We start from the raw sequence: 55,265 nt of genomic DNA on the forward strand, positions 1-55,265 counted from the left end.
CGTGTGGAATGTAGGCTAGGCCCTCCGTCAGTCGTATGGACTCCGTCTCTCACGGGCGAGAGTCTCAGTGAGCGAGGGTTGTTCCGTGGGCTCTGTCATCAAGAAGCGTCGCAAGCGTATGGCCAAGAAGAAGCACCGCAAGCTTCTGAAGCGCACGAGGGTTCAGCGTCGCAACAAGAAGTGACGTCTGCTTCCTGCGCTTGTCCCCGCCTTGGTGGGGGTGGTCCGCGGACTCGCGTTCAGCGCCGTAGGAAGAAATAGTGCTCCCCGTTCTGCGGGGGTGCAGGCGTTCCACCGCCCGCCCAGGCCCTCGTGGCCCGGGCGGGCGGTGTCGTTTCCCGGCCCGTCGAGGCGGCGCGGTACGGTGCACGCAGGCCTCCCGGGCCGAGGAATGGGGTGCAGCGCTGTGGGAACGGTCGTGCTCGTCACCGGCGTGGCCCGCAGCCTCGGGGCCCGCTTCGCCGCCGAGCTGCGCCGCCGCCCGGGGGTGGACCTGGTGGTCGGGGTGGACGTGCAGCCGCCGCGACCGGCGCTGCGCGCGCTCGCGGAGCCGGACGGGCCCGCCGCGCCGTACCGCTTCCACCAGCTCGACCTGCGCCGCCCCGCCGTGGCACGGGTGATCGCCGAGCACGGCGTCGACACGGTCGTGCACCTCGCGGTCAGCGCCACCGGCCTGGGCTCCACCCACCGCTCCGCGGTGAAGGAGTCCAATGTGATCGGCACCATGCAGCTGCTCGGCGCCTGCCAGAAGGCTCCGGGGGTGCGGCGGCTGGTGGTGAAGTCGACCACCGGCGTCTACGGCTCGGCGCCGCGCGACCCGGCGGTGTTCACCGAGCGGACCCAGCCGAAGGTGCTGCCGGTCGGCGGTTTCGCCAAGGACGCCGTCGAGGTGGAGGGCTACGTCCGCGGCTTCGCCCGGCGCCGCCCGGACGTCGCGGTCACCGTGCTGCGGTTCGCCAACATCGTCGGCCCGGGCGCCGACACCCCGCTGAGCGAGTACTTCGCGCTGCCGGTGCTGCCGACCGTGCTCGGCTACGATCCCCGGTTGCAGTTCGCGCACGAGGACGACGTGGTCGAGGTGCTCTGCCGGGCCTCCTTCCCGGCCGAGCCGGGCACCGTGAACACCGGCACCTTCAACGTCGCGGGGGAGGGTGTGCTGCTGCTCTCCCAGTGCGCCCGCCGGCTGGGCCGGCCGACCCTGCCGCTGCTGCTGCCCGCCGTCAGCTGGATGGCCGGCCTGGCCCGGCAGACCCGGCTGGTCGACGTCTCGCCCGAGCAGCTGCGGCTGCTGACCCACGGCCGGGTGGTGGACACCGCGCGGCTGCGGGAGGCGTTCGGCTACCGCCCGTCGTTCACCACCCCGGAGGCGTTCGCGGACTTCGCCGCCGCGTTGTCGCCCGGGCTGCTGCCGCCGGGCCGGCTGACCGCCGTCACCGACGGCCTGGCCGCGCTGCTCGCCGGGTCCGGCGCCGCCGCTCGGGCGCACCGACCGCACTGACCGCACTGACCGCACACTGACCGCACCGAGCCAGGAGCTGAACCCGCATGAGTGCCGCCGCCGAGAACGCGCCGGGTGAGGCGAAGGTCATCCCGATCGAGTCCGCTCCCAGTTGGACCGAGCCGCCGGCCGGCGGTCCGGGGCTGGCCGACCGGGTCGCCGACGCGGTCGGCGGCGCGCTGGCCGGGCGGCTCGGCGCCGCCGCGACCCGGGCGTTCGGCAAGGGCTGGGAGGAGCGGGCCGCCGACGGCCTGTCCTTCCTGCGCCGCCGGATCACCGGCGACTACGAGGTCGACGAGTTCGGCTTCGACCGGGAGCTCACCGAGGAGGTGCTGCTCGGGCTGCTGCGGCCGCTGGCGGAGAAGTACTTCCGGGTGGAGGTGCGCGGGATCGAGAACATCCCGGCCGAGGGCGGCGCGCTGATCGTCGCCAACCACTCCGGGACGGTCCCGCTGGACGCCCTGATGACCCAGGTGGTGATACACGACCACCACCCGCGCCACCGGCACCTGCGGATGCTCGCCGCCGACCTGGTGTTCGTGCTGCCGGGCGTCAACGAGCTGGCCCGCAAGGCCGGGCACACCCTGGCCTGCAACGAGGACGCCCAGGCGCTGCTGGAGCGCGGCGAGCTGGTCGGCGTCTGGCCGGAGGGGTTCAAGGGGATCGGCAAGCCGTTCGGCGAGCGGTACAAGCTGCAGCGGTTCGGCCGGGGCGGGTTCGTCTCCTCGGCGCTGCGGGCGGGGGTGCCGATCGTGCCGTGCTCGATCGTCGGGGCCGAGGAGACCTATCCGATGATCGGGAACTTCCGGACGCTGGCCCGGCTGCTGGGCCTGCCGTACGTGCCGATCACGCCGACCTTCCCGTGGCTGGGGCCGCTCGGGGCGGTGCCGCTGCCGACCAAGTGGATCATCGAGTTCGGCGAGCCGATCGCGACCGACCGGCACCCGGCGGACGCGGCGGACGATCCGATGCTGGTCTTCGACCTGGCCGACGAGGTGCGGGAGACCATTCAGCACACGCTCTACCAGCTGCTGGTGCAGCGGCGTTCGGTGTTCTTCTGACGGCCGGCGGGCCGCCCCGGACGGGCCGACACGGCGGGGCCCCGGCGGACGAGGTGTCCGCCGGGGCCTCTCCGTTCTCCCGCCGTCCGGCCGGTGCCGTCCGGTGCCGCCCGGTCAGCCGCCGAGGATCCGCAGGCCGGGCAGCAGGCCCGGGATCAGCGGGGGCACCTCGACGCCCTGCTGGGCCGCGCCGCTCGCACTGGGCGCCGCCTCGGTCGGCGAGGCCGGGGGCTGGTCCGGCGTCGGCGCCGGGGCGGGCGCGTCCGCACTGGGCGAGGGCTTCGCCCCGGTGAGCCCGCTGGTGAGGTTGTCGACCAGTCCGCCGACCGGGGCCGGTACGACGTTGGCCGGGCCGCTCGGCAGCGGGAGGACCGGTGCGGCGGGCGCCGCCGGGGCGGGGACGCCACCCTGGGCCGGGGCCTGCGGGGTGCCGCCGGGCCGGTCGCCGGCCGCACCGCCCGCCGGGCCGCCGTTGGCGCCGCCCTGGGCGGGTGCGTTGCCCGCCGCCGGGTTGCCGCCGGGCGCCGCCCCGGTGGCCGGCGCTCCGGCGCCGCCGCCGACGGGGCCGTGCGTTCCGCCGCTCGCCCCGCCGCCGGCCGGAGCGCCGCCGGGGGCGGGCTGCTGGACCAGACGCAGGGGCGCGACGTCCTGGCTTATGGCGTCGAAGAGCTGGTCCACCAGGTGGGCCTGCGGAGTGAGCTGGACCGGGAGCCGGGACTGGATCTCCGACCAGGTGCCGTCCTCGTCCTGGGCGAAGCCGGCCAGCGTGCGCATCGGGTCGAGCGAGCCGTTGTTGCGGTAGACGGCGCGCAGCAGGTCGCGCCCCCTGAGGGCGTCGGCGTGCATCGCGTCGAGGGCCTTGCGGACCTGCTCGACGGTGCCCGGGCTGAGCGCGCCGGCCGGGTCGGTCCGGCCGACCAGGGACTTCGCCTCGCCGAGGCGGGTGGCCGCGTTGTCCAGGAGCAGTTCGCCGCGTTCGCTGTCGGAGCCCGCGAGGTTGAGCCGTAGACCCTCCAGCCCGCGCTTCATGCCGTACAGCGGGTCGCCGGGGAGCGCGTTGCCGCTGGCGGCCGCGGCGCCGGCGAAGCTGCCGACGGCGAGGCCGGCGACCAGTCCGCCGATCGCGAACCGGCGGCTCCAGCGTCCGCGCGGCGCGGTGCGGACGGCCCGGTGGCGGCGCTGCCGTGGCACGGTCGCGCCCGGGCCGCCCGCGAAGGCCTGCTCGAACGCGGCCATCAGCTGGGCGCGTTGGACGGTCCGGACCTCCTGGTCGAGTTCCGGGGCCGGCAGCGCGCGGAGCGCGCCGACCGTGTCGATGAGTTCCGTCATCGCGGCCGAACCGGCGTTCCCGCCGGTGGTGGTGGCCGTTCCGTCGGCAGCGCGGTGCTCCGCCTGGTGGGCCTCCAGCGCCTCGGCGAAGGCCTTCGCCCGCCGGTGCTCCAGCACGTTTGCCGTCACGGACCACACCTCCCTTCGTCGTTGTCGACACCCCGGCTTGCCGGACGGTTGCTCCGACAAGCCAAAGCCACTCCATCGGGTGAGAGGTCGCAATTCGACTTGACCGTACGCCTGGTGGAGGCTTGCACGCTGGCCAACGAGCGGTGCGGGCGGTCGGTTACGCACGGCTGATCATCGGACCGACCGTTCACCCGGATGTGTCGGGCCGCCCCGGAAGGTGACGGCCCGCTTCCTATCTCTCCTGCCGCTTGCCCGGAATCCCGCCCGGAACGCCGCCGGCTCATCGCGCGTCGGGCGGGAGCAGCCGGGCCAAGGTGCGCACGGCGCGGTACTGCAGGGTCTTGATGGCGCCCTCGTTCTTACCCATGATCCGGGCGGTCTCGGCGACCGAGAGCCCCTGCAGGAAGCGGAGGGTGACGCATTCCTGCTGCTGCGGGTTCAGCCGCCGGACGGCCTCCAGCAGGGCGGCGTTGGAGAGCGACTCCAGCACCGACTCCTCGGGGCTGCGCTCGCACTCGTTGGAGTCGAGCATCTCGCCGGTGGTGACCTCCAGCCGGAAGCGGCTGGACTTGAAGTGGTCGGCGACCAGGTTGCGGGCGATGGTCACCAGCCAGGCGCCGAAGTCCCGGCCCTGCCAGGTGAAGGTGCCGATTCTGCGCAGCGCGCGCAGGAACGTCTCGCTGGTGAGGTCCTCGGCGGTGGCCCGGCTGCCGACCCGGTAGTAGATGTAGCGGTAGACGGTGTCCGCGTAGTGGTCGTAGAGCCGGCCGAAGGCGTCGCTCTCGCCGGCCTGGGCCCGCTCGACCAGCTCCATGATCGGGTTGTGCTCGGTCTCGTACCCGGGGCCGGTGGTGGTGCGGGCGCGGCTGCGGCCGCCGGTGGTGCCGGTGCGGCCGCGCGCGCCGGTGCCGGCCGATCCGGCGGCGGTGGTGCGCAGCAGTGGACCGCCGAGGGCGGGTCCGTGGCCGAACGGGGCTCCGGCGGGCGCCGGTTGGGGAACGGCGGCGAGCTGGCTGCGGAGCAGGCTGCGCAGCAGGTCCAGGCCGGTGGAGATCTGCCGGGGCGGGGCGGGGCGGACGCGGAGGCCGGTGCGGGAGCGCAGGGGCGCGGACGACGGGCGGGAGGGTGCAGGCGCGTCGTTCCGGACGGGTGGGTACACGGGACTCCCAGAGGCAGAACTGTGGACGGATCACCTCCGCCTGCGCGGAGAGCACGTCCGTCCCGCCCGGTCCTGCTTGGGGCGGGTGGGTGACGTGCATCCAGGAGAGAATAACGCTTTGTGCAATGACAGCTACACCGTGTGGTCGAAGTGGTCGTTTGGGATCCGCGCGGGGTGCAAATCCGGCCGACACTGACCGAACGCGTCAGCGATCGGCTGGCTCAACGTGACAGAACGGGTGCGCCAGGTGACCGATTCGGCGGCGTGGCGGGCGGTTTCCCGGCCCGGAGGTCAGATAATCCCCGACTTTCGCAAGGTGGCGAACGATCAGATCCGGTCACCGGGTGGCGGGTTCGGTCGGCAGGGTCGGGCGGTCGTGCGGCGCGCGGGAGTTCGCCCGTACGAGCGGCCTGGTCAGCGTGCGGATTGACCACGCTCACCCCGGCGAGGGGCGCCCGGACGGGGGTCGCGGAGCGGGCCCGCGACCCGCGCCGGACCGGGCGCCGGGGGCGGCGGCTCAGGCCCGGCGGCGGCGGTGCAGCGCGACCCCGGCCGCGGCGGCACCGGCCGCCACGCCGAGCGCGGCGGCGGCCGGCAGGCCCACCCGGGCCGCCTTCCGCCCGGTCCGGAAGTCCCGCACCCGCCAGCCCTGCGCCCGGGCGTGCCGCCGCAGCGCGCCGTCCGGGTTCACCACGTACGGGTGCCCGACCAGCGAGAGCATCGGGATGTCGTTGGCCGAGTCGCTGTAGGCGGCGCAGCGGTCGAGGTCCAGCCGCTCGCGCCGGGCCAGGGAGCGCACCGCGGCCGCCTTGGCCGGGCCGTGCAGCAGCTCGCCGACCAGCCGGCCGGTGTACGCGCCGTCGCGCGCCTCGGCCACGGTGCCGAGCGCGCCGGTCATGCCGAGCCGGGCCGCGATGATCCGGGCCACCTCCACCGGGGCGGCGGTGACCAGCCAGACCCGCTGGCCCGCGTCCAGGTGCATCTGCACCAGAGCGCGGGTGCCCGGCCACACCTTGTCGGCGATGACGTCCTCGAAGACCTCCTCGCAGAGCGCCTCCAGGTCGGCGGTCCGCTTGCCGGCCACCACGCCGAGCGCGGTGTGCTTGGCGTCGGCCATGTGCTCCGGGTCCTCGGCGCCGTGCAGCCGGAACCAGGCCTGCTGCCAGGCGAACCGGGCGATGTCCCGGCGGCTGAGGAAGCCGCGCCGGTAGAGGCCGACACCGAGGTAGAAGATCGCGGCACCGCGCAGGATGGTGTTGTCGCAGTCGAAGAACGCGGCGGCGCGCGGGTCGTCCGGCTCGGGCGTGTGGTTCTCCACCGGGGCCTTGGGTGCCTTGCCGCGCTTGGCCGGCTGCGGCTCCGTCGGCTGCTCGTCGGCGGACCGCTCCTCGGCGGGGCGCTCCTGCGCGGGCGGCGCCCCCGCCGGCCGCTCCGCCACGGGCTCCCCGACCGGAGGCTCCCCGGTCGGCGGCTGCGGCGCGGCCCGCAGGGCGGCCTCCGCCGCCTCGGCCGCGGCCTCGCCCGCGAGGGCGGTCCGCGAGCTGGTGGAACGCCTTGCCTGGGTGAGCCTTCGGAGCACGGCCATGTCATCGAGCATAGCCAGCCACCTGGGCGGCGGCCGTGACGGCGGCGTGCCCGAGGGGTTAACGGGAGGAGGGCCGGCCGTGTCCGGCGCGTCTGTAGGGGCGTCGCACAATGGCGGGGTGAGCCCACTGCTGCGACGTGACAAGAACCCGGGGCCGAAGCCGGCCGACCGGACGGTGACCCTGGTGGCCAAGCCCGGCTGCCACCTGTGCGACGACGCCCGGGAGGTGATCGCCCGGGTCACGGCCGAGCTGGGCGCCTCCTTCGAGGAGAAGGACATCACCCAGGACGAGGAGCTCTATCGGCGCTACTGGGAGCAGATCCCGGTCACCCTGATCGACGGCCGCCAGCACGACTTCTGGCGCGTGGACGAGAAGCGCCTGCGCACCGCCCTCGGCGCCTGACCCCGGCGCCGTCCGGCCCCGCCCGGGGTGCCCCGACCCCCGCCGTCCGGCGGGGGCGGTTCGCCGAATCGTTGCCGTTTTTCCGGGTGGGCGGTTTGGGACGCCCCCTGCCGCCCGGCTTACGATCGAACTCGTTTGCGCCCATGGGGGGCTGAGCACGCGAGGAGTGCCGCCATGCTTCCCGGCCCGCCACCGGCAGCGCCCGCCGATCCGTCGGCCGCGCGCGGGGGCTTCGCCGTGGTGGACGTGGAGGCGACCGGCCGCAGTCCCTGGCGGCACCGGGTGGTCGAGGTGGCCGTGGTGCTGCTGGACGCGTCGCTCCGCCCGGAGAGCGAGTTCTGCACCCTGCTGGACCCGCTGGGGCCGGTCGGCCCGACCCATGTGCACCGGATCGCGCAGGAGGACGTCGAGGGCGCCCCGCGGTTCCGCGAGATCGCGCCGAGGCTGCTGGAGCTGCTGGCCGGCCGGGTGCTGGTCGGTCATCACGTCACCTGCGACCACGCCTTCCTGGATCGCGAGTTCGCCCGGATCGGGGTGCCGCTGCCGCCGGTGCCGCTGCTGTGCACCATGCGGCTGGCCCGCGCCCACCTGCCGCAGGCCGGCGGTTTCGGCCTGGCGGCCTGCGTGGAGGCGGCCGGCCTCGGCGCCTTCGCGGCGCACACCGCGCTGGGCGACGCCCGGGCCACCGCCGGCCTGCTGCGGCACTGCCTGGCCGCGCCGTCCTGCCCGCCGGGGGACTGGACGGAGCCGCTGCGGCAGGCGGCCCGGGTGCCGTGGCCGCGGCTGGGGCGGGCACGCTCGCGCCCGTCGGGCGAGCCGGTTCCGCTGGTGCCGCGCGACCCCGCCCGCCCGGCCCCGGTCCCCGCCCCGCGTGACCTGCCGGACCGTCTTCCGTACGGTCCCCGGCCACCCGCTGCACCGCCCCCGGCGGCGGCCCGGAAATCGACCGGTGCTATGGGGTCGACGGCGTGATGCGCATCACTGTGCGGGGACAAAACGGACACCATCTTTGTGCACACGTTCACAAACGCATAGCCTGGCTGCCAAAGCCCAGCTTCACCCACAGGAGCAGCGTGGCAATCGGCCGATCACCACAGAGCAGTTCGCAGACGCCCGACCCGGGCGCCGCGCGCCGACCCTCGCGTGCCCGGGGAATCCCGGAGGCGACGGTCGCCCGGCTGCCCCTCTATCTGCGCGCGCTCACCGCGCTCTCCGAGCGCTCGGTGCCGACCGTTTCCTCCGAGGAACTGGCCGCCGCGGCCGGGGTGAACTCCGCCAAGCTCCGCAAGGACTTCTCCTACCTGGGCTCCTACGGCACCCGCGGTGTCGGCTACGACGTCGAGTACCTCGTCTACCAGATCTCCCGCGAGCTGGGCCTGACCCAGGACTGGCCGGTCGTCATCGTCGGCATCGGCAACCTCGGCCACGCGCTCGCCAACTACGGCGGCTTCGCCTCCCGCGGCTTCCGGGTCGCCGCCCTGCTCGACGCCGACCCGGCCGTGGTCGGCAGCACCGCGGCCGGCCTGCCGGTGCGCCACATGGACGAACTGGAGTCCATCGTGGAGAGCCAGCACGTCTCGATCGGCGTCATCACCACCCCGCCCGGCGCGGCCCAGCAGGTCTGCGACCGGCTGGTCGAGGCCGGCGTCACCAGCATCCTGAACTTCGCCCCGACCGTGCTGACCGTCCCGGACGGCGTGGACGTGCGCAAGGTGGACCTCTCCATCGAGCTGCAGATCCTCGCCTTCCACGAGCAGCGCAAGGCCGGCGACGAGCCGGACCGCACCGAGTCCGTGCTCGACCGGGCCCCCGGCCCGGTCCGCGCCGCCGCCGCCAAGCTGCGCCGGGCGGCCGGGGGCAACGGCAAGACGCGCACGGCCGCCGAGGACGCGGACCCGGCGGCGAAGGGCAAGCCCGGCAAGACCGGCGAGGGCGAGCTGTCCGCGGTGATGCCGGCATGAGCACCGAGATTCGTGGGACCAGGGAGCGGGCGTGAGTCTTCTCGTCGTAGGGCTGAGCCATCGCACGGCCCCGGTCGGGGTGCTGGAGCGCGCCGCGCTGACCGGTGCGGTGCCGACCCGGCTGCTGCACGACGCGGCCGCGTCCGCGACCGTCGCCGAGGCCGCGCTGCTGAACACCTGCAACCGGATCGAGCTGTACGCCGACGTGGACAAGTTCCACGCCGGTGTCGCCGAGCTGTCGCTGCTGCTCGCCCACCACAGCGGGGTGGACCTGGAGGAGCTGACCTCGCACCTCTACGTCCACTACGAGGACCGCGCCGTCCACCACCTCTTCTCGGTGGCCTGCGGCCTGGACTCGATGGTGGTCGGCGAGGGCCAGATCCTCGGCCAGCTGCGCGACGCCCTGGCCAAGGCCCAGGAGGAGCACACCGCCGGGCGCGGCCTGAACGAGCTGTTCCAGCAGGCGCTGCGGGTCGGCAAGCGGGCGCACAGCGAGACCGGCATCGACAAGGCCGGCCAGTCCCTGGTGACCTTCGGCCTGGAGCAGGTCGCGGCCGGCGCGGGCGAGATCGCCGGCAAGCGGGCGCTGGTGGTCGGCGCGGGCTCGATGAGCTCGCTGGCCGCCGCCACCCTGGTCCGCTCGGGCGTGACCGATCTGCTGATCGCCAACCGGACGCCGGCCCGCGCCGAGCGGCTGGCCGAGATCCTCGGTACGGACGTCGCCCGCACCCTGGAGCTGGCCAAGGTGCCCGAGGCGCTGGCCGACGTCGACCTGGTGATCTCCTGCACCGGCGCGGCCGGTGTGGTGATCAAGGCGGACGACGTCGCCGCCGCGGTCGCCGCGCGTGCCGGCGCCACCCCGCTCGCCTTCCTCGACCTCGCCATGCCGCGTGACGTCGACCACGCCGTGCACGAGCTGCCCGGCGCCCTGCTGGTCGACCTGGAGAGCCTCTCGCACGCCCACGCCGCCACCCCCGGCGCGGGCGACGTCGACGCCGTCACCGGCATCGTCTCCGACGAGGTCACCGCCTTCGCCGCCGCCCAGCGCGCCGCGCGGATCGCCCCGACCGTGGTGGCGCTGCGCGCGATGGCCTCCGAGGTGGTCGCCGCCGAGCTGGGCCGCCTGGACTCCCGGCTGCCCGGACTGGACGAGCGCTCGCGCGCCGAGATCGGCCAGACCGTTCGCCGGGTGGTCGACAAGCTGCTGCACGCGCCCACCGTGCGGGTGAAGCAGCTGGCCGCCGAGCCCGGCGGCGCCTCCTACGCGGAGGCCCTGCGTGAACTCTTCGACCTTGACCCGGCCGCCGTGCACGCGGTCTCGGGCACCCCCATCGGCGCCCAGCAGCCCGCGGGCGGGGGCGCCGCATGAACCGTCAGCCATCCCACGAGTACCACCGGGACGATCACCTCATGAATGGTCAACCGCTCACCGGCCGGACACCGGACGCCACCACCGCCCCCCTGCGGCTCGGCACCCGGCGCAGCGCGCTCGCCATGGCCCAGTCGGGCATGGTCGCCCGCGAGGTGACGCGCCTCACCGGACGCCCCGTCGAGCTGGTGGAGATCACCACCTACGGCGACACCTCCCGCGAGGCGCTGGCCCAGATCGGCGGCACCGGTGTCTTCGTCTCCGCGCTGCGCGACGCGCTGCTCGAAGGCCGGATCGACTTCGCCGTGCACTCCCTCAAGGACCTGCCGACCGCCGAGCCCGAGGGCCTGGCGCTGGCGGCCGTGCCGCGGCGCGAGGACACCCGCGACGCCCTGGTGGCGCGCGAGGGCCTGACGCTGGTCGAACTGGTCGAGAAGCTGGCCGGCGCCGGCCGCCCGGCCCGGATCGGCACCGGTTCGCCGCGCCGGATGGCGCAGCTGAACGCCTGGGCCCGGGCCAACGGCTTCCAGCTGGAGACCGTCGCGATCCGCGGCAACGTGGACACCCGGATCGGCTTCGTCACCTCCGGCGAGCTGGACGCGGTGGTGCTGGCCACCGCCGGCCTGAACCGGCTCGGCCGCAGCGCCGAGATCAGTGAGCACCTCGACCCCGAGCTGATGATCCCGGCCCCGGGCCAGGGCGCGCTCGCCGTCGAGTGCACCACGGCGAACAGCGGACTGACCGCCGCGCTGTCGGCCCTGGACCACGCCCCCACCCGGGTCGCGGTGGCCGCCGAGCGCGCCCTGCTGGCCGCCCTGGAGGCCGGCTGCTCCGCGCCGGTCGCCGCGCTGGCCGGCTGGGAGCACCAGACCGAACTGCGGCTGGAGGGCGTGGTCGGCACCGCCGACGGCGCCACCCTGCTGAAGATGTCCGCCCACGGTCCGATCGTCCTCGACGAGACCGCCGAGCAGCAGGCGGCGGCCCTCGGCCGCGCGCTGGCCGCCCGGCTGCTCGACGCGGACGCGGCCGCCCTGATGGGGGAGCGAGCCCGATGAGCCCCACCGCCGCCACCGACAGCCCGTTCCCGGCCGACAGCCCGTTCGGGGGTACCGTCCCCGCCGCCGGCCGCTGCACCTTCCTGGGCGCGGGCCCCGGCGACCCGGGCCTGCTGACCCTGCGCGCGGTCGAGGTGCTCTCCTCCGCCGACGTGCTGGTCGCCGACCCGCTGACCGCCGCCGCCGTGCGCAGCCACTGTCCGACCGGTGTGCAGGTGCACACCCCCGGTGCGGAGGGGCCGGAGTTCGACCTCGCCGACCTGGTCGCCGAGGCCGTGCGCTCCGGCAAGCACGTCGTGCGGACCGTCGACGGCGACCCGGGCCTGGACGGCTGCGCGGCCGAGGAGATGCTCGGCTGCGCCGGTGCCGGGATCGCCTTCGAGGTGATCCCGGGTGTCGCCCAGTCGGTCGGCGTACCGGCCTACGCGGGCGTGCCGCTGCGCGGCGCGGCCGGCACCGACGTGCGCTTCGTGGAGGCCGCGGCGCTGCTGGCCGGCTCCCCGGTGGACCTGGGCGCGCCGGAGACCACCCTGGTGGTGCGCACCACCCTGGGCCAGCTGCCGGCCACCGCCAACGCGCTGGTCTCCAACGGCCGCAAGCCGGACTCCGCGCTGAGCGCCACGCTCTCCGGCACCACCACCCGTCAGCGCACCTTCACCGCGACGCTGGCCTCCATCGCGGCGGACCTCAAGGCCGCCCGGGTGCTGCCTTCCCCGGTCTCCGCCCCGGTGGACCCGACCACCGCGGTCATAGCCGTGGTCGGTGAGCAGGTCGCCCACCGCGCCTCGCACTCCTGGTTCGAGACCAAGCCGCTGTTCGGCTGGAACGTCCTGGTGCCGCGCACCAAGGAGCAGGCGCACGGCCTCTCCGAGCAGCTGCGCTCGTACGGCGCGGTGCCGCAGGAGGTGCCGACCATCGCGGTCGAGCCGCCGCGCACCCCGCAGCAGATGGAGCGGGCGATCAAGGGCCTGGTCACCGGCCGCTACGAGTGGATCGCCTTCACCTCGGTGAACGCGGTGCGCGCGGTGCGCGAGAAGTTCGAGGAGTACGGCCTGGACGCCCGGGCGTTCGCCGGCATCAAGGTCGCGGCGGTCGGCGAGACCACCGCGCAGGCGCTGGTGGACTTCGGCGTGAAGCCCGACCTGGTGCCGTCCGGCGAGCAGTCCGCGGCCGGGCTGCTGGAGGACTGGCCGCCGTACGACCCGGTGTTCGACCCGATCGACCGGGTGCTGCTGCCGCGCGCCGACATCGCCACCGAGACCCTGGTGGCCGGCCTGGTCGAGCTGGGCTGGGAGGTCGACGACGTGACGGCGTACCGGACGGTGCGCGCCTCGCCGCCGCCGGCCGAGACCCGGGAGGCGATCAAGGGCGGCGGTTTCGACGCGGTGCTGTTCACCTCGTCCTCGACCGTGCGGAACCTGGTCGGCATCGCGGGCAAGCCGCACAACGTGACGGTCATCGCCTGCATCGGCCCGGCCACCGCCAAGACCGCCGAGGAGCACGGCCTGCGGGTCGACGTGATGGCCCCGGCGCCGTCGGCGGCCGCGCTGGCCCAGGCGCTGGCAGACTTCGGGGCCAAGCGGCGGGACACCGCGACCGCCGCGGGCGAGCCGGTCTACCGGCCCAGTGAGCGCCGTCCGGGCTCGCGCCGCAAGGCCGCCCGCTGACGTAGAGGCCGGGGGCGGCCCGACCGCCGCCCCCGGCACCGCACCATCGTTCGGAGAGAGAAGCCGTGTCCGCCGAATTCCCGTACGTCCGCCCGCGCCGTCTGCGCTCGACCCCGGCGGTGCGCCGCCTGGTCGCCGAGACCCGGCTGCACCCCGCGGAGCTGATCCTTCCCGCCTTCGTCCACGAGGGCATCACCGAGCCGAGGCCGATCTCCTCGATGCCCGGGGTGTTCCAGCACACCCGGGACTCGCTGCGGAAGGCCGCGGTGGAGGCCGCCGAGGCGGGCGTGGGCGGCATCATGCTGTTCGGCCTGCCCGAGGTGAAGGACGCCGTCGGCTCCGAGGGGACCAACCCGGAGGGCATCCTCCAGCAGGCGATCCGCGACGTGGTCGCGGAGGTCGGCGACCGGCTCGTGGTCATGTCGGACCTCTGCCTGGACGAGTTCACCGACCACGGCCACTGCGGCGTGCTGGCCGAGGACGGCAGCGTGGACAACGACGCCACCCTGGCGCGCTACGCCGAGATGGCCGTGGTCCAGGCCGAGGCCGGCGTCCACGTGGTCGGCCCCTCGGGCATGATGGACGGCCAGATCGGCGTGATCCGCCGGGCGCTGGACGAGGCGGGGCACCAGGGCGTGGCCGTGCTCGCCTACACCGCCAAGTACGCCTCCGCCCTGTACGGGCCGTTCCGCGAGGCCGTCAACTCCTCGCTCCAGGGCGACCGCAAGACCTACCAGCAGGACCCGGCGAACGCCCGGGAGGCGCTGCGCGAGCTGGAGCTGGACCTCGCCGAGGGCGCCGACCTGGTGATGGTCAAGCCCGCGATGCTCTACCTGGACGTGCTGCGGCAGGTCGCCGACGCCTCCCCGGTGCCGGTGTCCGCGTACCAGATCTCCGGTGAGTACGCGATGGTCGAGGCCGCCGCCGCCAACGGCTGGATCGAGCGGGAGCGGACCATCCTGGAGACCCTCACCTCGATCCGCCGGGCCGGCGCCGAGCAGATCCTGACCTACTGGGCCGTCGAGGCCGCCAGGATGCTGAAGTAGGCCCCACGCACGAGCACGCGAAGGCCGGGCCCCTCCGACGGGAGGGACCCGGCCTTCGTCGTGCGTCCTACCAGTCGGCGATGTGGGCGAAGCCCTCGCCGCCGCCGACGCCGTCGGTGGAGGTGGCGGCGCCCCAGCCCAGCTCGCCGGCCGCGATGTGCGAGGTGTGGGCGATGCCCCAGCCCTCGCCGGCCGCGAACACCGGGTCGGCGGAGGCGACGAACTCGCCGCCGCCGGCCACACCGACGTGCGCGGACGCCGCCGGGACGGCGAGCCCGGCCAGCGCCAGCGCGCCGATGGCGGTCAGGGTGATCTTGCCCAGCGTGCTCTTCATGGATCTGCCCTTTCTTCCGGAGCGCCCGGGGCGGACGCTCTGCCTGTGGGGGGTGCGTCCGGACGCCGGGAGGGCCCGGGGAGCAGACGTCCCCGGGCCCTCCGTCGCGCCGTGCGCCTGGATCAGCCGATCAGGTGCGAGACACCCGCGTCGCCCGAGGACTGGGTGTTCTGGCCGACGTTGCAGATCTGCTTCGGGGTGCTGTTGAGGATCGGAACCTCGATCGGCACGGCGATGCCGATGACGCCGACGGCGACGTTGTGGATCTCCGGCAGGCAGATGTTCGGGTTGTCGAGCACGTGCGAGTTCGGGCTGTTGTCGCCGTAGGTGCCGGTGTGGTTGGTGCCACCGTTGCCCTGGGCCGAGACGGCGGCGCCGTCCGAGTCGGCGATGGCGCCCGCGGAGCCGGCGGACATCGCGATGGCGGCCGCGGCCAGACCCGCGGCGGCGAGGGACTTCTTGATCATTTCGGTGTTCCTCTCAGGGGGGTGAATCGGGGAGCGATTCGAAGGTGGTCGGTTCGGAGGGATGACGCCGCCGGGACGGGCGGGGTCAGCCGATCAGGTGGGAGACGCCCGCGTCGCCGTGGCTCTGGGTGCCCTGACCCTGGGTGCAGTACTGCTTGCCACCGCTGTTGGCGATCGGGACCTCGACCGGGACGGCCACGCCGAGCACGCCGACGGCGATGTTGTGGATCTCCGGCAGGCAGATGTTCGCGTTGTCCAGGAAGTGGAAGTTCGGGCTGTTGTCGCCGACGGTGCCGGTGAAGTTGGAGCCGCCGTTGCCCTGGAACGACCCGGCGGCGCCGTCCGCGTCGCCGATGGCCGAGGCCGGCGCCGCGGCGGCGGCCAGCGCGGCGGCGGCCAGGCCTGCGGCGGCGATGGACTTCTGGATCATGAGGAGATCCCTCTCTGAAAAAGCTCGGTTTCCGTGCGGTTTCCGTGCGTACAACGCGTTCAACGCTCAGACCCGGTCCGCGGTCACTGACGTCCAGATCAAAGAATCACGGCACGGAAGGTTACGGGGATTTTGGAAAAGAGTCCTGGAGGCGCGGCGGTCAACGGTTTCCGGTCGGATTATTAACCCGAATCGGTTAACCGCCGCAATCGGGGACGCCGGTCGCTCGTTGAGCCCGTTGCTTTCGGCTGCGCCCGCGCAGCCGACCCCCATTGGATCTCCAGTACGGACAGGCGGAACGGTGAAAAGCATGAGGTTCTCCAAGCGGGCCGGCGCGATGCTGCTGGCGGTCGGTGCGGGCGTGCTCGCCTCCCAGGGGGCGGCCTCCGCCGCCTCGGTCGCCCCCGAGCAGGTCGGGGCGCTGGAGGACCAGCTGGCCACCCAGCAGGTGCCGCTGGACATCCCGCTGGCGCCGCTGGACAGTCGCATCTCGGGTGCCGTCCCGGCCTCGCTGCTGATGCCGCCGGCCCCCGCCCACACCACCGGGGACGCGCTGCTCCCGGACCGCGTGGTGCCGGCGCTGGGCATCGGCAAGGTCGGCCCGACCGCCAAGGCCGAGCTGCCGCTGCCGCTGCTCGACCGGGGCGCCGACCTCGGCGAGCTGCTGCTGGACGCCCCGGCCGCGCCGCTGCACGCCGACACCCCCGCGGTCGGCCTCGGCAAGCCGCTCTCGCTCGTCGAGGACGGCACCGGCCAGCTCGCCGACGGCCGGATCAAGCTGGACGAGATCGACCCGCGGCTGGTGACCGGCGCCGTCCAGGCGGTGCCCGGCGCCAAGGCCAGCCTGGGCAACGAGGACGAGCGGATCTCGGTGACCGACACGCTGGGGAGCCTGGCCACCGCGACCACCGCCACCACCACCGGCGTGGTCTCGGGCGCCGGTGCGGCCGGCCTGGCCCAGCTCTAGGAGGCGCCCGACGCGCCAGAGCCCGGCACCCCCCTTTCGCGACGGGGTGCCGGGCTCTCGCGCGGGCGCGTGGCGGCATCAGCCCGGCAGCACCCCGAGCAGTCCGCCGACCAGCGGCAGGTCGCGCGGACCGCCGCCGGCGCTGAGCGGGCCGGTCAGCGTCCCGGTGCCGACCGGCGCCAGGCCGGAGTCCGGCTGGACGGTCGCACCGTTGTTCAGCACGTCGGCCGAGGAGTTGGCCCACGGGTCCAGCCGCAGGTCCTTGAGCGGCGCGATGCCGTAGCCGAGGCCGGTGGTGGCACCGCCGAGCCCCTGGGCGAGGTCGGTCTTGGCCAGGGCGGCCTCGCCGCCGGCCGGGGCCGCGTGCGCCGTGCCCGCACCCGTGCCGCCGAGCAGCATCGCGGCACCCAGGGCGGCGACGAGGCCGGCCCCGCTCTTCTTCACAACCATGCGTCTTCACCTTCGGGGGAGGGGTTCCCCGGGCGACCGGACCGTGCCCGGGGTACGCCGAACCGCCCCCCGGCCGGGAGCCGGGGGGCAGTGCGGGCGGAACGCGTGCCGATCGGGATCAGCAGTCGTCCTCGGCGTGCTCGTGCTCGTGCTGCGGCGGGGCCTCCACGTTGGCGCAGGAGTTGCCGAACGCCGGGTTCAGCAGGCCGATCAGGTTGATCGAGTTGCCGCACACGTTCAGCGGGACGTGCACCGGGATCTGGATCTGGTTGCCGGAGACGACGCCGGGCGAGCCGGCGGCGACGCCCTCCGCACCGGCGCTGGCGGCGGCACCGCCCGCCGCACCCAGCACCAGGCCGGCGGCGGCGGCGGAGAGGACGGCGGCCTTCTTCACGTTCTGCATGGGGGTTGATCTCCTCGATCACACACGGGTTGAGCGGCCGCACCCCGCCCGGTGGCGGGGTGCGGCACGAGTGCGGGGAATCCGCGGCCGCCGGCTCGGCGGCCACCGGTTCAGCCGGCGTTGACGCAGGCGTTGCCGAACGCCGGGTTCAGCAGGGCGATGATGTCGATGGTGTTGCCGCACAGGTTGATCGGGATGTGCACCGGGATCTGGAGCTGGTTGCCGGAGAGCACACCGGGGGAGTTGGCGGCGACGCCCTCGGCGCCGGCGCTGGCGAACGCGCCGCCGGCCGCACCGACCACCAGGCCGGCGGTGGCGAGAGACAGCGCGGCGGCCTTCTTGACGTTACGCATGTGTTCTTCCTCCGTATTCTGCCCGACCGTCTGTGGAAATAGTCGGGAGCCGGGCGAGGGGAAATCCTGGCCCGTTGGCTTCTGGGAATGCCGTGATTGTCACTCGGGCGGCCCAGATGGCGCGTGTCGCCCATGGCTCGGGCGATGAGCGGCCGCCGCGGCACCGTGCGCCGCGAACAATTCCCGCACGGCCGGGAAGCATTCGAATCGACGCGCGACCGGGAGAATTCCGGACGGGCTTGGACCGGCGGCGGATCTCCTCGTCGTAGCGGGGCGGGTGGAGCGTGTTCCGACTGGAGAACGAGGCACTGGGCGGGGGGAAACGGCCGGATGCGGGTGTCACCCGATTGCCCGGGGCGGAGGCTCCGTTCGTCCGGACGGGTGACAGTGGGGTAGCCCTCGCAACCGGCCCGAGCGGGTCTCGTTGGAGATGTCGCACTCCCCGTGCATCTCTGTCGAACAGTCAGGAGGCTCCTCATGAGCATCAAGAAGACGGCCGCCGTCGGCGCCGCTGTGGTCGGCATCGTCGCCGCCGGTGCCGGTTCCGCCGTGGCCAGCTCCGGCGCGGAGGGCGTTGCCGCCGGCTCCCCCGGTGTCATCTCCGGCAACCAGATCCAGGTGCCGCTGCACGTCCCGATCAACCTGTGCGGCAACACCATCGACATCGTCGGCATCCTGAACCCGGCCTTCGGCAACCACTGCGCCAACGTCGGCTGACCAGCCGCCGGTCCGGTCGGCGCGAGCCGCCGCTCCCGCGCTTCCCTCCTGGGGTGCGGAGCGGCGGCTCTCGGCGTTTCCGGGGCGGTTGCGAGTCCGGCGGCCGGGGGCGCGGTCAACTGGCGGTGCTGTCATGAGCCTTGTTGCGTTACTTGTCAGTATCTAGAATGTGAGACCTGCTCACCTTTCTTCGCTCCTCCCCGTCCGGCGTTCCCGGCCGGGCGGCCCCACCCGCAAGGAGTCGCGTGTGAACAGGTCACCACGGGGAGGTGCGCGGCGGTCCAGGACGGTCGCGCGGCGCTCCCCGCTCGGCGCACTGCTGGCGGCCGGCGCCCTCGTCGCCGGCCTCGGCCTGGCCGGCGCCCCCGCCGCCTTCGCCGGCACCGCCCCGGCCGCCCCCACGGCCGCCACCACCCGCCCGGCCGCGATCGTCGCCCTCGGCGACAGCGCCATCTCCGGGGAGGGCGCCGGCACCGACACCGGCGACGCCTACTTCCCGGAGACTGACAGCCCCACCAACTACTGCCACCGGCACCCCAAGTCGGAGATCTTCGTCACCGACATCCCCGGGGTCACCCCGATCGACCTCGCCTGCTCCGGCGCGCAGACCGGCGACCTGGTGAGCGACCCCGGGCTGGCGAGGATCACCGGCCCCGGCAGCGGCGACTTCGGCGAGCCCAAGCAGGACGTCAAGCTGGCCGGCGTGGCCGCCGCGTACGACGTGAAGCTGGTCGTGGTCACCATCGGCGCCAACGACGACTTCGACTTCAGCGGCATCATGATGCACTGCCTCGCGCAGTACTTCCCGGTGCCCAAGGACCAGGGCTGCCGCGACACCATCGGCAGCGCCGAGATCGCCCGGCGGGCGGAGCGGGTCGGGCCCAAGGTGGTCGCCGCCCTGCAGAACGTCCGGCAGACCATGCGGCGGGCCGGCTACGCCGACGACTCCTACCAACTGGTCTACCAGTCCTACTTCAACCCGATCACCCCGGACATCCGGCGCAACGACTTCCTCGGCAAGGTGGCCGACGGCTGCCCGGCCTTCCCCGAGGACCTCGCCTGGGGCCACAACTGGGTGGTGCCGCTGTTCAGCGACACCCTGCGCGCCGCGGCCGAACAGGTGCCCGGCGTCCGCTACCTCGACCAGCGCCGGGTCGCCTTCGGCCACGAGGTCTGCGCGGAGTGGACCAGTTCCCCCTACGAGTACACCAACGGGGACGTCATCAACCTCGCCGAGTGGGTCCGCAACGGCTGCGACCAGCAGATCGGCATCCCCGGCCTGTGCATGAACATGGTCCGCCAGTCCTACCACCTCAGGGTCGCCGGCTACCGGGGCGAGGGCGTCTGCCTCGGCCAGTTCTACGCCCGCCCCGACCTCGCCCAGGCCGCCTGCTCCCTCGACCAGCGCAACACCACCTCGATCGAACCGCTCACCCCCGGCAAGCCGTTCCCGGACGGGCCCGAGGACGGCGCCTGGTTCCAGCTGGCCAATGCCGCCGACGGCCGGGTGCTGGACCTCACCGGCGGCGGGACGTACGGCGACGCCACCGACGGCCGGCCCGCGATCACCTATCCGGCCACCGGCGGGCTCAACCAGTCCTTCGTCCTGGAGGCCAGGGCCGGCGGCTCCTACGAGCTCGACTTCAGCGGCAACCGCACCATGTGCCTGGACGCCAGTGGCGGCTCCACCGCCCCCGGCACCCGGATCCAGCAGTGGCGCTGCAACGGCGGCGGCAACCAGCACTGGGTCCTCACCCCCGCCGGTGACGGCCTGTGGAAGGTGGCCGACTCCCAGGACCGGGCCGAGCTGGTCACCGCCTCCGGCCGGCTCGACGCCAAGGGCAACCCGCTCGTCGAGCTGGCCGCCGACACCGGCGCCCCGGCCCAGCTGTGGCGGCTCACCAAGCTCGGCACCGTCCACCTGCACGGTTGACCCGTCCCCGAACCACCGGCCGTCCACCGGGCGGGCTCCCCGCCCGCCCGGTGGCGGCGGTGCCGTAGGCTCGCCCGGCGTCGCGCTGTCGGTCGGCGCACCGGTCACGAGCGGGGCGGGGAGTACCAGAGCTGATGAGCGCGGCATCGAGCACCGAGTCGTCGGACGGGAGCGCGGGCGTGCCCCCGCCGTCCGCCACCCCGTCGTCCGCCGCCGCGGCGGACCCGCAGACCGCGCAGGACCCGCGGGCTCCCGGGGAGCCCACGGCGGCGGACCGGTCCCCGGGCTGGTTCGGCGCCCTGGTGGACCGCTACGCCCCGGCGCTCGGCGCGTACGCGGTGGTCAAGGCGACCGGCCTGACCGTCTTCCTGCTGCTGCTCTCGCACACCGAGGACTTCCTGAAGAAGGACCCGGGGCGCGGCGGCGGCGCCCGGCCCTGGGACGTGCTCGGCACCTGGGACGGCATCTGGTACCAGCGGATCGCCGAGAACGGCTACGACCCGCAGCTGATCCCGCTGCACGGCTACCCGCTGGCCACCTACTACGAGAACTCCGCCGCGTTCTTCCCGCTCTACCCCTGGCTGATGCGGCTGGTGGGGGCGGTGACCGGGCTCGGCCCGTACGGCTCGGGCATCGTCGTCTCGGTGATCGCCTCCTTCGTCGCCGCGGCCGGGATCTTCGCGGTCGCCGCGCGGCTCGGCGGCTTCCGGGCCGGTGTGATCGCGGCGGTGATCTGGGGCCTGTTCCCGGGCTCGGGCGTGGAGTGGGCGGTCTACTCGGACTCGCTGTTCGTCGCCCTCTCGGCCTGGGCCTGCTACTGCGTGATGACCCGCCAGTGGCTCGCCGCCGGGGTGCTCGCCCTGGTGGCCGGCCTCAACCGGCCGACCGCGGTCGCGCTGATCGCCGCCGTCTCGATCTCGGCGCTGGTGGCGCTGGTGCGGCGCACCGACGGGGTGGCCCGCCCGCTGACCGCGATGCTGATCACCCCGTGGGGCCTGCTCGGGTACGTCGCCTGGGTCGGCTACCGGATGGGCGACTGGACCGGCTACTTCAAGCTCCAGCGCGGTGCCTGGAACCGCTACTTCGACTGGGGCGCCTCCACCGCCCGCAGCACCCTGGACACGGTCACCGGGCACTGGACGTTCTGGCAGTCCAACCCGGCGCCGGACCTCATCGCGGTGGGCCTGCTGATCGCCCTGCCCGGGCTGCTGGTGCTGCTGCTGCGCCTGCGGCCGCCGCTGGTCCTGGTGCTCTACACGGTGCTGACCATCGTCCTGGCGCTCAGCAGCAACCAGATCTACGGCAACATCTCGCGCTACCTGCTGCCGGCCTTCCCGCTGTTCATCGGCCTGGCGGTGGCGCTGCGCCGGCTGCGGCCGTCGACCCTGGGCGGCCTGGTCGCGATGCCGGCGGTGGCGGCCGGATGGTACGCGGGGTACGCGCTGTTCGAGCTCGGCATCCCGTAGAACCGGCCTCCGTAGGGCCGCGTAACCTCGACGTCATGACGACCAGCGGCACGCCGACCGTGCGCCAGATCCGCGACCTCTCCGGTCTGCTGGACCACGCGAGCCACGTCCTGGCGACCCGGATGGCGGCGGCGTTCACCGAGCTCGGCGTCACCCCGCGCGCCTACTGCGTGCTCTTCCACGCGCTGGCGGCCGAGCGCACCCAGAGCCGGCTGGCCGAGCTGGCCGATCTCGACAAGACCACCATGGTGGTGACCGTCGACCAGCTGGAGCGGGCCGGTCTGGCCGAGCGCTGTCCGGCCGCGGCCGACCGCCGGGCCCGGATCGTGCGGGTCACCGAGGCGGGCGCGCGGGCGGTCGAGCGGGGCACGGCGATCGCCGACCGGGTGCACCGGGAGGTGCTGGAGTCGCTGCCGGGGGAGGAGCGGACGGTCTTCGTCGCGGCGCTGACCCGCCTGGTGGACGGGGGCGGGGCACTGGCCGATCCGGTCGGTTCGGAGCGGACGGTGCGCCGGGCCCGCCGCCCGCGCGGCCGGGGTCCGGGCGACGAGCCCAGGGCGCGGCGGTAGTCGGTTTCCGGTCGGCTTGTATGCTCCACCTGGCGCCAGGGGGGACGTCCTGGCCGCTGATCGTTCGATGGCACAGCCGTGAAGAGGTGCGGGGATGTCGGGTCGCCGAGACAGGAGTCAGTCCGGCGTGGCCCGGCCGCGTCCGGAGGGCTCGACCGGCTCGGCGGGTTCCAGCGGTGCCCGGAGCGGCTCGACGGGCGACGCGGGCACCGGTGCGGCCGGCGGTTCCGTCCCCGCGCCCAGGCCCGGCGGGCGGGCCGAGGCCCGGCGGGCGGCGCAGTCCAAGGGCCGCGGCGGACAGGGCGGACAGGGCGGCGACGGCGGGTCGAACGGCCAGGGCCACCGCCGCTCCGGCGGGCGCGGCAAGAAGCCCCGACGAAACGTCAAGAAGATCGTCGGCTGGACAGCCGTCGGCACACTGGTGCTGATAGCCGGCACCGGTGGCGCGATCTACTACAAGCTCAACGGCAACATCAAGACCATCGACGCGGACGCGCTCAGCAAGGACCGCCCGCCGGAGGCCGAGGCGGACGCCAACGGCAACAAGCCGGTGAACATCCTGCTGATCGGCTCCGACAGCCGCGGTGGCGACAACTCGGACCTGGGCGGCGGCGACTCGGAGGGCGCCCGCTCGGACACCACGATCCTGCTGCACGTCTACGCCGACCACAAGAACGCCATCGGCGTCTCCATCCCGCGCAACACCTTGGTCACCATCCCGCCGTGCAAGCTCCCGAACGGGAAGTGGACCAAGGAACAGAAGGGCAAGGACGTCCTGTTCAACGCCGCGTTCACGGTGGGCGGCGCGCCGGACGGCAACCCCGCCTGCACCCAGAACACCCTGGAGAAGCTCACCGGCATCCGCGTCGACCACACCATCGTGGTCGACTTCCAGGGCTTCTCGGCGATGACCAAGGCCGTCGGCGGCGTCGACGTCTGCCTGCCCAAGGACATCTACGAGAAGGACCTCAACGAAAAGCTGCCCGCGAAGGGCGCCCTGGTCCTGAAGAAGGGCCCGCAGAAGGTGGAGGGCCAGCAGGCGCTCGACTACGTGCGGTTGCGTCACGGCATCGGCGACGGCTCCGACATCGGCCGGATGAAGCGTCAGCAGGCCTTCATGAGCTCGATGATCAGCACGGTGAAGAAGAAGGGCCTGGAGCCCACGACCCTGCTGCCGCTGGCCGACGCCGCCACCAAGTCGCTGCGCGTCGACGAGGGTCTCGGCTCGGTCGACAAGCTCATGTCCTTCGCGCTGTCGCTGAAGAACATCGACCTGCACGACCTCAAGTTCGTGACTCCGCCCTGGCGTTACAACGAGGCCAATCTCGACCTGGTGAAGCCGGACTCCGACAGGCTGTGGGAGGCGATCCGCGCCGACCGCACCCTGGACGGCAAGGACGCCACCGGCCAGCAGCCCGACGCGCCCGCCACCCCGGCGGCCCCGGTCACCCCGGAGGCCCCGCCGACCACCACCGCGGCCGCCACGAAGACCGCTCCCGCGGCCCCGGCGCCCGCGATCAAGGTCTTCAACGGAACGACCGCCAACGGGCTGGGCGCCAAGGCGGGCGAGGCCCTGAAGGCGGCGCAGTTCACCGTCGGCTCGGTGTCCCAGGCGAAGTCCACCAACAAGCTCACCACCACGATCGAGTACGGCGCCGGACAGAAGGCCAACGCCGAGAAGGTCGCCGAGCTGTTCCCCGGGGCCACCCTCACCCCCAGCTCGGCGCCCGGCATCAGCGTCGTCCTCGGCAAGGACTACGCCGACGCCAACGCCGCCGCCGGCACGACCGCCCCGGCCGCGCCCGCCCCGCTGCCGACCTCGGTCACCGAGGACGTGCGCTCCGCGGACGACGACATCTGCGCCAACACCACCTACGGCTCCGGCGGCTGACCCCGCGCCGGACCGCCGGCGGCCGACGACGAACGGGGCCCCGGCTTCCGGCCGGGGCCCCGCTCGCGTCCGGAACCGATCAGGGCCAGACCAGGCAGTACAGCTGGTGGCCGGCCTCGTGCAGGCGGTTGGCGAAGTCCTGCCACTCGTGCAGCATGCTGTAGATCACGAAGGCGTCGCGCGGGCCCCGGCGGTCGGGGACGGTGGACCAGATGAAGGCGGCGGCGCCGAGTTCGGTCTCGTCCGCCTTGCGCAGCGGTTCGACGACGTTGTGCGGCAGCTGGACGACGGCGTAGTCCGGGTGCAGCACCACCAGTTCCAGCGGCGGCACCTGGTGCAGCGGCACGCCCTGGATCCCGGTGAGGACCATGGCGCTCATGGTCTCCGGTTTGATCTTGGTGGAGAGGTGGCCGTTGGGCGAGCCGCTGGTCTCCATCAGGTCGCCGAGCCGGCCGAGCGAGCCGAGCTCGCCCGCGTCCAGCCCGAGACCGCCCGGCCCGAGGGCGGTCGGGACCCGGGCCGCGGTCGCCCGGTCGGGTGCGCCGAAGTACTTGTACGTCACCCCCACGCGTCCCTCACCCCGCCTCTCACGGCCTCGGCCGCTACGCCCCGTTCCCGCTCCCGTACCCCCGCGTGCGGTCTCGGCGGGCCGGCGGGGGCCACCCGCGACCTCGTCGTGGCCGTCCTGCGCCTCGGACACTCGGACCATCCTCACCGGAATTCGCCGGAATCGACAGACCCCCGCACGTCCGGTGTCCCACCGGACGTGCTCCTTACCCGTCATGCGCCGCCGTACCCAGTCGCGGTACGCGGCAGTCCTCTCCACACCCCTGCATCGACCCGGAGCGTCCGTCCGGCCTCGCGGCCGGAGGAACTCCGGAGACACTCTGGGTACATAGTCTGACTGGTCCGGGTAGCCGGCGCAGCCAGGGGCCCCGTTGTACGGATAACCGTACAGACTCGGGCGCCCGGATCATCGTTCCAGATGATGAGGTCCGACATGCAGAGGTGAAGGACACGATTTGAGACCATGTCTCCCGTGAGCTACCCCTACGAAGCACCCAAGTCCCAGTCGCTCTTCGACCGCGCGTCGGTCGTGACCCCCGGCGGCGTCAACTCCCCGGTGCGCGCCTTCCGCGCCGTCGGCGGTACGCCGCGCTTCATGGTGTCCGGCAGCGGCCCCTATCTGACCGACGCCGACGGCCGCGAGTACGTCGACCTGGTCTGCTCGTGGGGCCCGATGATCCTCGGCCACGCGCACCCCGCCGTCCTGGACGCCGTGCAGCGGGCGGTGACCCGCGGCACCTCCTTCGGCACCCCCGGCGAGGGCGAGGTCGAGCTGGCCGAGGAGATCGTCGCCCGGGTCGCCCCGGTCGAGCAGGTCCGCCTGGTCTCCTCGGGCACCGAGGCCACCATGTCGGCGATCCGGCTGGCCCGCGGCTTCACCGGCCGCGCGAAGGTCGTGAAGTTCGCCGGCTGCTACCACGGACATGTGGACGCGCTGCTGGCCGCCGCCGGTTCCGGCGTCGCCACCTTCGGCCTGCCGGACACTCCGGGCGTCACCGGCGCCCAGGCCGGCGACACCATCGTGCTGCCCTACAACGACCTCGCCGCCGTCGAGGAGGCCTTCCGGGCCCACCCCGGCGAGATCGCCTGCGTGATCACCGAGGCCTCGCCCGGCAACATGGGCGTCGTCCCGCCGCTGCCCGGCTTCAACGGCGGTCTGGCCCGGCTCTGCCGGGAGAACGGCGCGCTGTTCATCTCCGACGAGGTGATGACCGGCTTCCGCGTCTCCAAGGCCGGCTGGTACGGCCTGGAGGCGGCGAACGAGGGCTGGGCGCCCGACCTGCTGACCTTCGGCAAGGTCATGGGCGGCGGCTTCCCGGCCGCGGCCTTCGGCGGTCGTGCCGACGTGATGGCCCACCTCGCCCCGGCCGGCCCGGTCTACCAGGCCGGCACCCTCTCCGGGAACCCGATCGCCACCGCGGCCGGCCTGGCCCAGCTGCGGGGCTGCACCGACGAGGTGTACACGGCCGTCGACCGGGTCGCCGCCGAGGTCTCCGGGCTGGTCTCCACCGCGCTCACCAAGGAGGGCGTGGCGCACCGGCTGCAGACCGCCGGGAACATGTTCTCGGTGTTCTTCACCGAGGACACCGTGACGAACTACGCCGAGGCGAAGACCCAGGAGGCGTTCCGCTTCACCGCGTTCTTCCACGCGATGCTCGCCGAGGGCGTCTACCTGCCGCCGTCCGCCTTCGAGTCCTGGTTCGTCTCCGCCGCGCACGACGAGCGGGCGCTGGAGCGGATCGCCGCCGCGCTGCCCGCCGCCGCCCGGGCCGCCGCCGAAGCCACGGCCTAGTCCTTACGAGTCCCAGGAGTACTGAGAAGTGAGCGCCAAGGACATCACCGTCGTCCATCTGATGCGGCACGGCGAGGTGCACAACCCGGAGGGCGTCCTGTACGGGCGCCTGCCGGGCTACCGGCTGTCCGAGCTGGGCCGCGAGATGGCCGAGCGGGTCGCCGAGGACCTCGCCGGGCGGGACATCACCCACGTGGTGGCGTCCCCGCTGGAGCGCGCCCAGGAGACCGCCGCGCCGATCGCCAAGGCACACGGCCTGGACCTCGCGGTGGACGGGCGGCTCATCGAGGCGGAGAACATCTTCGAGGGCAAGACCTTCGGAGTGGGCGACGGCTCGCTGCGCAACCCGTCCTACTGGAAGTACCTGACCAACCCGTTCAAGCCGTCCTGGGGCGAGCCGTACCTGGAGCAGGCGGTGCGGATGATGGGCGCGCTGGCCGCCGCCCGGGACGCCGCGCGCGGGCACGAGGCGGTCTGCGTCAGCCACCAGCTGCCGATCTGGATCGTCCGCTCCTTCGTGGAGCGCCGCCGGCTCTGGCACGACCCGCGCAACCGGCAGTGCTCGCTGGCCTCGCTGACCAGCTTCACCTACGAGGGGGACCGGATCGTCTCGGTCGGCTACCGCGAGCCGGCCCGCGACCTGCTGCCGGCCCACCTGGTCGGCAAGGGCGGCAAGAGCAAGCCGGTGGGCAAGAGCTTCGGCGCCTGAGAAAGGGCTTGACACCGGCTCCGGGAGCACCCGGAATCCGGGTACGCCGAAGAGGCCCGGACGTGCGGAACGGTGTCCATGGTTCCCGATTCGACGTAAGAGCTGTGTGAGTAAGACCTGGGTCACACCCCCGCGACACCAGGGTCGATGGTCCCGTCGCAGGTCAGAGGGGGTCCGGCAGACAAGGCCGGACCCCCCGGGGCCCGCCCGTGACTCCATGCGAAACTTTTCACATGTCTGGCATGACGCGCCCCCGTCCCCGTGTCGCAGCCGCCGCGGTCACCGCCGCCGCTGCCGCGCTGGTCCTCACCGGCTGCAGCTCGTCCGGCTCCTCGGCCGGCGGCGACGGACAGATCGGCTTCGTCACCGCCAAGGGCAGCACCATCTCGACGGTCGCCCAGGGCCACCGCCAGGACGCGCCGGACATCGGCGGAACCACCCTGGAGGGGACCCCGACCAAGCTCTCCGACTACCGGGGCAAGGTCGTCGTGATGAACGTCTGGGGCTCCTGGTGCGGACCGTGCCGCTCGGAGGCCGACGACCTCCAGCGGGTCTGGGAGAAGTACAAGGACCAGGGCGTGCAGTTCCTCGGGATCAACACCAGGGACCCCGAGGTCAAGAACGCCCTCCGCTTCGAGCAGGAGAAGGGCGTCACCTTCCCCAGCATCTACGACCCGGCCGGCACCGAGCTGCTCAAGTTCCCCAAGGGCAGCCTCAACTCGAACACCATCCCGACCACCCTGGTGATCGACCGGGAGGGCAAGCTGGCCGCCCGCGCCCTCGGCGGCCAGACCGACGACAACCTGGAGTCGATGCTCCAGCCGATCGTGGCGGAGCAGCAGCGGTGAGTGCGGCGGTCCAACTCGCCGACAACGTCGGGACCATCCAGAGCGGCGCGCTGCTGGTGGCCGCGCCGATCGCGGTGGCGGCCGGCCTGGTGTCGTTCTTCTCGCCGTGCGTGCTGCCGCTCGTCCCCGGTTACCTCTCCTACGTCACCGGCTTCTCGGCCGCGGACCTCGCCGACGCGCGCGGGGCCCGGCGCGGCCGGATGCTGGCGGGCGCGCTGCTGTTCATCCTCGGCTTCACCGCCGTGTTCGTCTCCGGTGGCGCGCTGTTCGGCTTCTTCGGCGACACGCTCCAGGAGCACAAGCGGATCATCTCGATCGTGCTCGGCTCGGTGACGGTCCTGATGGGCCTGGCCTTCATGGGCCTGGTGCCCGGACTGAGCATGCGCGAGCTGCGCTCGCACCGCCGCCCGGCCGTCGGTCTGCTCGGCGCGCCGATGCTGGGCGTGGTGTTCGGCGTCGGCTGGACGCCCTGCCTCGGCCCGACCATGTCGGCGATCCAGACGCTGGCCTTCAACGAGGCCGACGCCGGTCGCGCCGCCCTGCTGATGACCGCCTACTGCCTGGGCCTGGGCGTACCTTTCGTCGTGGCCGCGCTGGCCTTCCGCCGGGCGCTCGGTGCCTTCGGCTGGGTCAAGCGGCACTACCCGCTCGTCATGCGGATCGGCGGCGGCATGCTCGTCGTGGTCGGTCTGCTGCTCGTCACCGGGGCCTGGGACTCACTGGTGAACGAGCTGCGAGTCCGCACCGGCGACTTCTCGATCGGAATCTGACCCGTGACCAAGACCACGACCGACCGCGAGCAGCGCGGGGACGCGGCGCAGGGCGCGGCCGAGGACGCCGCCGAGCGGCTGACCACCGCCCCGGCCGACTCCGACGGCCCCACCGGCATCGGCGCGCTCGGCTGGCTGCGCTGGATGTGGCGCCAGCTGACCTCGATGCGGGTCGCGCTGATCCTGCTGTTCCTGCTGTCGCTGGCGGCCATCCCCGGCTCGCTGATCCCGCAGAACGGCCAGAACCAGTTCAAGGTCCAGGCCTGGAAGGCGCAGCACACCACGGTCGCGCCGATCTACGAGAAGCTCCAGCTGTTCGACGTCTACAGCTCGGTGTGGTTCTCGGCGATCTACATCCTGCTGTTCGTCTCGCTGGCCGGCTGCATCGTGCCGCGCACCTGGCAGTTCGTCGGCGTGCTGCGCTCCCGGCCGCCGGCGGCGCCGCGCAACCTGACCCGGATGCCGGTGTACGCGGCCTGGCGGACGGACGCGGACGCCGCGACCGTCAACACCGCCGCCCACCGGCTGCTGCGCGCGCGGCGGTTCCGGGCGCACCTGGACGGCGGCGCGGTGGCGGCCGAGAAGGGCTACCTGCGCGAGGTCGGCAACCTGGTCTTCCACCTGTCGCTGTTCGCGCTGCTCGGCGGCTTCGCCTGGGCGAGCCTGGCCAGCGGCACCGGCGGCAAGCTGCTGGTCGAGGGTGACGGCTACGGCAACACCATCACGCAGCTGGACGACTTCACCGGCACCCGCTTCTACGGCAGCGACGACCTCGACCCCTTCTACGTGAAGCTGAACAACTTCACCTCGAAGTTCCAGGACCGGGGCGACCAGATCGGCAGCGCCCGGCAGTTCACCGCGCACGTCGACTACTTCGAGGGCAGCGACCCGGCGAAGCTCAAGGCGGGCACGATCGAGGTCAACCACCCGCTGGAGATCGCGGGCAGCAAGGTCTACCTGATCGGCCACGGCTACGCCCCGGTGATCACGGTGCGCAACAAGGCGGGCGACATCGTCTACACCGGTGCCACCCCGTTCCTCCCGCAGGACGGCAACCTGACCTCCACCGGTGTCGTCAAGGTCTCCGACTACGGGGAGAAGGACGGCCAGAAGACCCAGCTGGGCTTCTCGGGCTTCTTCCTGCCGACCGCTCCGGTGGCCTTCGACCGCAACACCGGCCCGCGCTCGCTGTTCCCCGGTGACGCGGACCCGGCACTGGTGCTCAACGTCTACGCGGGCGACCTGGGCACCGACTCCGGTCTGCCGCAGAACATCTACCAGCTCAACACCAGGAAGCTGACCCAGCTCCAGCAGGACGGCCAGCCGGCGAAGGCCAGGCTGAAGCCCGGCCAGGCCTGGGAGCTGCCGGACGACTACGGCACGGTCACCTTCGAGGGCTACAAGCAGTGGGCGAGCTTCAACATCTCGCACCGCCCGGGCAACGGCATCGCCCTGGTCGGCGCGGTGGCGGCGATCGCCGGTCTGATCGGCTCGCTGTTCATCCAGCGGCGCCGGATCTGGGTGCGGGCGGTGGCGCTGCCGGACGGCGGCACGCTGGTCGAGCTGGCCGGGCTGGGCCGCAGTGAGTCGGCGAAGATCGCCGAGGAGCTGGCCGCGCTCGCGGTGGACCTCCAGGACGACGCGCCCGCGCTCGACGACGAGGCCGACGAGTCCGAGAAGTCCGACGCGTCCGAGAAGCCCGACGGGTCCGAGAAGCCCGACGAGCCCGACGAGGCCGCGGCACCCGAAGAATCCGCAGTTCCCGCCGACCCGAACTCCAAGGAGTAGACGGTGCACCTCGCCTCGGAGGTCGACCCGCAGCTGGCCGACCTGTCCAACAAGCTGATCTATTCGGCGATGGCGGTCTATCTGATCGCCATGTTCGCCTACATGTTCGAGTGGACCTTCGGCTCGAAGGGCGCCGTCGCCGTCCGCTCCATCGAGCAGGCCGGCCTCGCCGAGACCGTGGCGGACGCCGACGCCAAGGCCAAGGGCGCCCGGAAGGTGACCGTCACCGTCGCCTCGGCGCGCGGCGGCACCACCACGCTCACCCGCACCGCACTGGCCGGCGCGGGCGCGACCGTGGTGACCAGCGGGCGCGGTGACGACGAGGTCGACGGCCCGGGCGCGGCCGGCACCAGCGAGCGGGCCGACCTGGCCGGCCGGATCGCGGTCTCGCTCACTGTCCTCGGCCTCCTGCTGCACACGGGCGGCGTCCTCACCCGCGGCCTCTCGGTCTCCCGCTGGCCGTGGGGCAACATGTACGAGTTCTCCTGCGCCTTCGCGCTCGCCATGACGGCGGCCTTCGTCGGCCTGCTGCTGACGAAGAAGCCGGTCCGCTGGCTCGGCCTGCCGGTCACCCTGGCGGTCGTGCTCACCCTCGGCATCGCCACCGAGGTGCTGTACACCGAGTCCGAGCAGCTCGTCCCGGCCCTGCACTCGTACTGGCTGGCGATCCACGTCTCCACCGCGATCATCTGCGGCGGCGCCTTCTACGCGGGCTTCGTCACGACGCTGCTGTACCTGGGCAAGGACTCCTTCGACAAGCGGATGGCGGCCGGCCTGGCCAAGGGCCCGCTCGGCACCTCGCCGTCCATCTGGCGCCGGCTGCCCGCCGCCGCGACCCTGGACAAGCTGTCCTACCGGATCAACGCCCTGGTCTTCCCGCTGTGGACGTTCACCATCATCGCGGGCGCGATCTGGGCCGAGGCCGCCTGGGGCAAGTACTGGGAGTGGGACCCGAAGGAGACCTGGTCGTTCATCACCTGGGTCGCCTACGCGTGCTACCTGCACGCCCGCGCCACCGCCGGCTGGAAGGGACGCAAGGCCGCGTACCTGGCGCTCGCCGCCTTCGCCTGCTGGCTGTTCAACTACTACGGGGTCAACATCTTCGTCACCGGCAAGCACTCCTACGCGGGGCTCTGACCGGTACCGGAACCCACCCACCGGCCCGGCACTCCAGACGAGGAAGCCGGGCCGAGGTGCGATTGGGGTAGTTCGTGCCGGCCGCCCGGTCCGGCACGGGGAGGAACTGAGGAGGAAATCGCGCAATGGAGTGCGACGAGGTCATGCTGACCGTCCGAATCACCGCCGCCGAGCACCTGCTGCTCCGCCGGCTCGCCCAGGGGCACCGCAGCGACGTGTCCGAGGTGGTGGCCGACGGGCTGCTGGACATCATCCCCACGGTCAGCTCGCCGGCCGACGCCTACCGGCTGCTGGGCGCGCTCGCGGCCCCCGCGCCGTGCGCGCTGACCGTCTGGCTGCCGGCACCGCTGGCCGACCTGCTGGTGCCGGGCGCGGCCCGGATCGCCCAGGTGACCCAGGTGCGGATCGGCTCGGCCAGCGCGATGCTGGGCGCCGCGCTGCGGCTGTGGCTGGCCCAGGACCCGGGGCGGCTGGCGGAGAACCTCTCGGTGATGCACGCCGGGCGGCCGTCCGCGCTGGTGGCCGCCTGACCCGGGGCCCGGCCCCGGCCCGACTCGGCCGACCCCGGTCCGGCCGGGGCGCCGGGGCTCAGCTGGCGAGCGGCAGACCGCGCCGGGCCGGGGCCGGCGCGGTCGCGGCCGGGCCGCCGTCGGCCGGTCCGGTGAGCAGCCGGGCCTCGGCCACCGTCCGGCCCTCCTGCACCAGCAGGACCCGCAGCGGCGCCCGCCGTCCGCTGCCGCCGCCGGCCTCCTGTCCGGCCTCCCGGACGGCCCGGACCACGCAGGGGCGGTCCGGCGCGATCGGGTCGTGGAAGGACGTGACCAGCTCCAGCGGCACCACCCGGTCCGGGTGGTGCAGCCGCTGGGCGGCCTGCCGGGCGGCCTCCAGGACGAGCATCCCGGGCAGGTGGCCGGGCGCCGGGTCCATCGGGTCGAACAGCACCGGGTGGCCGGCGTCCGCGCGCAGCAGCCAGCTGCCGGGCAGCAGCGCGGGGCCGAGCACCACGTCGGCGGCCTGCTGACGGCCGACCAGCTCCGGGGCGGTGCCCTGGTCCGGGAGCCGGAGCGGGGCGGCGGCCGGGCCGGGACCGCGCAGCCGGTCGTACGCGGCGGGGGAGAGGATCCGCAGCCCGCCGAAGCCGCGGGCGACCGGGTGGCCGTCGCGCTCGACCTCGGCGTGCACCCGCAGGGCGTCCAGCCGGCCGTGCCGCATCCGGACGTCGTGGCAGGTGATCCGGAGCATCAGCTCGGTGGGGGCGGCGGTGACCGCGAGGCCGTCCAGGCCGGCCGGGCCGAGGGTGTAGCCGAGTTCGTCGAGCACCGCGTGGTGGTCGTGCGGCACGCCGAAGCCGGCGTGGCCCACCAGCAGGGCGGCCTGCCGGACCGTTTCGGCCATCAGTACCGGGTCGTGGTGCCGGTCACCGGGCAGCCGGTAGAAGCCGTGCAGCCGCGGCCACTGGGCACCGAGCAGGAAGTCGTACGGGCCGGTGGCCTGCCAGCCGGTGATCAGGACCTCGGCGACCGAGGAGCGGCGCACCAGTTGACGCGAGACGGTCCGCTCGTGGAAGCCGTAGCGGCCCGGGCCGGAGTGGCCGGTGTGGGAGTGGGAATACGGGGGGTGGGGATACGGGGCGTCGCCGTCCATCGAGGTGAACACTGGCATGACGGGCCCCACTCCCGGGTGTCGGTCGGCCGGCCGTGCGGGCGGCCCTCGCAAAACATACAGGCCACCCGGTTTCTGCTCCCCGCGCGGGGTCGCCGCTGGCGCGTTACCGCTGCGCTCACCGTACCCGGGCGCCGGCCTGCGGCAACGCCCGGCCGGCCCGGTCCGGCCCGCGCCCGGGGGCCGATCCCCCTGGACGGCAGGGTCCGGACAGGGGCTAGATTAGATACCAACCATGCGGTTTCGGGTGGGCGCGGCGCGCCGCCGACGGTCCGCAGACCGGGCGCCCCACCACCGACGGCGGCGCCGTGACAGCAACCGGGCGAGCCGGAGCTCGCCGCGGCCGGGGCCGGAGGGGCCGAGTGGCTAAGCAGGAACGGGCGGGGCGAACCAGGCAGGCCGTGCTGCTCGCCGCGGCGGACACCTTCGCCGACGCGGGTTTCGAGTCGGCCAGCCTGGTCGACATCAGCCGCCGGGCGGGTGTCAGCAAGGGCGCGCTCTACTTCCACTTCGTCTCCAAGCAGGCACTGGCCGACGGGGTCCGCGGCGAGGCCGCCGACACCATCGGGCTGGCCGTGCTGCACGCGCTGCGCGGTGGCGGCCCGGCCGTGCAGCGGCTCGTCGACCTCACCCATGATCTGGCCCGGTTGCTGCGGGAGGACGTGGTGGTCCGGGCCGGGGTGCTGCTCGGCCTGGGCGGCCGGCCCGCGGGCTGCGCCGCCGGCGCGGTGGTGGCGCCGGCCGGCTCGCCGCCGGAGCCCTCGGCGGACGTCTGGCGGCGCCTGACCGTGGTCTTCCGCACCCTGCTGGACCGGGCCTCGGCGGCCGGCGAACTGCGCCCCGGGCTCGACCGGGAGCAGTCGGCCGCACTGCTCACCACCCTGGCGGCGGGCCTGGTGCTGTTCTCCGCCGAGTCCACCGGCCGGCTCGCCCCCGCGGCGGTCAGCGGCCTCTGGTCGACCGCCCTGCCGGCCCTCGTCCCGGCCGACCGCCTGCCGGACTACCGGATCCAGCCCGCTCCGAACGCGATCCGGCCGGGCCGGTCGAGCCGGGCCTAGTCGAGCACGGCCCGGTCGAGCGGGCGGGTCCCGGTTCCCCCGTGGTCGACGGTGTCCAGGCGGGTCAGGGTGCCGGGTTCGACCAGGCCGGGCAGCAGCAGTGTCCAGAGGTCGGCCATCCGCTGCAGCAGGTCCCTGCGGTCCATCAGCACCTGCGAGCTGAGCTGGATGCCGGTCACCGCGCCGACGATCACCCCGGCGGCGGCGGCCGGCCGCACCCCGGGACGGAGTTCGCCGACCTCCAGCGCGCGCTCCAGCAGCTCGCGTGCCGCGTCCGTCCAGCTCTGGTAGGTGCCGACCTGCGGCTGGGTGAAGCTGCCGTGCTCGATGGTCAGCCGGATCGCGCCGCGCAGCAGCGGATCGTCCAGCAGCGAGTGCGCGAACGCGTAGCCGAGATCGATGACGGTCTGCGTCGGGCTGTCGGAGGCCGCCTGCCAGGTGGCCAGCCAGGCCTCCTGGCCCTCGATCACGGCGAGCGCCAGCTCCTCCTTGGAGGGGAAGTGGAAGTAGAGCGCGCCCTTGGTGACACCGGCCCGTTCCAGGATCTCGGCCATCGTGGCGCCCGCGTAGCCGCGTTCGTCGAACACCTCGGCCGCGGCACACAGCACCGTCTGGCGGGTCGCCAGGGCCCGGGCCTGCCTGGGCATCGCAGCCTCCCTGATCTCTGTCGTCGGCAGCTGCTGGATCCTACGGCGGCGGGCCGGGCGGTGGCCCCCGTACCGCGTGGTAGCGATCCTTTCGAGCCGTTCCGGGGGCCGGAACGCCGCCGGCCGGGTCCTCGGTCGAGCCGTCAGGCGGCCCACTGCCAGCTGACCGGCGAGTAGTACGCCGGGCGGCGCTCCAGGCGCTGCCAGTTGGCGATCGGCTCGACCGGCGAGGCGGCGGCCGCCGCCTGCTGGGCGGCCGCGGCGCGGGCCATCAGCACGGCGGTCAGGGCGGCGAGCTCCTCGTCGGAGAGCGAACCGCGGACGATGCGGACGAGTGGTTCGGCGGAGACGGTCATGGTCCGGTTTCTCCCGGCGGATGGTGTGAGGTGGTCGTCGGTCGGCGTCGGCGGGCCCGGCGGTGCGGTGCCCGGCCGGGCACGCTGCTACATCGGCGGGTTGCCGTGCTTGCGGCTCGGCAGGTCCGCGTGCTTGGTGCGCAGCATGGCCAGCGAGGACGCCAGGACCTGGCGGGTCTCGGCGGGGTCGATGACGTCGTCCACGAGGCCGCGCTCGGCCGCGTAGTACGGGTGCATCAGTTCGCTCTTGTATTCCTTGATCTTCTGGTTGCGCATCGCGTCCGGGTCGTCGGCGGCGTTGATGTCCCGGCGGAAGATGACGTTGGCGGCGCCCTCGGCGCCCATGACGGCGATCTCGTTGGTCGGCCAGGCGAAGGAGAGGTCGGCGCCGATCGAGCGCGAGTCCATGACGATGTAGGCACCGCCGTAGGCCTTGCGCAGGATGAGCTGGATCCGCGGCACGGTCGCGTTGCAGTAGGCGTAGAGGAGCTTCGCGCCGTGCCGGATGATGCCGTCGTGCTCCTGGTCGACGCCGGGCAGGAAGCCGGGGACGTCGAGCATGGTGACCAGGGGGATGTTGAAGGCGTCGCACATCTGGACGAAGCGCGCGGCCTTCTCGCTGGCGTTGATGTCCAGGACGCCGGCCAGCGACTGCGGCTGGTTGGCGATGATGCCGGTGACGTGGCCGTCGATCCGGGCGAGCACGCAGAGCACGTTGGTGGCCCAGCGCTCGTGGACCTCCAGGAACTCGCCGTGGTCGACGATCTCCTCGATCACCTTGCGCATGTCGTACGGCCGGTTGCCGTCGGCGGGCACCAGGTCGAGCAGCGACTCGTTGCGGCGGTCCACCGGGTCGTCGTTGACGGCGGCCGGCGGCATCTCGCGGTTGTTCTGCGGCAGCAGCGAGAGGAGGAAGCGGACCTCCTCGATGCAGGACTGCTCGTCGTCGTAGACGAAGTGCGAGACGCCGGAGACCCCGGCGTGCACGTCGGCGCCGCCGAGCCCGTTCTGGCTGATCTTCTCGCCGGTGACGGCCTGGACGACGTCCGGGCCGGTGATGAACATCTGCGAGGTCTCGCGGACCATGAAGACGAAGTCGGTCAGGGCCGGCGAGTAGGCCGCGCCGCCGGCGCACGGGCCGAGCATCACGGAGATCTGCGGGATGACGCCGGAGGCCTTGGTGTTGCGCTGGAAGATGCCGCCGTAACCGGCCAGGGCGGTGACACCTTCCTGGATGCGGGCGCCGGCGCCGTCGTTGAGCGAGACCAGCGGGGCACCGGCCGCGATGGCCATGTCCATGATCTTGTGGATCTTCTGGGCGTGGGCCTCGCCGAGCGCGCCGCCGAAGATCCGGAAGTCGTGGGCGTAGGTGAAGACCGTCCGGCCGTGCACGGTGCCCCAGCCGACGACCACGCCGTCGGTGTGCGGCTTCTTCGCCTCCAGGCCGAAGCCGGAGGCCCGGTGCCGGCGCAGCGGCTCCACCTCGCGGAACGAGCCCTCGTCGAGCAGCAGGTCGATGCGCTCGCGCGCGGTCAGCTTGCCCTTGGCGTGCTGGGCCTCGGTGGCCTTCTCGCTCGGGCCGCGCCGGACCTGCTCGCGCAGCTCGTGCAGCTCCGCGACCCTGCCCCGTACGTCGGCGGGGGCTTCGGGGGCGTCGTCGTCGACCGGCGCCTGGTGCACAACCGTCATCTCGAACCACTCCAAAGGTGAGGGAACTGTCCGACAGCCAACGTCTGCGATGCCCCCGGCTGCGAATCACTTCTTCACTTATGACTGTACGAGGGGCCGCACGCTGGTTTCGGCGTCGATTCCGTACAAGGTCGCGTCCGTTTAGATGTCAGGGCTGTACAGAAACCGAAGCGTTTCAGCCCGTGCGAACGGTAGCTGTTCGATTACCCGCAGCTGTCGCCATGATGACCTCCGGGTGAGCTGAACATGAGGGAACGTGCAGGTCAGAGCTGTCGTACTCGATACTGCCCGACGCCGCTCAAGGGCTGCTCAAGAGACGCTTGGTGCGGCGGTGAAGACCGGGCCGGCGGCGTGGCACCGGCCGGCCTGTCGTAGGGATGCGCCAAAAACACCGCAGCCCACCCGGTGGATGCCGGGTGGGCTGTCCGGGCGACCCGGGGGTCAGCCCCGGCGGCCCTCGTCAGGGTCGTCCTTGCCGCGCAGCTCGTTCTCGCGGCGGCGCAAATCCGCCTCCCACTGCTTGAGCATGTCCTCGTGCTCGTTGTTGTGCTTCTTCAACGAGGCGAGGAACTCGGGGTCGTCGTCCGGGGCGAGCGGGCGGCCGTCGCGCCGGCGGTCGTGGCCCTGGCCGGCCGCGCCGAAGCCGCCGGCCGGGGCGGTGCGCACCGCGCGCTGCTTGCCGGCCACCAGCCAGGCGATCGAGCCGACGAGCGGGAAGAGCAGCACGATGATCACCCAGACCACCTTGGGAAGGTGCTTCACCTCCTCCTCGGGGGTGGTCAGGCAGTCGATGAAGGCCCACACCCACAGGGCGAGCGGGAGCACGAAGGTCAGGATCCTCAGCACGGCGGCGATCTCCCCCGGGCGGCGTCGGTGGCTGGCGGTCGGGCCCCGGTACGGCGGCCGCCGGGCGGTCCGCCGTGCCAAGGGGGCCCTTGACACAGGTCAGGCTAGCGGGTGGCGGATACTGACAGGCATGGCATACGACGATCTCCGCTCGTTCCTGCGGGCCCTCGACCGCGAAGGCGACCTCAAGCGCATCAAGGCGGAGGTGGACCCCCATCTGGAGATCGGCGAGATCGTCGACCGGGTGCAGAAGGCCAAGGGCCCGGCCCTGCTGTTCGAGAACGTCAAGGGCTCCACGATGCCGCTGGCGATGAACGTCTTCGGCACCGAGCGCCGGCTGGCCAAGGCGCTCGGTCTCAAGGGCCCGGAGGAGATCGGCGACAAGATCTCCGGCCTGCTGAAGCCGGAGCTGCCGCAGGGCTTCACCGGCTTCCGGGACGCCTTCGGCAAGCTCGCCTCGATGGCCCACGTGCCGCCGAAGCACGTCAAGGCCGGCGACGCGCCCGTGCAGGAGGTGGTGCTCACCGGCGAGGACGTCAACCTGGACGACCTGCCCGCGCTGTTCACCTGGCCGCAGGACGGCGGCTCCTTCTTCAACCTGGGCCTCACCCACACCAAGGACCCGGACAGCGGCATCCGCAACCTCGGCCTGTACCGGCTGCAGCGGCACGACCGCCGCACCATCGGCATGCACTGGCAGATCCACAAGGACAGCCGCAACCACGCCGCGGTGGCCGCCAAGCGGGGCGAGAGGCTTCCCGTCGCGATCGCCTTCGGCTGCCCGCCGGCCGTCACCTACGCGGCCACCGCGCCGCTGCCGGGCGACATCGACGAGTACCTGTTCGCCGGCTTCGTCGCGGGCGAGCGGGTGCGGATGGTGGACTGCAAGACGGTCCCGCTGCAGGTCCCGGCCGACGCCGAGGTGGTCCTGGAGGGCTGGCTGGAGCCGGGCGAGATGCTGCCCGAGGGGCCGTTCGGCGACCACACCGGCTTCTACACGCCGCAGGAGCCGTTCCCGGCGCTGAGGATCGACTGCGTGACGATGCGCCGCCGGCCGATCCTGCAGTCCATCGTGGTCGGCCGCCCGCCGACGGAGGACGGCCCGCTGGGCAAGTTCACCGAGCGCTTCTTCCTGCCGCTGCTGAAGATCATCATCCCGGACATCGTCGACTACGACCTGCCCGAGGCCGGCGGTTTCCACAACTGCGTGATCGTCTCGATCGACAAGAAGTACCCGAAGCACGCGCAGAAGACCATGCACGCCATCTGGGGCGCGCACATGATGTCGCTGACCAAGCTGATCATCGTGGTGGACGCCGACTGCGACGTCCACGACTACCAGGAGGTCGCCTGGCGTGCCTTCGGCAACGTCGACTACAGCCGCGACCTCACCGTGGTGGAGGGCCCGGTCGACCACCTGGACCACGCCTCCTACCAGCAGTTCTGGGGCGGCAAGGCGGGCATCGACGCGACCCGCAAACTGCCCGAGGAGGGCTACACCCGCGACGGCGGCTGGCCCGAGATGGTCACCTCCGACCCGGCGACCGCCGCCCTGGTGGACCGGCGCTGGAAGGAGTACGGGCTGTGAGCACCGCCGCCGCGCTCCCCGAGGTCCCGCCCGGCAAGGTCAGAGCCTTCCTGCGGCTGGTGATGATCGAGCACTCGGTCTTCGCCCTGCCGTTCGCCTACATCGCGGCGCTGACGGCGATGTTCCTGGTCGACGGACGGGTGCACTGGGGCGAGCTGTTCATCGTCACCGTCTGCATGGTCGGGCTGCGGACCTTCGCCATGGCCGCCAACCGGATCATCGACCGCGAGATCGACGCCCGCAACCCGCGCACGGCCGGGCGCGAGCTGGTCACCGGCGCCGTCTCGCTGAGGACGGCGTACGTCGGCTCGGCGGTCGCCCTGGTGGTCTTCCTGGGCGCCGCGGCGCTGCTCAACCCGCTCTGCCTGGCGCTCGCACCGGTGGCCGTGGTGCCGATGGTGGTCTACCCGTACGGCAAGCGGTTCACCGACTTCCCGCAGGCGATCCTGGGCCTGGCCCAGGCGATGGGCCCGGTGGGCGCCTGGCTGGCCGTCACCGGCACCTGGTCCTGGGACGCGGTCGTGCTCGGCGCGGCCGTCGGCATCTGGATCGGCGGCTTCGACCTGATCTACGCCTGCCAGGACGTCGCGTCCGACCGGGCGGACGGCGTGCGTTCGGTGCCGGCGCGGTTCGGTGTCCCGGCCGCGGTCCGCGGCGCCCGCGCCTGCCACGTGATCACCACCCTGCTGCTCGGCTGGTACGCGGTGCTCACCGACGCGGGCGTGGCGTTCTGGACCGGCCTGCTGGTGGTGGCCGGCGCCTTCGTCTACGAGCACACCATCGTCAAGCCGAACGACCTGTCCCGGCTGAACCGGGCGTTCTTCCAGACGAACGGCTTCGTCGGGATCTCGCTGTTCCTCTTCGCGCTGGTGGACCTGGTGGTGCGCGGCCTCGGAGTCTGAGGCCGCGCCCCCAACCCGGGGCCAGGGTCTACTTCCCGCCCTCGTCGAGCGTGTGCTTGACGAGGGCGTTCGCGTGTCCGTGGCCGATCCCGTGGTCTGCCTTCAGCCAGGCGACCAGCTCCATGTGCTTGGTCAGCGGCGAGGAGCGGATCAGTTCCTTCCAGTGCGCGATCGGCTGCCCGTACTTCTGCTCGATGGACGGGAAGTAGCTGGCAGGGCCCTTGGCGGCGGGGGTGGCGGTCATGGTGCGGCTCTCCTTCGTTCGGTGTCCATAGGACCGGCGGGGGCGCGGGAACTCATCGGCCGAAGGGTGTGATCCGGGTCACTCCGGCGGGTCCCGGGCGGCTCCGGCGACGGGTCGGGGGGATGTGGCGGAGAGTGCGCCGCAGTGGCCGAAAATCTCATGCCATATGAACTGTGACATTGTTCTGACCATCAGTCGGTGACAGGATCCACGCCACATCTCCTTCTTTTCGGTCCGGCCCCACGCCGGACTGCCCCCACTCGACGAAGGATTCGGCGTGCTCCTGCGCACCAGACTCTCCATGCTCGCAGCCGGCGTCGTCGCCTGTTGCGCCACGGCCACCGCCGTGCTGCCGACCCAGGCCTTCGCGGCGCCCCTCGCCGCCACAGCCGCCCCGACCGCGACGGCGCCCGCCGCCGCCCCGGCGGGTCCCGTCGGACTCGCCGCCCCGACCCCGACCGCGACGGGCTCCGAGGAGCCCGCCGAGCCCATCGCCCCGCGCTCCCCGGCGCTGATCGGCGCGACGCGCCTGCTGGAGGAGCCGGCCGACGCGGCCCGGGCGGGCGCCCCCGCCCAGTTCAAGTCCCTCGCCGTACAGAGCTGCACCCCGGCCGACTTCGCGGCCCGCACCGGGGCCGACCTGGTCGCCTTCATCCGGAGCTCGACCCCGGACTGCATCAAGTCGCTGTACCAGAGCGCCGTCGCCGACCCGAGCATCTTCAACCAGGCCCGGATGCTGTCCGTCGCGGCTGCCTTCAAGGACCTGGCGGCGAACTACTCCGGCGACAACACGACCGGCATCGCGCAGCTGGTGAAGTACCTGCAGGCGGGCTACTACATCCAGTTCAACTTCCCCACCCAGGCCGGCCCGTACACCGACGAGCTCGCCACCGCCGTCACCTCCGCCCTGGACACGCTCTTCGCGGGCACCCGCTGGCGCGACGTCACCGAGGACAACGGCCGCATCCTCAAGGAGGTGGTGTGGCTCACCGACAGCGCCAACCTCCAGGCCCGCTACATCGGCGCCTACAAGCGGATCCTGGACGAGTACGACAACACCTACAACCAGTTCCCGCAGATGATCAACGCGGTCAACTCGGTGCTGTACTACCCGCTCTGGTTCGGCTACCGGAACACGGACTTCGTCAAGGCGCTCGCGGCCGACACAGGCCTCGTCAACTCGCTCGCCGACTTCGCGATCAAGCACCGGGACCTGCTCAGCGGGCCCCACGCCGTCCTCGACACCAACGCGGGCAACGACCTGGCCCGGCTCGCCGGCACCAGCCCCGCCGCCGAGGCCGTGACCAAGCCGCTGGTCAAGAAGGTGCTGGACTCCGCGCCGCTGCTCTCGCCCTTCGGGACGCTGTACCTGTACACGGCCCGCCAGGCCGAGTACTGGAACAACAACCAGTGCTCGTACTACGGCATCTGCGACCTGCGCACCAAGCTCACCTCGGTGATCCTGCCGAACCAGCTGGTCTGCGACAACCGCATCCTCCAGGCCCAGTCCCTGTCGGCCGCCGAGCTGGCCACCGTCTGCGAGAGCCTGCGCAGCGAGGACGCGCTCTTCCACCGCGTGGCCAAGGACAACGGCCCGATCCCGAACCAGTACGCCAAGACCGTCACCTTCGGGATCTTCGCCAACAAGGCCGACTACACCACCTACTCGTGGGCGATCTTCGGCAACGACACCGACAACGGCGGCCAGACCGTCATGGACGCGACCGACCCGAACGTGCGGGCCGTGACCGTGATGTACCAGAAGGCCTGGAACGTCAACGACCCCGCCCGGGTGTGGAACCTCAACCACGAGTACACGCACTACCTCGACAGCATCTACAACCTGAAGGGGAACTACACCACCCAGTCGTCGGTCCCGAACAAGTGGTGGGTCGAGGGCCTCGCCGAGTACGTCTCGTACACCCACCGCGGCGCGACCGACGTCGACGCGATGAACCAGGCGGCCAAGCACACCTACAAGCTCAGCACGCTCTTCCAGAACACCTACGCCAACTCGGACTCGACCCGCACCTACCCGTGGGGCTACCTGTCCGTCCGGTACATGCTGGAGAAGCACCCGGCCGACGTCCAGGCCATGCTGGAGCGCTTCCGCGTCGGTGACTACCCCGGCGGCTACGCGGTCTACAACAACCTCGGCACCTCCTACGACGCCGACTTCGACGCCTGGCTCGACGCCTGCGTCGCCGGCGGCTGCTACGCGGCCGGTCCGACCTCGCTGTTCGACACCACGGTGAACGGTGCGACCGTCAGCGTGAACGAGCGCTCCGTGCAGACCGGTTCGGGCCGGATCACCGGATGGCACTGGAACTTCGGTGACGGCACCTTCTCGGACGAGCGCAGCCCGAGCCACACCTACGGCGTGCCCGGCCTGTACACCGTCGCCCTGACCACCACCGACGACACCGGCCGGACCGGCACCGCCTCGACCGCGGTCACCACGACCGCGCTCGGCCTGCCGACCTGCACCGAGCAGCGCACCGACGCGATGGCCCGCAACTGCGCCCGGCCCGGCCGCGCCGCGACCGCGGGCAACAGCGACTACCTGTACGTCTACCTGCCGGCCGGCACCACCACGCTGAAGGTCAGCACCCTCGGCGGCACCGGTACCGCGTACCTGTACTACAACGCCGACACCTGGGCCTCGCCGAAGGCCTACACCGCCGCCTCGGCGGCCGATGGCACCACCCAGTCCATCACCGTCACCAACCCCACGGCGGGCTACCGCTACCTGAGCCTGTACGCCGCCACCGACTTCAGCGGCGTCACGGTCACCACCCAGTTCTGACCCGACCCGCAGCAGCGGATCAGACGCCCGGCCGGGCTTTCCGGCCGGGCGTCAAAGCGCTGTGTGCGGGCGGGATCCGTGCGTCAGACTGGCCCGATGGTGATGAACACACCGGCGGCCCTCGCCCACGGCGCGGAACTGCTCGGATCGGCGGAACCGGCCGAACGGGCGGCGGGCTGCCGCCTGGTGGGCGAGGCGGCCGACCGGGACGAGGACCTCCGGGCCGAGGCGGCGACCGTGCTGCTCGCGCACGCGGAGCGGGAGCGGGACGGCCAGGTCCTGGCCTGCCTGGCAGGGGCCCTGGGGCGGACCGAGGACGGACGGGCGGTGCCCGTGCTGGTCACCCTGGCCGGTCACCCCGAAGCGGAGGTGCGCCGACAGGTGGCCTCCGGGCTGTCCCTCGACGCGGTGGTCACCGGTCCGCCGGACGCCCCCGGTGTCCGCGCGCTCCTCGCGCTGACCCGGGACACCGACCCGGAGACCCGCGACTGGGCGACGTTCACGCTCGGGTTCCAGTGCGCGGCCGACGGCCCGGACGTGCGGCAGGCGCTCTGGGAGCGGACCGGTGACGAGTACCCGGACGCCCGCGAGGAGGGCATCCGCGGTCTGGCCCGGCGGCGCGACCCGCGGGCCGTGCCGCTGATGCGCGAACTGCTGGCGGATCCGGACGGCGCGGCCGTCCTCACCTTCCGGGCGGCGGAGATCCTGGGAGCCCCCGAACTGCTGCCGCTGCTGGAGGACTACGACCCGGACGACCACGGGGTGGCCGACGCCGTCGCCGCCTGCGAGCCGTCCCGGCGGGCCCGGTTGGAGGAAGGGGCCTGGGCGCTGGTGCGGGCGCTGGAACGGCAGCGGCCGGACCTGGCGGCCGCGGTGTGGTCCACCCGCTGCGAGCCCGGGCTGACCCTCGGCATCGGCGGCCCCGACGAGCCGGTCTACGACGTCGCGGGGCTGCTGGGCCGGGCGGGCGGCGACCCGGTGCGGGCGGCCGAACTGGTCGGATCCGACCATCCGGTGATCGTTCATCCCTAACATCGCGGCATGACCGATACCAGCGACTGGAAGTCCGACCGCGTCGGCAGCGCCCTGCGCGGCGAGAACCCCACCGTCATCCGGCGCCTGGACGCCGGGTTCGCGGTGGCCGGCGACGTGCAGTTCCTGCCCGGGTACGCGATCCTGCTCACCGACCGGCCGGGGGTGCAGCGGCTCTCCGATCTGCCCCGCCCCCGCCGGCTCGCCTACCTGGAGGACCTCGACCGCCTCGGCGAGGCCGTCGAGCGGGCCTGCCGGGCGGCCGATCCGGCCTTCCGCCGGGTCAACCTGGAGATCCTCGGCAACACCGACCCGATGCTGCACGCCCACGTCTGGCCCCGCTACGACTGGGAGCCCGCCGACCTCGTCCGCCTCCCCGTCTGGCTCTACCCCCGCACCCACTGGACCGACCCGGCCCACGCCCTCACCCCCGCCCACGACCCGATCCGGGCCGCCGTCGGCGCGGAGCTGGATGCGCTGCGGTAAAGGGCGGTGGTGCAGACCACTCGTTCTCGTGAATCCGCTGACCGGGGCCGGGACGGGTGGCCAACTCGCGCCTACGCTGCGGGACATGGACATCGTCATCGTGCTCTTCGACGCCTTCGAGCCGCTCGACGCGATCGGCCCGTACCAGGTGCTCGGTCATCTGCCCGGGGCCACCGTGCGGTTCGTGGCGGCGGGGGAGCGGGGGCCGGTGGCCGACGGCATCGGGGCGTTGCGGCTGGACGTGCCGACCCGCTACTCGGACGTCGGGGCGTGCGACCTGCTGCTCGTCCCGGGCGGGCACGGCACCCGGCCGCTGATGGACGACGAGGCGTTCCTCGACTGGCTGCGCCGGACGCACGCGACCACCCGGTTCACCACCTCCGTCTGCACCGGCGCGCTGCTGCTCGGGGCCGCCGGACTGCTCGACGGCCTCGCCGCCACCACGCACTGGGCGGCCGCCGGTGAACTGGCCGCGCACGGCGCCGAGTACACCCCTGAGCGGGTGGTGCGCCGCGGCCGGATCGTCACCGCGGCCGGGGTCTCGGCCGGCATCGACATGGCGCTCCTGCTGGCGGCCCTGCTCACCGACGAGACCACCGCCCGGGCGATCCAGCTGCACGCCGAGTACGATCCGCGGCCGCCGTTCGACAGCGGATCGTGGGCGAAGGCCTCGCCGGCCGTGCGGGAGCGGATCAGACGGCTCGGGTAGCTCCCGGAAGCGTCCGGTCAGGTGTGCTCGGTCGTGCTCGGTCCTACTCAGTCGTGCAGGAAGGACTCCAGGGCGGCGGCCAGGGCGACCGGCGTCTCGTGCATCGGGTAGTGGCCGCTGGCGGGCAGCTGCTCGACGTCGGCGTTGGGGTAGTGGACGAGGAAGGTGCCGCGCATCGCCTCGGCGGTCAGCAGCAGGTCGTGCTCGCCCACGAACACCCGGACCGGCACCGGGTTCCCGGCGATCCGGTCCACCAGGTCGGCGGTGGCCCAGTCCCGCACGTAGCCGCCGAAGGCCTCGCGGGTGGACAGCTCCAGTGAGCGGTCCACCATCCGGTCGAGCCAAACCCGGCCGGCCCGCCGCCCGGTCACCCGGTCCAGGATCTCGTACCGCTTCGCCCGGTCCTCGGCCGCGCCGTAGAACAGCTCCTCGCCGGCCGCGTCCATCGGGTACGGCCCGGCCGGCACCGGCGCGAGACCGGCCAGCTTGCGCACCCGGTGCGGGGCCCGGGCGAGCACCTGCTGGACGGCCTTGCCGCCCATCGAGTGCCCGACCAGCGAGAAGTCCCGCCAGCCGAGCTGGTCGGCCAGCGCGAGCGCGTCGTCCGCGATCTCGGCCAGGGTGTACTCGCCGGACACGTCCATGCGCTCGCCGTAGCCCCGGTAGTCGAGGAACGCGTAGGAGAAGGCGGAGCCGTCCAGGTAGTCCGGGAACGGGCCCCAGCCGGCGCTGGTGCCGAACCAGTCGTGCAGCACCAGGACCTTGTGCTCGCCGGTGCCGACCAGGCGGTGAGGGATCGTCATGAAGGGCTTCCTGCCCGGTGGTGATGATCATCGAACCCGGCGCGCCGGCGTTCGGCGCGGAACCCGTGCTCCTCGCGCTCGGTGCCACGCTGCTCCAGGACGCCACCGGCCGGCGCTTCTACGCCGACCCGGCCGGCCACCACGTCTGCCTGCTCCCGGCCCGCCCCTGACCCGCCCGGCCGACCTGGATCGCCCGCCTCAGGAGATGCGGCGAACGCGGCGGATGGCGAGGGCGAGGAGGAGGGCGGTCAGGGCGAGGAAGATGCCGCTCTCGACGGCCTGGAAGGTCCAGAAGCGGTCGGCCGGCTGGTACTCCTGCCAGTTGCTGAAGGGGGCCGGGCCGAAGCCGTCCTGGACGAGGCGTTCCACGCAGCGGGCGGTCTCGGCGCCGGTGTCGCCGCCGCAGCCGACGCGGGCGTCGGGGAGGACGAGGGCGCCGGCGCCGTTGCGGACGCCCTCCTGGTAGACCCAGTCGCCGGTGAAGCGGTTGGCCATGCCCTGGCCGTCGATCCGGTAGCTGAGCGTCTCGGGCGCGAGGAAGGACGGGCGAACGAGGAGTTCGACGAGGGCGCGGACGGCGATGAACGCGATGAGCGACAGGCCCATCGCGGGCAGCACCCGGCGGGTCAGCGTGCCGGCGAGGATGCCGAGCGCGACCGCGAACAGCGTGTAGCCGATCGGCGCGACGCCCTGGACGTCGAAGATCAGGTAGCGGAAGCGGCCGAGGCCGTTGGCGCCGAGAGGGCCGAGCCACCAGGCGGCGCCGAGCGCGTAGCCGACGGACAGCACCAGTGCCACCGCGCCGACCAGGCCGAACTTGGTGAGGATCCAGCGCCGGCGGCTGATGCCCTGGGTCCAGACCAGCCGGTGGGTGCCGTTCTCGACCTCCTTGGCGACCAGCGGGGCGCCGAGGAAGAGGCCGAGGACGATCGGCAGCAGGACGAAGAGGATGGCCAGGAAGGCGGTCGAGTCGTACTGGTTGGCGAAGCGCTGGCTGAGCGCCTCGCAGCCCTCGCCGCCGACGAACCGGGAGTGGCCCAGGGCGCGCAGGCAGGCGCCGAGGCCGGAGTCCTCGAAGGACGAGCGCATGGACAGGCCGGTGGGGACGAGCACGGCGGCGAGCACGGCCAGTGCCACGGCCGTCCACAGGGCCTGCTTGCGGTGCTGGCGCCAGGTCAGCCAGATCACGCGGCCACCTCCGGGCGGTCGGCGGCGCCGGGGGCGCCGAGGTGGGCGAGGACGAGGTCCTCCAGGGTCACCTCGTGCACGGCCCAGTGGTCCTGGTCCACCGGCCCCTCGGTGCGCACGAGCAGGGTGGACTGCCGTTCGGTGTGGCTGGCCCGGATCACCGAGGCCACCCCGGGAACGGCGGCGCCGTCGGCGATCCGGGGGCCGATCAGCCGGCGGTGCCCGGCGAGCAGTTCCTCGACCGGTCCGGTGAGCTGGACGTGCGAGGTGTGCAGCAGCACCAGGTGGTCGCAGACCCGTTCGAGGTCGGCGAGCAGGTGGGAGGAGAGCAGGACGGTGGTCCCGTACTCGCCCACGGCGCCCATCAGGGCCTGCATGAACTCGTGCCGGGCGAGCGGGTCCAGGGCCGCGACCGGCTCGTCGAGCAGCAGCAGCCGGGGCCGCTTGGCGAGCGCCAGCGCCAGCGCGACCTGGGCGCGCTGGCCGCCGGAGAGCTTGCCGACCGGCTTGTCGGACGGGATGCCGAGCCGGGTGAGCCGGTCCCGGGCGATCGCGTCGTCCCAGACGCCGCGGCGGTTGAGCCGTCCGCCCATGGTGATCAGCTCGGCGGCGGTGAAGTCGGGGTAGAGCGGGGTGTCCTGGGCGACGAAGCCGAGGTCGGCCAGGGCGTCGCGGTCGTGGCGAGGGTCCCGTCCGAAGACGCGGACCCGTCCGGCGTCGGGCTCCAGCAGTCCGACGGCCAGGTGGAGCAGGGTGGACTTGCCGGCGCCGTTGGGCCCGACCAGGGCGGCGATCCGCCCGGCGGGGAGGGCCAGCGAGCAGTCCTGGAGGGCCCAGGAGCGCCCGTAGCGCTTTCCCAGCCCCTCGGCGTGCAGAGCGACTTCCGTCATGTGTGTTCCCCCAAGATGACTGTCAGACCGGTCCGGTCCCTTCGGTGGGCGGCCGGTCGGGCGTGGCCCGCAGGGTGGTGTCGACGAGCGCGGCGATGTCCTCGCGGGCGAGGCCGGCGGCCTGCGCCTTGGCCAGCCAGGCGACCAACTCCCGGCGCAGCTCGGCCTGGTGGGCCAGCGAGGGTCCGGCCAGGGTGCGGACCAGGAAGGTCCCGACCCCGGGCCTCCCCTCGGCGAGCCCCTCCAACTCCAGCTCCCGGTAGGCCTTGAGCACGGTGTTGGGGTTGATCGCCAGGGCCTGGGCCACGTCGCGCACCTTGGGCAGCTGGTCCCCCGGTTGCGCGAGCCCGACCCGCAGCGACTGCTTCACCTGCAGCACCAGCTGCATGTACGTGGCCACCCGTGAGCGGCCGTCGAGCACGAACTCGATCACCAGTTGTTCTCCTGTCCTACGACAGTAAGACAGGATAGTCGTGCGTCAGTCAAGTGGTGTCGCGGAAGGAGGAATTGACGGGTGGTGGGAAGTGCCTGGTCAGGCCAGCGTCAGGGTGTCCCCGACGGCGAGCCGGCCGGGGGCGGCGACCTCGGCGAGGGCGTCCAGCCGGGAGTCGTGGAACTGCGCGATGGCCTTGAGGATCTCCGGGGCGTGCGGCAGGCCGGGCTGGGCGGCGGTGGTCATCGCGCAGCGCTCGCTGGAGCGGACGAAGGCGAGCCGGGCGCCGAGGCGCGCGGAGCCGTGCGCCTCGCGGCCGAACCAGGTGTCCTCGCTGAACGGCGGGGTGCCCGGCGGGGTGCGCAGCAGGATGTTCGGGCGGAACCGGCGGACGTCCACCACGGCGGACGGCGCGGCCTCGGCGACCCAGTCCAGGGTGGCGGTGGTGAGCACGCTGACCGGCAGCTGGTCGAAGTGCGACACGGCGTCCTCGCGGGCGAGCTCGACGTCGTCGCGCTGGAGGTAGGCACGGAGGAAGGCGGTCGGGTCGAGGACCGGCCGGCCGAGCGGGTCGAACAGCTCGGGGCCGTCGAGCAGCCGGCCGAGCCGGGCGGAGAGGCGGAGCAGGCCGTCCATCCGCCGGAACCGGCGGGTGTTCTTGCCGGAGCCGAGCTTGCCGTTGCCGTCGCGCACGGCGTAGAGACGATCGCCCGCGAGCCCGCGGTCGTCCACCTCGACGGAGTCGAGCCGCTCGCCGCCGGTGGACTTCACGGGGTAGCGCCAGAGCTGCTCGACGACTCCGATGATCTCTGCCATGGCCGGACAGCGTACCGCCGCCCGCCGATGATGGTCTAGACCAAGTGCCAGGACCCGGAGCGGCGTTCGCCCCGCGCCCGGGTCCGGCCGCTCAGCCCAGCTTGGCCACCGCCCGGACCGGGGCGCCGTCGGCCGCCACCAGCCGCAGCGGGAAGAGCGACACCTCGACCGGCCGCCCCGCCTCCTGCGCCGCCAGCAGCGGCCGCAGATCGGTCAGGTTCTCCGCGATCACCCCGCCGCCCGGCGCCCCGAGCAGGATCCGGTGCGCCGCCAGCGTCGGCTCCTCGGCGGCGGGCTGGTCGTGCTCGTCGGTGAGGTCGGCGAGCAGCGCGGCGACCGCCGGGTCGCCCGGGCCCGGGTCGGGCGTCGGGTCGACGCTGAGCGCGTCCACCCCGACCGTGCGCACCCCGGCGGCGACGATCGCCTCCGCGGCCCGGGTGGTCAGGCTCGGATGGGCGAGGTAGGCGTCGGTGCCCCAGTGCCGCGTCCAGCCGGTGGCGAGCAGCAGGACGGTGCCCTCGCCGGCCCGCTCCAGCGCGGGCGCGAGCAGCTCGGCGGTGATCGGGGCGCGCGGCTCCAGGCCGCGCAGGTCGGCGACGACGGCCGGCCCGGTGAACCGCTCCAGCGGCAGCCCGTCCAGCGTCGGCCAGGTGACGTCGACGTGGTACGGCGCGTCCACGTGGGTGCCGGACTGCGAGCCGAGGTGCAGGGAGAGCACGTTCACCCCGGCCGTGGCGGTGGTGAGGGCGGGCTCCAGGAGGACGGCCGGATCGCCGGGGTAGACCGGCATCGCGGTGGTCACCTGGTGGGTGAGGTCGACGAGGGTCGGGGCCATGGCGCCCATCCTCCCAGGGCGGGCCGGGGCTCGGTGAGGGGCCGGGTGGAGATAGAAAGGAGGCACTATGGAAAAGCCTGAGCAGCCAGTCCGCCGTCCCTGGGTCGTGGGGGTCTCCGGCGCGTCCGGCACCCCGTACGCCGCCGCGGTGATCCGCGCCCTCCTCGACGCGGGGGAGTCGGTCGACCTGGTGGTCAGCCGGGCGGCCCGGCTGACGATCCTCGACGAGACCGGCATCGCGTTCCGGGACGCGCACTGGCGCACCGACCTGGCCGCCTGGCTGGGGATCGGACCGGACGCGCCCGCGGACGGACTGGAGGACGTCCGGTACTGGCCGGCGGGGGACTTCGCGGCGGGCCCGTCCAGCGGCTCGTACCCCGCGAAGGGGATGCTGGTGGTGCCCGCGACCACCGGCGCGGTGGCCGGGATCGCGCTCGGCCTCAGCAAGGACCTGCTCCAGCGGACGGCCAGCGTCACCCTCAAGGAGCGGCGTCCGCTGGTCGTCTGCGTCCGCGAGACACCACTCAACGGGGTGACGTTGAAGCACTTGGTGGAGCTGGACGCGCAGGGCGCGGTCGTGCTCCCCGCCTCGCCCGGGTTCTACGCCGGCGGCTCCACCGTCGGCGAGCTGGTCGGTTTTGTCGCCGGACGGGTGCTGGACGCCGTCGGCGTACCGCACACGCTGTACCGACGCTGGGAGGGAGAGCTGGGCGCGGCGGCCCGCGCAACCGGTCGGTCGGCCTGAGGGGGAGTGAGATACCGCAGGACGGGAGAGTATGTTCTCTGCGATATCCGGGTTGGTCCGAGCACGGCGCCTTTGAATCCGGATAATGATCTGTGGGTCTGGCGAGGTTCGGAAGGACGCGGACGGTATATGGACACGGTGGACAGACAGCTCATCCAGGCGCTCCGGGAGAACGGCCGCGCCTCCTACGCCGAGTTGGGCCGACTGGTCGGCCTCTCCGGCCCGAGCGTCACGGACCGCATCAACCGCCTGGAGCAGGCCGGCGTCATCACCGGCTACCGCGCGACGGTCAACCCGGCCTCGCTCGGTTTCGGGGTCACGGCCCTGATCGGTCTCCAGCTGACCGACGCGGCGGACCACGAGGACGTCGCGTTCCGGCTGAAGGACCTCGGCGAGGTCGAGGACTGCTGGTTCATCGCCGGTGACGACTCGTACATGCTCAAGGTCCGGGTGCCGGACGTCGAGGGCCTGGAGTCGGTGGTGAAGCGGATCTCGGGCACCAAGGGCGTGGCCCGCACCCGGACCACCGTCGTGCTCTCCACCAAGTGGGAGAACCGGGTCAGCGAGCTGCCGCTCACCGAGGCCGAGTAGCACGCGGGGAAGTGACGGTCATGGCACTGGTCGGTCTGGAGGAACTGCGCGCGGCCCGGGAACGGATCGCGGGCGTCGCGGTGCGCACCCCGCTGGTCCCCGCCCCCTGGGCGGCGGACGGCGGGCGCCGGCTCTGGCTCAAGCCGGAGAACCTCCAGCCGACCGGCGCGTTCAAGACCCGCGGGGCGTACAACCGGCTCGCCGCGCTGAGCGGCGAGGAGCGCGCCCGCGGCGTGGTCGCCCAGTCCAGCGGCAACCACGCGCAGGCGGTGGCGTACGCCGCGTCGCTGCTCGGCGTCAAGGCCGTGATCGTGATGCCGGACACCTCGCCGGCGGTCAAGGTCGAGGCCACCCGGTCGTTCGGCGCCGAGGTGCTGCTGGTCCCGCCGCAGGAGCGGGACACCGTGCCCGGCGAGCTGGCCGAGCGGCACGGCTACGTCTGGGTGCCGCCGTACGACGACCCGTTCATCATCGCGGGTCAGGGCACGGTGGGCCTGGAGATCTCCGAGGACGCCCCGGCGGAGCTGGACACCGTGCTCGTCCCGGTCAGCGGCGGCGGGCTGATCGGCGGTACGGCGGCGGCGCTCAAGCTGACCCGCCCGGACGTCCGGGTGGTCGGCGTCGAGCCCGAGCTGGCCGCCGACGCGCAGGCGAGCCTGCGGGCGGGCGAGCGGATCACCTGGCCGGTCGCCGACACCTACCGGACGATCGCCGACGGTCTGCGCACCCCCTCGGTGGGCGTGCTGCCGTTCGAGCACCTCACCGCCTACGTGGACGACGTCGTCACCGTCACCGAGGACGAGATCCGCGCCACGGTGGCCCTGCTGGCCCGGCGCGGGCGGATCGTCGCCGAGCCGTCCGGCGCGGTGGCCCCGGCGGCCTACTTCCACCGGGCCGCCGAGATCGGCGGGCGGGCGGTGGCGGCGGTGGTGAGCGGGGGCAACATCGAGCCGTCGCTGCTGGCGGAGCTGCTGGCGGGCTGACCCGTGCGGGGCGGCTGCCCTCGAACCGCACCGAGTGGGGGCGTACGCTCGTTCCGGCAACGATTCGAAGTCGGAGGAGGCGGGGCACCGCATGGACGCAGGGCTCAAGCGCGAGCTGGAGGCGAAGGTCTACGCGGGTGAGCGGCTGACCCGGGAGGACGGGATCGCGCTCTACGAGAGCGACGACCTGGCCTGGCTGGGTGGTCTCGCCCACCACGTGCGGACGCGGAAGAACGGCGACGTCGTCCACTTCAACGTCAACCGCCACCTCAACATGACCAACGTGTGCAACGCGTCCTGCGCGTACTGCTCGTTCCAGCGCAAGCCGGGCGAGAAGGACGCCTACACGATGCGCATCGAGGAGGCCGTGCGCCTCGCCAAGGCGATGGAGGTCGACTCCCTCACCGAGCTGCACATCGTCAACGGTCTGCACCCCACCCTGCCGTGGCGCTACTACCCGCGCTCGCTGCGGGAGCTGAAGGCCGCGCTGCCGACCGTCTCGCTCAAGGCCTTCACCGCCACCGAGATCCACTGGTTCGAGCGGATCAGCGGCCTGCCCGCCGACGAGATCCTCGACGAGCTGATCGACGCCGGCCTGGAGTCGCTGACCGGCGGCGGCGCGGAGATCTTCGACTGGGAGGTCCGCCAGCACATCGTCGACCACGACACCCACTGGGAGGACTGGTCGCGGATCCACCGGCTCGCCCACAGCAAGGGCCTCAAGACGCCGGCCACCATGCTGTACGGCCACATCGAGGAGCCCCGGCACCGGGTGGACCACGTGCTGCGGCTGCGTGAGCTGCAGGACGAGACCGGCGGCTTCCAGGTCTTCATCCCGCTGCGCTACCAGCACGACTTCCACGACTCCAAGGACGGCGTGGTGCGCAACAAGCTGATGGCGCGCACCGAGATGGCCACCGGCGCCGAGGCGCTGAAGACCTTCGCGGTCTCCCGGCTGCTGTTCGACAACGTGCCGCACGTCAAGGTCTTCTGGGTGATGCACGGCGTCACCACCGCCCAGCTGGCGCTCAGCCACGGCGCGGACGACATGGACGGCTCGGTGGTCGAGTACAAGATCACCCATGACGCGGACAACTTCGGCACCCCGAACAAGCTGAACCGCGAGGACCTGCTCGGCCTGATCCGGGACGCCGGCTTCCGCCCGGTGGAGCGCAACACCCGCTACGAGATCATCCGCGAGTACGACGGCCCCGACCTGACGCGCCGCGAGACCCCGCAGGCGATGCGCCTCTGACCTGCGGCGGCCGACGCGCGGCCGCCGACGACGGGCCGTCGCCCGGGCCCCCGCGGCCCGGGCGACGGCTTCTTCACGCGGCCCGCACGGGCCCCCGGCTTTCGCAACCCGGCCTCCGTTTGGCAGGATCGGCCACATGTCCGGTTCCCATCGCACCTCTCCGTACCCGTCGTACGAGCCGGTGTACGAGGCGCCGCAGCAGCCGTACGGGGTGCCGCCGCAGTCCTACGGGGCGCCGCAGCAGCCGTACGGCGGCCGGCAGGAGCACGACGGCGGGCAGGACTACGACGGCCCGCTGTACGAGGACCCGGAGGCCGGGGACGGCTACCGGAGCCTGGCCGAGCACGACGTGTACGACCGGCCGTTCCAGGCCCAGCCCGCCGAGCCGCCGGCGCCGCCCGCCCCGCCGCGGCAGCGGGCCGCCGCTCCGGCCGGTGGCCGCGCGGCCGCCCGCAACCACCGGCGCAAGGCCAGGAAGAAGCGCACCGGCCGCGCCGCCGTCGCCGGTACCGCCCTGCTGCTGGCGGCCGCCGCCGGCTGGTACACCGTCGGCCAGGACACCGACCGGCCCGGTGTCACCGCCGCCGACGGCTCCGGCCCCGAGGGCGTCGGCACCCCGGACCGCCCGGCCGACCAGGCCTCGCCGGCCGCCCCGGCCGCCGCGGCCGCCGACGCCCGGCAGGCCGAGACGCCCGCCGCGGGCCGCAGCGAGGCCCGCGACGACGGTTCGGTCGAGGTGATCCCCGGCCTCGGCGCCTCCTTCGTCGCCCGGATACCCGCCGAGACCAACCAGGTGGTGGTGGCCACCGGCGAGGGCGTGGACACCAACCGGACCTCCGTGACGCTGT

The 55,265-nt window shown here is 73.1% G+C and carries 58 protein-coding genes (1 of these 58 cut by a window edge); 36 read left to right on the forward strand and 22 right to left on the reverse strand.

The features are described from left to right. Positions 1–85 precede the first annotated feature (85 nt). The 3 genes from ACFU9E_RS04410 to ACFU9E_RS04420 all read left to right on the forward strand — a co-directional run bounded on the left by ACFU9E_RS04410 (position 86) and on the right by ACFU9E_RS04420 (position 2,559). Complete coding sequence (locus tag ACFU9E_RS04410; RefSeq protein WP_003948845.1) at positions 86–184, forward strand: 30S ribosomal protein bS22; 99 nt, start codon at positions 86–88, stop codon at positions 182–184. Positions 185–406: 222 nt separating this feature from the next. Continuing rightward, positions 407–1,498: an NAD-dependent epimerase/dehydratase family protein gene (locus ACFU9E_RS04415; RefSeq protein ID WP_380685669.1), complete on the forward strand. Its 1,092-nt coding sequence runs from the start codon at positions 407–409 to the stop codon at positions 1,496–1,498. Positions 1,499–1,545: 47 nt separating this feature from the next. Continuing rightward, entirely contained in the window at positions 1,546–2,559 is a 1,014-nt protein-coding gene (locus ACFU9E_RS04420; RefSeq protein ID WP_355357953.1) for a lysophospholipid acyltransferase family protein, read from the forward strand. Positions 2,560–2,673: 114 nt separating this feature from the next. Here the strand turns inward: ACFU9E_RS04420 and ACFU9E_RS04425 are convergent, their stop codons facing one another. The 3 genes from ACFU9E_RS04425 to ACFU9E_RS04435 all read right to left on the reverse strand — a co-directional run bounded on the left by ACFU9E_RS04425 (position 2,674) and on the right by ACFU9E_RS04435 (position 6,761). Further along, on the reverse strand, positions 2,674–4,017 hold the full coding sequence (locus tag ACFU9E_RS04425; RefSeq protein WP_380684781.1) for a DUF5667 domain-containing protein: 1,344 nt from the start codon (positions 4,015–4,017) through the stop codon (positions 2,674–2,676). A 280-nt stretch (positions 4,018–4,297) separates the two neighbouring features. Then, the gene (locus tag ACFU9E_RS04430; protein WP_380684782.1) at positions 4,298–5,071 is read right to left on the reverse strand and encodes an ECF subfamily RNA polymerase sigma factor, BldN family; all 774 of its coding nucleotides are present in this window, start codon (positions 5,069–5,071) and stop codon (positions 4,298–4,300) included. Positions 5,072–5,693: 622 nt separating this feature from the next. Next, on the reverse strand, positions 5,694–6,761 hold the full coding sequence (locus tag ACFU9E_RS04435; RefSeq protein WP_380684780.1) for an HAD-IB family hydrolase: 1,068 nt from the start codon (positions 6,759–6,761) through the stop codon (positions 5,694–5,696). A gap of 118 nt (positions 6,762–6,879) precedes the next feature. Between ACFU9E_RS04435 and ACFU9E_RS04440 the strand changes: the two genes are divergently transcribed. From ACFU9E_RS04440 to hemB, 7 genes are all read left to right on the forward strand, one after another. Continuing rightward, positions 6,880–7,164: a glutaredoxin family protein gene (locus tag ACFU9E_RS04440; RefSeq protein WP_355357961.1), complete on the forward strand. Its 285-nt coding sequence runs from the start codon at positions 6,880–6,882 to the stop codon at positions 7,162–7,164. Between the two features lie 174 nt (positions 7,165–7,338). Then, positions 7,339–8,136 carry an exonuclease domain-containing protein gene (locus ACFU9E_RS04445; protein ID WP_380684779.1) on the forward strand — a complete coding sequence of 266 codons (798 nt, stop codon included), beginning with the start codon at positions 7,339–7,341 and terminating at the stop codon, positions 8,134–8,136. Positions 8,137–8,237: 101 nt separating this feature from the next. Further along, complete coding sequence (locus tag ACFU9E_RS04450; RefSeq protein ID WP_380684778.1) at positions 8,238–9,125, forward strand: redox-sensing transcriptional repressor Rex; 888 nt, start codon at positions 8,238–8,240, stop codon at positions 9,123–9,125. A gap of 31 nt (positions 9,126–9,156) precedes the next feature. Then, on the forward strand, positions 9,157–10,494 hold the full coding sequence (locus tag ACFU9E_RS04455; protein WP_355357970.1) for a glutamyl-tRNA reductase: 1,338 nt from the start codon (positions 9,157–9,159) through the stop codon (positions 10,492–10,494). A 41-nt stretch (positions 10,495–10,535) separates the two neighbouring features. After that, positions 10,536–11,549, forward strand: a complete 1,014-nt coding sequence (gene hemC / locus ACFU9E_RS04460) for a hydroxymethylbilane synthase (protein WP_380684777.1) — start codon at positions 10,536–10,538, stop codon at positions 11,547–11,549. Beyond that, positions 11,546–13,216: a uroporphyrinogen-III synthase gene (locus tag ACFU9E_RS04465; protein ID WP_380684776.1), complete on the forward strand. Its 1,671-nt coding sequence runs from the start codon at positions 11,546–11,548 to the stop codon at positions 13,214–13,216. The genes hemC and ACFU9E_RS04465 overlap by 4 nt, the downstream gene beginning before the upstream one ends. A gap of 65 nt (positions 13,217–13,281) precedes the next feature. Further along, the gene (gene hemB, locus ACFU9E_RS04470) at positions 13,282–14,262 is read left to right on the forward strand and encodes a porphobilinogen synthase (RefSeq protein ID WP_380684775.1); all 981 of its coding nucleotides are present in this window, start codon (positions 13,282–13,284) and stop codon (positions 14,260–14,262) included. A 67-nt stretch (positions 14,263–14,329) separates the two neighbouring features. On the opposite strand, the gene ACFU9E_RS04475 is transcribed toward hemB, so the two are convergent. The 3 genes from ACFU9E_RS04475 to ACFU9E_RS04485 all read right to left on the reverse strand — a co-directional run bounded on the left by ACFU9E_RS04475 (position 14,330) and on the right by ACFU9E_RS04485 (position 15,493). Then, positions 14,330–14,596, reverse strand: coding sequence for a hypothetical protein (locus tag ACFU9E_RS04475; protein ID WP_355357982.1), 267 nt, complete (start codon positions 14,594–14,596; stop codon positions 14,330–14,332). Between the two features lie 122 nt (positions 14,597–14,718). After that, positions 14,719–15,063 (reverse strand): rodlet layer protein, encoded by a 345-nt coding sequence (locus tag ACFU9E_RS04480; RefSeq protein WP_380690400.1) that lies wholly within the window; start codon positions 15,061–15,063, stop codon positions 14,719–14,721. 85 nt (positions 15,064–15,148) lie between these two features. Further along, complete coding sequence (locus tag ACFU9E_RS04485; RefSeq protein ID WP_355357988.1) at positions 15,149–15,493, reverse strand: rodlet layer protein; 345 nt, start codon at positions 15,491–15,493, stop codon at positions 15,149–15,151. Positions 15,494–15,803: 310 nt separating this feature from the next. On the opposite strand from ACFU9E_RS04485, the gene ACFU9E_RS04490 reads away from it, so the two are divergent. Continuing rightward, positions 15,804–16,460, forward strand: coding sequence for a hypothetical protein (locus ACFU9E_RS04490; protein WP_380714763.1), 657 nt, complete (start codon positions 15,804–15,806; stop codon positions 16,458–16,460). A gap of 78 nt (positions 16,461–16,538) precedes the next feature. On the opposite strand, the gene ACFU9E_RS04495 is transcribed toward ACFU9E_RS04490, so the two are convergent. The 3 genes from ACFU9E_RS04495 to ACFU9E_RS04505 all read right to left on the reverse strand — a co-directional run bounded on the left by ACFU9E_RS04495 (position 16,539) and on the right by ACFU9E_RS04505 (position 17,666). Further along, positions 16,539–16,910, reverse strand: coding sequence for a hypothetical protein (locus ACFU9E_RS04495; protein WP_380714765.1), 372 nt, complete (start codon positions 16,908–16,910; stop codon positions 16,539–16,541). 118 nt (positions 16,911–17,028) lie between these two features. After that, positions 17,029–17,313 carry a chaplin gene (locus ACFU9E_RS04500; protein WP_380714767.1) on the reverse strand — a complete coding sequence of 95 codons (285 nt, stop codon included), beginning with the start codon at positions 17,311–17,313 and terminating at the stop codon, positions 17,029–17,031. Between the two features lie 110 nt (positions 17,314–17,423). Then, positions 17,424–17,666: a chaplin gene (locus tag ACFU9E_RS04505; protein WP_380714769.1), complete on the reverse strand. Its 243-nt coding sequence runs from the start codon at positions 17,664–17,666 to the stop codon at positions 17,424–17,426. Positions 17,667–18,143: 477 nt separating this feature from the next. Between ACFU9E_RS04505 and ACFU9E_RS04510 the strand changes: the two genes are divergently transcribed. The 5 genes from ACFU9E_RS04510 (at position 18,144) to ACFU9E_RS04530 (ending at position 24,242) form a co-directional block, all read left to right on the forward strand. After that, positions 18,144–18,383, forward strand: a complete 240-nt coding sequence (locus ACFU9E_RS04510; RefSeq protein ID WP_380689749.1) for a chaplin — start codon at positions 18,144–18,146, stop codon at positions 18,381–18,383. Positions 18,384–18,630: 247 nt separating this feature from the next. After that, complete coding sequence (locus ACFU9E_RS04515; RefSeq protein WP_380689747.1) at positions 18,631–20,316, forward strand: RICIN domain-containing protein; 1,686 nt, start codon at positions 18,631–18,633, stop codon at positions 20,314–20,316. A 134-nt stretch (positions 20,317–20,450) separates the two neighbouring features. After that, a complete protein-coding gene (locus ACFU9E_RS04520; protein WP_380689269.1) occupies positions 20,451–21,782 on the forward strand; it encodes a hypothetical protein in 1,332 nt (443 codons plus the stop codon). 35 nt (positions 21,783–21,817) lie between these two features. After that, positions 21,818–22,351, forward strand: coding sequence for a MarR family winged helix-turn-helix transcriptional regulator (locus ACFU9E_RS04525; RefSeq protein ID WP_380689270.1), 534 nt, complete (start codon positions 21,818–21,820; stop codon positions 22,349–22,351). A gap of 127 nt (positions 22,352–22,478) precedes the next feature. Further along, entirely contained in the window at positions 22,479–24,242 is a 1,764-nt protein-coding gene (locus ACFU9E_RS04530; RefSeq protein WP_380689271.1) for an LCP family protein, read from the forward strand. 79 nt (positions 24,243–24,321) lie between these two features. Here the strand turns inward: ACFU9E_RS04530 and ACFU9E_RS04535 are convergent, their stop codons facing one another. Then, positions 24,322–24,804 carry a hypothetical protein gene (locus ACFU9E_RS04535; RefSeq protein ID WP_078881187.1) on the reverse strand — a complete coding sequence of 161 codons (483 nt, stop codon included), beginning with the start codon at positions 24,802–24,804 and terminating at the stop codon, positions 24,322–24,324. 468 nt (positions 24,805–25,272) lie between these two features. On the opposite strand from ACFU9E_RS04535, the gene hemL reads away from it, so the two are divergent. The 7 genes from hemL (at position 25,273) to ACFU9E_RS04570 (ending at position 32,383) form a co-directional block, all read left to right on the forward strand. Continuing rightward, positions 25,273–26,601 (forward strand): glutamate-1-semialdehyde 2,1-aminomutase, encoded by a 1,329-nt coding sequence (gene hemL / locus ACFU9E_RS04540; protein ID WP_380685034.1) that lies wholly within the window; start codon positions 25,273–25,275, stop codon positions 26,599–26,601. Positions 26,602–26,662: 61 nt separating this feature from the next. Then, positions 26,663–27,310, forward strand: a complete 648-nt coding sequence (locus tag ACFU9E_RS04545) for a histidine phosphatase family protein (RefSeq protein WP_355358893.1) — start codon at positions 26,663–26,665, stop codon at positions 27,308–27,310. A gap of 242 nt (positions 27,311–27,552) precedes the next feature. Continuing rightward, positions 27,553–28,158, forward strand: a complete 606-nt coding sequence (locus ACFU9E_RS04550) for a TlpA family protein disulfide reductase (RefSeq protein ID WP_380685033.1) — start codon at positions 27,553–27,555, stop codon at positions 28,156–28,158. Then, positions 28,155–28,928, forward strand: coding sequence for a cytochrome c biogenesis protein CcdA (locus ACFU9E_RS04555; RefSeq protein WP_355358021.1), 774 nt, complete (start codon positions 28,155–28,157; stop codon positions 28,926–28,928). Before ACFU9E_RS04550 ends, ACFU9E_RS04555 begins: the two co-directional genes overlap by 4 nt. 3 nt (positions 28,929–28,931) lie before the next feature. Next, on the forward strand, positions 28,932–30,716 hold the full coding sequence (locus ACFU9E_RS04560) for a cytochrome c biogenesis protein ResB (RefSeq protein WP_380685032.1): 1,785 nt from the start codon (positions 28,932–28,934) through the stop codon (positions 30,714–30,716). A gap of 3 nt (positions 30,717–30,719) precedes the next feature. Continuing rightward, a complete protein-coding gene (ccsB, locus tag ACFU9E_RS04565; protein ID WP_380685031.1) occupies positions 30,720–31,853 on the forward strand; it encodes a c-type cytochrome biogenesis protein CcsB in 1,134 nt (377 codons plus the stop codon). A 143-nt stretch (positions 31,854–31,996) separates the two neighbouring features. Next, complete coding sequence (locus tag ACFU9E_RS04570; protein WP_380685029.1) at positions 31,997–32,383, forward strand: hypothetical protein; 387 nt, start codon at positions 31,997–31,999, stop codon at positions 32,381–32,383. Positions 32,384–32,441: 58 nt separating this feature from the next. Here the strand turns inward: ACFU9E_RS04570 and ACFU9E_RS04575 are convergent, their stop codons facing one another. Further along, on the reverse strand, positions 32,442–33,515 hold the full coding sequence (locus ACFU9E_RS04575) for a ScbA/BarX family gamma-butyrolactone biosynthesis protein (protein ID WP_380685028.1): 1,074 nt from the start codon (positions 33,513–33,515) through the stop codon (positions 32,442–32,444). 362 nt (positions 33,516–33,877) lie between these two features. On the opposite strand from ACFU9E_RS04575, the gene ACFU9E_RS04580 reads away from it, so the two are divergent. Then, the gene (locus ACFU9E_RS04580; RefSeq protein WP_380685027.1) at positions 33,878–34,573 is read left to right on the forward strand and encodes a ScbR family autoregulator-binding transcription factor; all 696 of its coding nucleotides are present in this window, start codon (positions 33,878–33,880) and stop codon (positions 34,571–34,573) included. On the opposite strand, the gene ACFU9E_RS04585 is transcribed toward ACFU9E_RS04580, so the two are convergent. The 4 genes from ACFU9E_RS04585 to ACFU9E_RS04600 all read right to left on the reverse strand — a co-directional run bounded on the left by ACFU9E_RS04585 (position 34,570) and on the right by ACFU9E_RS04600 (position 38,111). Next, the gene (locus ACFU9E_RS04585) at positions 34,570–35,220 is read right to left on the reverse strand and encodes a ScbR family autoregulator-binding transcription factor (protein WP_380685026.1); all 651 of its coding nucleotides are present in this window, start codon (positions 35,218–35,220) and stop codon (positions 34,570–34,572) included. The genes ACFU9E_RS04580 and ACFU9E_RS04585 overlap by 4 nt on opposite strands. Positions 35,221–35,363: 143 nt before the next feature. After that, positions 35,364–35,576, reverse strand: a complete 213-nt coding sequence (locus tag ACFU9E_RS04590; protein WP_380714771.1) for an acyl-CoA carboxylase subunit epsilon — start codon at positions 35,574–35,576, stop codon at positions 35,364–35,366. Between the two features lie 87 nt (positions 35,577–35,663). After that, on the reverse strand, positions 35,664–37,265 hold the full coding sequence (locus ACFU9E_RS04595; protein ID WP_380683017.1) for an acyl-CoA carboxylase subunit beta: 1,602 nt from the start codon (positions 37,263–37,265) through the stop codon (positions 35,664–35,666). A gap of 441 nt (positions 37,266–37,706) precedes the next feature. Beyond that, a complete protein-coding gene (locus tag ACFU9E_RS04600; RefSeq protein WP_380683018.1) occupies positions 37,707–38,111 on the reverse strand; it encodes a PLD nuclease N-terminal domain-containing protein in 405 nt (134 codons plus the stop codon). 130 nt (positions 38,112–38,241) lie between these two features. On the opposite strand from ACFU9E_RS04600, the gene ACFU9E_RS04605 reads away from it, so the two are divergent. After that, a complete protein-coding gene (locus ACFU9E_RS04605; RefSeq protein ID WP_380683019.1) occupies positions 38,242–39,699 on the forward strand; it encodes a menaquinone biosynthesis decarboxylase in 1,458 nt (485 codons plus the stop codon). Next, positions 39,696–40,601, forward strand: coding sequence for a menaquinone biosynthesis prenyltransferase MqnP (gene mqnP / locus ACFU9E_RS04610; RefSeq protein ID WP_380683020.1), 906 nt, complete (start codon positions 39,696–39,698; stop codon positions 40,599–40,601). The genes ACFU9E_RS04605 and mqnP overlap by 4 nt, the downstream gene beginning before the upstream one ends. A 28-nt stretch (positions 40,602–40,629) precedes the next feature. On the opposite strand, the gene ACFU9E_RS04615 is transcribed toward mqnP, so the two are convergent. Beyond that, on the reverse strand, positions 40,630–40,845 hold the full coding sequence (locus ACFU9E_RS04615) for a DUF4287 domain-containing protein (RefSeq protein ID WP_380683021.1): 216 nt from the start codon (positions 40,843–40,845) through the stop codon (positions 40,630–40,632). A gap of 277 nt (positions 40,846–41,122) precedes the next feature. Between ACFU9E_RS04615 and ACFU9E_RS04620 the strand changes: the two genes are divergently transcribed. The 4 genes from ACFU9E_RS04620 to ACFU9E_RS04635 all read left to right on the forward strand — a co-directional run bounded on the left by ACFU9E_RS04620 (position 41,123) and on the right by ACFU9E_RS04635 (position 45,878). After that, on the forward strand, positions 41,123–43,651 hold the full coding sequence (locus tag ACFU9E_RS04620) for a collagenase (protein ID WP_380683022.1): 2,529 nt from the start codon (positions 41,123–41,125) through the stop codon (positions 43,649–43,651). Positions 43,652–43,747: 96 nt separating this feature from the next. Continuing rightward, a complete protein-coding gene (locus tag ACFU9E_RS04625; protein WP_380683023.1) occupies positions 43,748–44,683 on the forward strand; it encodes a HEAT repeat domain-containing protein in 936 nt (311 codons plus the stop codon). A 9-nt stretch (positions 44,684–44,692) separates the two neighbouring features. Beyond that, a complete protein-coding gene (locus ACFU9E_RS04630; RefSeq protein WP_380683024.1) occupies positions 44,693–45,169 on the forward strand; it encodes an HIT family protein in 477 nt (158 codons plus the stop codon). Between the two features lie 85 nt (positions 45,170–45,254). Further along, positions 45,255–45,878 carry a DJ-1/PfpI family protein gene (locus tag ACFU9E_RS04635; protein ID WP_380683025.1) on the forward strand — a complete coding sequence of 208 codons (624 nt, stop codon included), beginning with the start codon at positions 45,255–45,257 and terminating at the stop codon, positions 45,876–45,878. Positions 45,879–45,925: 47 nt separating this feature from the next. Here ACFU9E_RS04635 and ACFU9E_RS04640 read toward each other — a convergent pair whose 3' ends face one another. Beyond that, positions 45,926–46,681: an alpha/beta fold hydrolase gene (locus tag ACFU9E_RS04640; protein ID WP_380683026.1), complete on the reverse strand. Its 756-nt coding sequence runs from the start codon at positions 46,679–46,681 to the stop codon at positions 45,926–45,928. Between the two features lie 23 nt (positions 46,682–46,704). On the opposite strand from ACFU9E_RS04640, the gene ACFU9E_RS04645 reads away from it, so the two are divergent. Beyond that, positions 46,705–46,851: a hypothetical protein gene (locus ACFU9E_RS04645; protein WP_380683027.1), complete on the forward strand. Its 147-nt coding sequence runs from the start codon at positions 46,705–46,707 to the stop codon at positions 46,849–46,851. A 28-nt stretch (positions 46,852–46,879) separates the two neighbouring features. Here the strand turns inward: ACFU9E_RS04645 and ACFU9E_RS04650 are convergent, their stop codons facing one another. The 5 genes from ACFU9E_RS04650 to ACFU9E_RS04670 form a co-directional block, all read right to left on the reverse strand. Then, complete coding sequence (locus ACFU9E_RS04650) at positions 46,880–47,869, reverse strand: ABC transporter permease (protein ID WP_380683028.1); 990 nt, start codon at positions 47,867–47,869, stop codon at positions 46,880–46,882. Continuing rightward, entirely contained in the window at positions 47,866–48,759 is an 894-nt protein-coding gene (locus tag ACFU9E_RS04655; RefSeq protein WP_380683029.1) for an ABC transporter ATP-binding protein, read from the reverse strand. The genes ACFU9E_RS04650 and ACFU9E_RS04655 overlap by 4 nt, the downstream gene beginning before the upstream one ends. 22 nt (positions 48,760–48,781) lie before the next feature. Continuing rightward, complete coding sequence (locus ACFU9E_RS04660) at positions 48,782–49,192, reverse strand: GntR family transcriptional regulator (RefSeq protein WP_380683030.1); 411 nt, start codon at positions 49,190–49,192, stop codon at positions 48,782–48,784. A gap of 99 nt (positions 49,193–49,291) precedes the next feature. Beyond that, a complete protein-coding gene (locus ACFU9E_RS04665) occupies positions 49,292–50,008 on the reverse strand; it encodes an MOSC domain-containing protein (RefSeq protein WP_380683031.1) in 717 nt (238 codons plus the stop codon). Between the two features lie 91 nt (positions 50,009–50,099). After that, the gene (locus ACFU9E_RS04670) at positions 50,100–50,843 is read right to left on the reverse strand and encodes a cyclase family protein (RefSeq protein ID WP_380683033.1); all 744 of its coding nucleotides are present in this window, start codon (positions 50,841–50,843) and stop codon (positions 50,100–50,102) included. A gap of 67 nt (positions 50,844–50,910) precedes the next feature. On the opposite strand from ACFU9E_RS04670, the gene ACFU9E_RS04675 reads away from it, so the two are divergent. The 5 genes from ACFU9E_RS04675 to ACFU9E_RS04695 form a co-directional block, all read left to right on the forward strand. Then, positions 50,911–51,588 carry a UbiX family flavin prenyltransferase gene (locus ACFU9E_RS04675; protein WP_380683034.1) on the forward strand — a complete coding sequence of 226 codons (678 nt, stop codon included), beginning with the start codon at positions 50,911–50,913 and terminating at the stop codon, positions 51,586–51,588. A 129-nt stretch (positions 51,589–51,717) separates the two neighbouring features. Then, a complete protein-coding gene (locus tag ACFU9E_RS04680; RefSeq protein WP_380683035.1) occupies positions 51,718–52,179 on the forward strand; it encodes an Lrp/AsnC family transcriptional regulator in 462 nt (153 codons plus the stop codon). Between the two features lie 20 nt (positions 52,180–52,199). Next, positions 52,200–53,162, forward strand: coding sequence for a threonine/serine dehydratase (locus ACFU9E_RS04685; RefSeq protein WP_380683036.1), 963 nt, complete (start codon positions 52,200–52,202; stop codon positions 53,160–53,162). Positions 53,163–53,253: 91 nt separating this feature from the next. After that, on the forward strand, positions 53,254–54,417 hold the full coding sequence (gene mqnE, locus ACFU9E_RS04690; RefSeq protein WP_355358096.1) for an aminofutalosine synthase MqnE: 1,164 nt from the start codon (positions 53,254–53,256) through the stop codon (positions 54,415–54,417). 136 nt (positions 54,418–54,553) lie between these two features. Then, positions 54,554–55,265 carry the 5' portion of a L,D-transpeptidase family protein gene (locus ACFU9E_RS04695; RefSeq protein WP_380714773.1) on the forward strand. 473 nt of this gene lie beyond the right edge of the window, so the window shows 712 of its 1,185 coding nt (coding positions 1–712); it begins with the start codon at positions 54,554–54,556; the stop codon falls past the right edge of the window.

This window comes from Kitasatospora sp. NPDC057595 (assembly GCF_042800875.1).
Classification (GTDB): Bacteria; Actinomycetota; Actinomycetes; order Streptomycetales; family Streptomycetaceae; genus Kitasatospora.

Coding starts and splice junctions, on each gene's coding strand:
- ACFU9E_RS04630 (WP_380683024.1), top strand. CDS start 44,693: ATGACCGATACCAGCGACTGGAAGTCCGACCGCGTCGGCAGCGCCCTG.
- ACFU9E_RS04625 (WP_380683023.1), top strand. CDS start 43,748: ATGGTGATGAACACACCGGCGGCCCTCGCCCACGGCGCGGAACTGCTC.
- ACFU9E_RS04640 (WP_380683026.1), bottom strand. CDS start 46,681: ATGACGATCCCTCACCGCCTGGTCGGCACCGGCGAGCACAAGGTCCTG.
- ACFU9E_RS04490 (WP_380714763.1), top strand. CDS start 15,804: ATGAGGTTCTCCAAGCGGGCCGGCGCGATGCTGCTGGCGGTCGGTGCG.
- ACFU9E_RS04670 (WP_380683033.1), bottom strand. CDS start 50,843: ATGGCCCCGACCCTCGTCGACCTCACCCACCAGGTGACCACCGCGATG.
- hemC (WP_380684777.1), top strand. CDS start 10,536: ATGAATGGTCAACCGCTCACCGGCCGGACACCGGACGCCACCACCGCC.
- ACFU9E_RS04665 (WP_380683031.1), bottom strand. CDS start 50,008: ATGGCAGAGATCATCGGAGTCGTCGAGCAGCTCTGGCGCTACCCCGTG.
- ACFU9E_RS04420 (WP_355357953.1), top strand. CDS start 1,546: ATGAGTGCCGCCGCCGAGAACGCGCCGGGTGAGGCGAAGGTCATCCCG.
- ACFU9E_RS04435 (WP_380684780.1), bottom strand. CDS start 6,761: ATGGCCGTGCTCCGAAGGCTCACCCAGGCAAGGCGTTCCACCAGCTCG.
- ACFU9E_RS04595 (WP_380683017.1), bottom strand. CDS start 37,265: ATGACGGTTGTGCACCAGGCGCCGGTCGACGACGACGCCCCCGAAGCC.
- ACFU9E_RS04655 (WP_380683029.1), bottom strand. CDS start 48,759: ATGACGGAAGTCGCTCTGCACGCCGAGGGGCTGGGAAAGCGCTACGGG.
- ACFU9E_RS04495 (WP_380714765.1), bottom strand. CDS start 16,910: ATGGTTGTGAAGAAGAGCGGGGCCGGCCTCGTCGCCGCCCTGGGTGCC.
- ACFU9E_RS04635 (WP_380683025.1), top strand. CDS start 45,255: ATGGACATCGTCATCGTGCTCTTCGACGCCTTCGAGCCGCTCGACGCG.
- ACFU9E_RS04505 (WP_380714769.1), bottom strand. CDS start 17,666: ATGCGTAACGTCAAGAAGGCCGCCGCGCTGTCTCTCGCCACCGCCGGC.
- ACFU9E_RS04605 (WP_380683019.1), top strand. CDS start 38,242: ATGGCATACGACGATCTCCGCTCGTTCCTGCGGGCCCTCGACCGCGAA.
- ACFU9E_RS04550 (WP_380685033.1), top strand. CDS start 27,553: ATGACGCGCCCCCGTCCCCGTGTCGCAGCCGCCGCGGTCACCGCCGCC.
- ACFU9E_RS04590 (WP_380714771.1), bottom strand. CDS start 35,576: ATGACCGTCTCCGCCGAACCACTCGTCCGCATCGTCCGCGGTTCGCTC.
- ACFU9E_RS04525 (WP_380689270.1), top strand. CDS start 21,818: ATGACGACCAGCGGCACGCCGACCGTGCGCCAGATCCGCGACCTCTCC.
- ACFU9E_RS04510 (WP_380689749.1), top strand. CDS start 18,144: ATGAGCATCAAGAAGACGGCCGCCGTCGGCGCCGCTGTGGTCGGCATC.
- ACFU9E_RS04465 (WP_380684776.1), top strand. CDS start 11,546: ATGAGCCCCACCGCCGCCACCGACAGCCCGTTCCCGGCCGACAGCCCG.
- ACFU9E_RS04685 (WP_380683036.1), top strand. CDS start 52,200: ATGGCACTGGTCGGTCTGGAGGAACTGCGCGCGGCCCGGGAACGGATC.
- ACFU9E_RS04480 (WP_380690400.1), bottom strand. CDS start 15,063: ATGATCAAGAAGTCCCTCGCCGCCGCGGGTCTGGCCGCGGCCGCCATC.
- ACFU9E_RS04675 (WP_380683034.1), top strand. CDS start 50,911: ATGGAAAAGCCTGAGCAGCCAGTCCGCCGTCCCTGGGTCGTGGGGGTC.
- ACFU9E_RS04615 (WP_380683021.1), bottom strand. CDS start 40,845: ATGACCGCCACCCCCGCCGCCAAGGGCCCTGCCAGCTACTTCCCGTCC.
- ACFU9E_RS04575 (WP_380685028.1), bottom strand. CDS start 33,515: ATGCCAGTGTTCACCTCGATGGACGGCGACGCCCCGTATCCCCACCCC.
- ACFU9E_RS04520 (WP_380689269.1), top strand. CDS start 20,451: ATGAGCGCGGCATCGAGCACCGAGTCGTCGGACGGGAGCGCGGGCGTG.
- ACFU9E_RS04500 (WP_380714767.1), bottom strand. CDS start 17,313: ATGCAGAACGTGAAGAAGGCCGCCGTCCTCTCCGCCGCCGCCGCCGGC.
- ACFU9E_RS04545 (WP_355358893.1), top strand. CDS start 26,663: ATGCGGCACGGCGAGGTGCACAACCCGGAGGGCGTCCTGTACGGGCGC.
- ACFU9E_RS04445 (WP_380684779.1), top strand. CDS start 7,339: ATGCTTCCCGGCCCGCCACCGGCAGCGCCCGCCGATCCGTCGGCCGCG.
- ACFU9E_RS04680 (WP_380683035.1), top strand. CDS start 51,718: ATGGACACGGTGGACAGACAGCTCATCCAGGCGCTCCGGGAGAACGGC.
- ACFU9E_RS04475 (WP_355357982.1), bottom strand. CDS start 14,596: ATGAAGAGCACGCTGGGCAAGATCACCCTGACCGCCATCGGCGCGCTG.
- mqnE (WP_355358096.1), top strand. CDS start 53,254: ATGGACGCAGGGCTCAAGCGCGAGCTGGAGGCGAAGGTCTACGCGGGT.
- hemL (WP_380685034.1), top strand. CDS start 25,273: ATGTCTCCCGTGAGCTACCCCTACGAAGCACCCAAGTCCCAGTCGCTC.
- ACFU9E_RS04645 (WP_380683027.1), top strand. CDS start 46,705: ATGATCATCGAACCCGGCGCGCCGGCGTTCGGCGCGGAACCCGTGCTC.
- ACFU9E_RS04485 (WP_355357988.1), bottom strand. CDS start 15,493: ATGATCCAGAAGTCCATCGCCGCCGCAGGCCTGGCCGCCGCCGCGCTG.
- ACFU9E_RS04570 (WP_380685029.1), top strand. CDS start 31,997: ATGCTGACCGTCCGAATCACCGCCGCCGAGCACCTGCTGCTCCGCCGG.
- ACFU9E_RS04585 (WP_380685026.1), bottom strand. CDS start 35,220: ATGCCCAGGCAGGCCCGGGCCCTGGCGACCCGCCAGACGGTGCTGTGT.